The following is a 55,229-nucleotide window of genomic DNA, read 5'->3' on the forward strand; positions in this document are numbered from 1 at the left end:
CTATGGTCAGTGGTCAGTGCCGAACTATGGCTACAAGCCAACCATTGGCCATCATGTCTGTTAACTGCACTAAAAGCGGGGTGCCATCCCAACAGCAGGGAGCAGGCTATGGACGAGACGCGGCGGCAGGTTCTCGAGGGACGGATAGAGCTGCCACGGGTCCGGGAGGTTCGGCGAGCGGATCCACCCACAGGTGCACCGTTCTCCGTGGTCATCAACGGCAATCCCGTCGAGCCGATCACGGCATACCTGAGCGATCTCGTTCTTTCCGACATGAGTCCACTGACCATCAAGTCGTATGCACACGATCTCCTTCGCTGGTGGAAGGTATTCGCTGCGGTGGACGTGGCATGGCTTCAAGCGTGGCGAGCGGAAGTCGAACTGCTGGTCGGATGGCTCCGCTGCCCATTGCCGTGGGAGTGGCGGCACCCGATCTCGGCCGTGATCCCGTGCGACCTCGGCGGACACTGCCCCTGATTGGAGGTGAGTCAAATGGGAGCAACGGCTTGGGCTTTTTGGGGACCATACGCGCCGCTCGTCTACATTCTTTCGTTACTCGGCGTGCCGGTCGACTGACACCAGAGCGACAGCGGGCCAGCAGTCGACTTGATCGCTGGCCCACTGTCGCGTATTCAGTTGTTGACCGGGTATGTCCCGAGTTCGGCCTGGCTCCGACAACGATCGAATTCGAGTTACCGCAACTGCCCGATGTCTGCCATCGGTATCAGGCGAGTTGGTCCGTGTGATCAGTTGCATAGCCAGTGGGGTGGGTTTTGATCGCTATCGGTCTCCTCACTGGTGCAGTCAGCATCGTTTACAAGGGCCAGAATTAAGTCAAGATCCACTTGCCCGGTGATCGGGGAGTCGTCGAAGCGCGGTAGACACCACATCAAGTCGGGCTGTTCGGACAAGCCCTGCGAGGCCAATGAGGCATCGGTTCCGCCTTGCTTGAGACGAGAAGGCTTGCCTAGTGCAGAGAATGCATTTTCACCCAAAATTGTTGGGTTGCATCGAGATACCCGGACATATAGAGCGCGGATGTTTTCACTCGCATGCTCACATGATCGGCGCGTGATGCTCCTCCGCGCCCGAGAGGGAGCGCCCTCCCGATGTCTACTTTCACGGCCCTCGGGGGGTCGAATGTCCTGATGACGGGGTGATCGGGCCAGCGTTCGGTCCAATGGTCGGTATTGATCACTGCGCTGCCCTCAATGGCGGTGTCGCTGCGAGTGTGGTGTCGTCGACGGTTGCCCAGCGGAGCTGTCCGCTCTCGTCCCGGATCTCCAGACTGCCCGTGCGTTGTTGGAATCCTTTACCGACGGCCGCGACGTCGAGCCGAACGCCTGTCACACGCCCTCTCCCCGCTGACAGACCTGTATATCCAGACACTCGCGACGAGATCCGCAGATCCGGGCCGTCCCATTGCCCTTCTGCGACAATCAACAGGGATCCCTTACTTCTGGCGCGCGCGGCCACAGCCCGTCCGCGAGAGGGCGTTACAGCGCCACCAGAGAGCCCCAGGACAACCACGTCGAAACCCTCCAGCAAAATTGCGGCGCAGTCGATTGCAGCGTCCTTTGGCTGCGGCACCAGCGCGACCTTCGCCAAGTCGCCACCTTGCTCGTGGAAAGCGAGAAGTCCGAGACCGGGCATTCCGATCACCGCCACGTGGCCGCCGGCAGCGGTGACGGTGGCGAGTAGTCCGATCAGGACCGATGCTGCGCCGTCGACACTGACGACGGTTCCTCGTGCCAGCCCGCCGCGTGGGAGCAGATCACCGATCGGCGCCGGAACGGGAAGCATCCGGAGAGTCGATTGCGCGGTGGCCACGATCGGAGTCAGCTCTTTTTCGCCGACGGGTTTGAGCATCACCGACGGAGTGGCCGGTTCGGTGCCGTCCGAGCGAGCCGGGATCGAAGCCATCTTGCGGCGGAGCTGTTCGAGCTTGTCCGCCTTGGTCAGCACTGTTTCCGCTGATGAATGGGGCTGTTGGTTCATCATCGCCCCGCCTTCCTGGATCCGCACGCACTTCCCGCCCATCAGGATAGTCGAACACAGGTTCGATAAAAACAGACTCGGGAGCGGTTGGGCTTTACGCCGGTCCAGCGATCGGCTCCAGCAAGCTTGGATCGTTGTTCCTCGGAGAATTCACAGCGGTCGAGACTTCGTACGGTTCGAGGTGCGGCTCCGGAACGGAATTGATCATGGCCTGGACTTCACCTTTGTCGGTGAGATTCGGGTCGAGCCAGTGCTCCCAGAACGATTCGGGCAGGATCAGCGGTGACCTGTCGTGTATGTGTCCCAAGGAATCTGAGGCTGGCCGCGTCAACACTGCGCAGGTCCATACCCACTTGTTCGGATCATCTTCGGGCAGTTCAGGATCGGGCCACAACTCGTAGAGTCCAGCCATCGCGAGAATGTCGTCCTCGCCGTGAAGAAAATAGGGAACCTTCGACCCTGCTTCACTTTTCATCCACTCGTAGTATCCCGTCGCCGGGATGATGGCACGCCGTTTGGAAGCGCTACTCCTGAATGACGGCTTCTCCGTGACGCTTTCACTGCGGGCGTTGATCAACTTGGACGCCATCTTCCGGTCTTTTGACCAAGCAGGGAGCAAACCCCATTTGACCGTCCTGAGCTGGCGCTGGGGCTCCGCGTCAGGTTCCTCGCGTGGGGTTCGTTCGAGGATCACGCGGACGGGCTGAGTGGGTGCGACGTTGTACGACGGGGGCAGTTCGTCGCCGACAGTCTGCATCGTGTCGAAAAACGACTGCAATTCCTTATCTGAGCTTCGGTTGGCGTAGCGCCCGCACATGGCCTGACCTCCTCGTAGTCGGTTCCTGTCCCATTGAACAGCGTGGGTCCGACTTCCACGCTCGCATGGCGTGTGATGATCTCAGCAAATACATCACAAGCAGGGAAAGGGGAAGTGCGATCAACGGTCCACGGCCGGCACCTGCCGATGTCGCATTGGCGGTCGCGTCCGCCACAGTCCTCGGTGTCACCGTCGGGGTTCTCCTTGCCGAGGTGGTGGCCGGCGTTGTGGTCGGAGCCGGCACCGCGGTTGTCTTCCGTTTCGTACTGCGCTCGATCATCACCCGAAAATGATCTTCTTTGCTGGTCAGCGGTGCGGAATAAGTTCGCGCATCGTCTCGTTGTGGAGGTTGTCGGTGTTCGGTTCTTTGCCCCGGGTACCACCGAAAGAAATGCCGCTTCGAGCGGCCACTTGCCGAGAGGCGCAAGGCGGGCACCGACCCTGTGAAGCCGCTGGACACCCTTTTCGGGGCCGGCGGCTTCGTCATATCTCCGGTGGCGATCAGTGGCGGCCGGGCAGGTCGACCTCATCGGCGATCTTGTCGTTTCGCAGCCCCCGAAAGGATGGGTGCCGAAGGCTGCCACCGGTGTACTCGCGGTATTCCACGTCGCAGACGAGGATCGGCCTTGACCAGGATGCATTGCGGGTGACCGCTCTCGGCGGCTCGATGGTGAACGGGCTGATCGGCTGATGGAGTTCGACGAGCTTGTCCCGCAGTTCGTGGCGCTGTCGATCGGTCAGACCCGTACCAACGTTTCCGATATATCTGAGGCCCCCGGAATCGTCGTGAGCGCCGAGGATCAACGATCCAACTCCTCCTGCCACACCTCCCGAGCTGGGGAGGAAGCCGCACACTACGGCCTCACAATTAGCTCTCAGCGGCGTTTTGATCCAGTCGCGAGATCGCTTGCCGGACTGATAGATCGAGGAAATGTTCTTGGCCACGATACCTTCCAGATGGTGTTTGCGCGCCACCTCGAGCATGGTCGGTCCGTCGAGGTTGAGCCAGTGCGGTGGGACTTTGATGCGCGGGTGTTCGAGGCTGAGATTGGCGAGCACTTCGCGGCGCTCAAGATAGGGCAGATCAGTCGTCGATGTGCCGTCGATGTCGAGGACGTCGAACACGTAATACGAGGTCACGGCCTCGTTGCGGAGCTGTGCGGTGGGTCTGAGCACGTGCATCCGGCGTTGCAACAGGGAGAAGGACGGCACACCGTCCGGCCCGAGGGCGACGATTTCCCCGTCGAGGACGGTTTCGCGGTGATCGAGCACAGAGTGGAGCGCATCGACGATCTCAGGGAACGATGCGCTGATGTTGTTACCGTTACGCGACCAGAGCATCGCATGCTCGGAACCTGTTCTGGCGATTGCTCTTTGGCCATCCCATTTCGATTCAAAGGCCCTTATCTGAACTAGTGCGTGGCGACTCGAAATCGAAGTGGGCGATTCTCTATATATCCGCTCGGCTCATCTTTCGAGTGCGACCGACGTGCGGGGTCGTTCGACAGTGGGCCGCCGGCGAGCCTCGCGAGCCCGGTCAACGCGTCCGCGGTGCCCTCGATCGCGCCGAGCGCGCCCGGGCCGGCATGCAAGGTGGCGGTGAGGAAGGTCGGGAGCAGGCTGGTGACCAGTTCGTGGCTGGCGTCGCTGAACAGGGACGCCCCACCCACACCGAGCACCCCCGGGGTCAACCATCGACCGTCGGTCGGCTCGGGAGTCTGCGGATCGACCCGCCGGTATGGCTCTGTCACGCGGAGAGCCCGTATGGCAAGCGGACGTTGGCATCGGCGATCTCGATGAGGCGGTTGTACTTCGCGACGCGTTCTCCGCGTGCGGGTGCCCCGGATTTGATCTGCCCGCATCCTGAGGCGACAGCGAGGTCGGCGATGAAGGTGTCGTCTGTTTCACCGGAGCGGTGCGAGATCATGGCCGCGTATCCGGCGTCTCGGCATATTTTCAGCGCTTGGAGGGTTTCGGTGACGGTACCGATCTGATTGACCTTGATCAGTGCGGCATTGCCGACGCCGGCTGCGATCGCGTCGGTGATGATGGCGGGGTTGGTGACGAAGTTGTCGTCGCCGACGATCTGGATGCGATCGCCGAGAGTGGCGGTGAGTTGTTTCCACCCGTCGAGGTCGCCTTCGCCGAGTCCGTCTTCAATGCTCCAGATCGGGAATTCGTCGACCAGGTCCTCGTATCGGCTGATCATGTCAGCACTGGTGATGCGTTGCCCGGCCACTTCGTAGGCGCCATGGGTGTGGAATTCGCTGGCAGCCGGGTCGAGGGCGATGGCGACACCGTCGACGCCGGGGGTGTAGCCGGCTTTGGTGATCGCATGCACGAGCAGGGTCAGCACTTCTTCCGGCCATGCGACCTCCGGCGCGAATCCGCCTTCGTCGCCGAGGCCGGTCGCCAGATTGCGTTGTTCGAGTGAGCTTCTCAGGGCCGAGTAGATTTCTGCTCCCGCCCGCACTGCTTCGGCCATGGACGGCGCCCCGAGTGGTGCGATCATGAATTCCTGGAAGTCCAACGCGTTTGGGGCGTGGCGGCCCCCGTTGAGAACGTTGAAGTGCGGTACCGGCAGCCGCGGTTGCACACCGTCTGGGACCAGCGAACGCCACAGCGGGAGTGCGTGGGCGGCAGCGAACGCGCGTGCAGCGGCGATGGATACCCCGACGATCGCGTTGGCACCCAATCTGGATTTGTCGGCAGTGCCGTCGAGTTGGATCATCACCGCGTCGACATCGGCGAGTGTGTCGAACACCCGCCCGGTCAGCGCATCGGCGATCGGTCCGTTGACGTGAGCGACAGCCCGGGAAACACCGCGGCCACCGAATCGTGCTGCGTCGTGATCACGCAACTCCACCGCCTCGCGGGTGCCGGTGGAGGCGCCGGAGGGGACTCCGGCGTAGACCACGGTGCCCTCGCGCAGGTGCGCGGTCACCGAGAGAGTCGGGTTGCCCCGTGAGTCGAGGATTTCCACTGCACGGATAGTCGAGAATGAGACAGACATCGATTCCCCCTCAGGGATGTGGTTGTCGCTGACCGAGCATCCGCATCCTGTGCAGGGGTGTCCCGGCCAGCACTGTGTGCTGGGCCAGGGACCGTTGGCATGGCGTGCCCACCGGGCGCGCAATGCGGTTGTGGCGAGCCCCACCGCCATCTTCGTTCTCCACGCTACTCGCCGAACTTCGGCGCGTCGTCGGATATGAAACCCTGCCCCGGGGCGGCGCGGAAGACAGCGAGACCGCGTACACGCTATATTCGAAAAAGAACAGGCGATGGATCTCCGCCTAGGCACCCTCTGGAGGGTTGTCTGAACCGCCCCACTCCGGGGCTGATGGCTCCTTCCCACCGTGGAAGGAGTATGTCCGTGACACGTAGGCCCGACCCCGCCCCGACACTGCCGGTCGATCCCGATTCCGTTCCCCGTGAGTCCGGCCCGTTGCATGTTCGCCCGTCTGCGATCGCCGCTGTCGCCGCTGGTGGCCTGCTCGGTGCGCCGCTGCACTACGGATTGGGGGTGGCGTTTCCGACCTCGGCGGGACAGTTCCCGTGGACGACGTTCGCGATCAACATCGCCGGCGCCCTGTTGTTGGGGTGCCTACTCGAAGCATTGACCCGGCTCGGTGACGACGCCGGATGGCGCCGACGACTCCGACTCTGTCTCGGAACGGGAGTGCTCGGATCCTTCACCACCTACAGCACACTCGCCGTCGACACCGATCTCCTCGTGCGCGATCACCACCTGGGCAGTGCCGCCCTGTACGCGGTAGCCAGTGTGATCGCCGGTCTCCTCGCCACGACCGCCGGTATCGCAGTGGGCGCGCAGGTACGGACCCGACGTGTCGAGGTCTCACGATGATCACCGTGTGGATTGCCCTCGCCGGCAGCGTCGGCGCAGTGGCCCGCTTCGTTCTCGACGGCGCGATCCGAACCCGGCGCAGTACCGAATTCCCGTGGGCGACCGTCGTCATCAACGTCACCGGCTCCCTGATCCTGGGTCTGATAGCAGGAGCTGTCCTCTTCCACAGTGCTTCCCGTGAACTGCAGTTGATCGTGGGCGTCGGGTTCTGCGGCGGGTACACCACCTTCAGTACCGCCAGCTTCGAAACCGTGAGATTGATTCAACGACAACGCTACTGGCCTGCGCTGGGGAATGCGGTCGGCACCCTCGTCTTGACGGTGACTGCCGGCGCCGCCGGCCTCGCGCTGGCGGGTCTGTGAGGAGAACACGATGAGCAAAGACCACCGAAGCGCATTCACCGGCAACCTCCGATCACTGCCACCACTGCACATCGACGGACCCCGGGCGCACCCGCCGAACTGTCATCTGGTGGTCGGATTCGACCGCAATGCCGGATCGCTCTCGGCGTTGAGGTTCGCCGTGGAATTCGCGCAGCACGTCAACGCCGCCCTCCACGTCGGGCACAGCGTCGACCCGAACGATCTTCCCATCGATCCCGACTCTCCCGACTACGAGAACGACTTCGCTGCCGGCCTCGAATCCGAACGCATCGACGCGTGCCGCATTCTCGCACCGCTTCCCGGGAACTGGTCCTACGACTGCACTCAGGACGATCCGATGCACCTGTTGACCTCGATCGCCGAACACCACAACGCACTGATGATCATCATCGGCACACCACGTCGCGGGTTCATGTCGATGCTCGAACGCATGTCCGGCGAATCGGTGTCCGCGCACCTGATTCACCGTAGCCACCGGCCACTGCTGATGATCCCCCCCGGCGCCCAGTTCAGCGGATGGACGCCCGGTAACCCTGCCGATTCGTGACCAGCGGACCGGCGCACCGACAGAAAAGGATCCTCATGGCCATCGAGCTCTACCTCGTCCGTCACGGGAACACCGCGTTCAACGCTGACGGACGTCTACGCGGTCTGGCCGATCCACCGCTCGACGACGTCGGCGAACGCCAAGCCGCCGCAGCCGCTGCAGCTCTGTCCGAGGCAGCAGCGGCCTCGATCCTCTCCAGCCCCTTGCAGCGTGCAGCCCGCACCGCCGAGATCATCGCCGACACAATGGGTATCGAGCACTACGTCGATGCCCGCTTCAACGACCGCGACTACGGATTCTGGACCGGGCATCGTAAAAGTGAAGTCCTCGCCGAATGGGGCACCGTCGACGCGGCACCAGGTGTGGAACCGACCGAATCCGTCCTCGCCCGCGTCCTGCCCGCTCTCGACGACCTCGCCGAACACACCTCGGATTCGACACCGTTGATCGTCGTCACCCACGACGCCGTCATCCGCCCCGTGATGAAACGCCTCGACCCGGCAATCGCGTTGACCGTTCCCACCGGGTCCTATCAGCGGCTGAGCTACTCGCAAGGACAGTGGCAGATAGATCTCGTCGATCAGCAACCCCAGATCTGACCGAAACCACCGAACACCCAGTGCGCCACATACTCGACGAGGAGGACGCCATGACCCACTCCCCACACATCCACGACACCGTGCGATCACCACTGACATCTCATCTCGGTCAATCCCGCCCGCAGATGGCCACAACCAGGCATGTCGTCGTAGGCTTCGGGACCGGCGACATCAGCAAGAACGCGTTGGCGTTCGCCGCAGGCCAGGACGCCGACGTCCATGTCGTGCACTGCGTCGACAGCGAAGACATGCCGATCGAAACCGACTCGCCCCAGTACGAGAACCGCTTCCAACACGCGGTCGCCGCACAACGTGATCATGCCGTGGCAGCACTACAGACCTTCCCCGGAGCCTGGACTTACGACTGTGTGCGAGCCGACCCGGCAGAATATCTACTCAAATCGGCAAAAGAGTACGGTGCATTCGTCATCGTCGTCGGCGCACCACGTACGGGAGCCGTATCGGCGCTGGGAGCCCTGCTTCACACCTCCGTCTCGAGCAGACTCACTCGTCAGGATCAATACCCGGTACTCCTGATCCCCGCTGCCGTCACTGCGACAGCATGGCCACCGCAAGTGCGCTAATGTCCACAGCCTGCATTGCCTGCCCCCGGGAAGAGAAAACAGAGACAGCGTCGCCATCTGGACACCAAACACCCGGCCATGATCGTAGCGGGTACCGACGATCCCTTGCACCCCGACGGAGCGTCAACAGGGTCTTCCGTGAAGGTTCAAACTCGTCATTCGGGAGGTTGGGGACTGTAAGAACAACGGTGTAACTCTGAAAGGAGATACGCCACTATGACTGATGTGATTGATCGTGAGACAGAGACGAACTCGGCTCAGCCGGGTATCAGCGATGCGCGGCTCAAAGAGCTGGTCGAGCAGGCGCGAGCCGAAGGGCTGCAGTTGACCGGAGAGGGTGGATTGCTGTCGAAGCTGACCAAGCTAGTCGTGGAGTCCGCGCTCGAAGGCGAGATGGACGACCACCTCGGATACGGCAAGAGCGACCCGGCAGGGAGGGGCAGCGGCAACTCCCGCAACGGCAGACGAGCCAAGAACGTGTTGACCGAGGCCGGCCCGGTCGAACTCGAGGTGCCCCGTGACCGGGATTCCTCCTTCGAGCCGAAGATCGTGGCCAAGCGGCAGCGTCGGCTCTCAGGCGTGGAGGACATGGTGATCTCATTGTCGGCCAAGGGTTTGACGACCGGTGAGATCGCTGCACACCTGGCCGAGGTGTACGGAGCCGATGTGTCCAAGCAGACGATCTCGACGATCACCGAGCGGGTGATGGAAGGCATGGCCGAGTGGCAGAACCGGCCGTTGGACCCTGTGTACCCGGTGCTGTTCATCGACTGCATCCACGTCAAGATTCGCGAGGGCAACGTCGCCAACCGGCCGATCTACGTCGCGATGGGGGTGACTGTCGACGGCACCCGCGACATCCTCGGATTGTGGGCCGGTGAGCACGGCGACGGGGAAGGGAGCGAAGTACTGGCTTCGGGTGTTGTCCGAGCTGAAAAACCGTGGTGTGCAGGATGTTCTGATCGTCGTGTGCGACGGTCTCAAGCATCTACCCGACTCGATCGAGCAAGTGTGGCCACAGACCATCGTGCAGACTTGTGTGGTCCATCTTCTCCGTAACACCTACGCCTATGCCTCCCGCAAGGACTGGTCCGAGATCGCCAAGGACCTCAAACCCGTCTACACGGCTCCGTCGGAGCAGGCCGCGCTCGACCGATTCGCAGAGTTCAGTGACAAATGGGAGAAACGCTATCCCGCGATCATCAGGCTCTGGACCAATGCCTGGGCTGAGTTCGTGCCGTTCCTACAATTCGACAACGCCATCCGGCAGGTCATCTACACGACCAACGCCATCGAAAGTGTCAACGCCCGAATCCGCAGGGCTATCAAGGCCCGTCGTCAACGCGTGGTTCGCCCTCATCGGTACGCGCTGATGCTCGAACTCGGCCGGCCCCTGCTCGATTCGGAAATGGCGATCCAGAGGTATGCGACAACCCTATCTGTGTTCGGGTCTCGGAAGCGTTAGGTCGCCCGCACGTAGTCGTCGGAACCCAGGCGCAGAACCTCGCCGGTATGGGCGCGAAAGGGCGCGGCGGTGGTCGCGGGCAGAGTTGGCGTTGGTACGGACCCGACCGCGCGGCGAGGGCAGCTCGATCGCGCGCGCTGCGTGAGGCGCTGCGTAATGGATGGGACGCGGACGCGGTGCAGGACGCGTTGCTCCGCACCGACACCCCGACACTTTTTTAATTAGACGAGAGGCAGTGCAGATGAGCGAGAACTACATCCCGCGTGAGCGGTCCAAGATCGAGGCTGCCGCGTATCAGGCGACGAAGCACACGCGAGTAATCACGGATGCGGATCTCGTGGCGGTCGTCGAGGGACTGACCGGTGCGTCGGTACCGCAGGCTCCGCGGGTCGACATCGCTTTTCCGATGCCGGGTGATACGGACGGCGTCTTCGACTGATCGACGTGAGGCGCGGCACGAATCGTGAGTGCAGGCGTTGTCGCGCAGTGGTTGTCAGGGCTCGATGCCCGAGCAACCACCACCGCGTACGGGGCGGCCCCGACTCTCTCGAGTTGAGTCGGGGCCGCCGCTTTTGTTCGTTCGGTTATTCGGTGTCGAGGACGACTCCCATCGATCGGGCAACCTCGACGCCGATGGCGACCAGCTCGGCGATCATTTCGGGATTGACGCCGTTGGCGAGCGACGTCTCGAGAAGATCGAGCAAGTTGCTCGGGCGGGCATCGGTGCGGCGGGCGGCGACGAATGCAATTGCTGCGGCGACTCCGTCGGCGGCGACGTAGGAAGCTATTCCTGCGATGGTGAGGGTTTCGACTCGGTAGGTTCCGCGTAGGTGCGCGGCGATGGTGGTGAAGGCATCCGCTGCGGCGGCCTGATTGATGGTGATGACTCCGATGAGTGCGTCGCGGTGGTGCGGGTCTGTGGCCGCGCACAATCCGACGCGTGCGGAAAGCTCGGGACTGGGGACGTGAAAGTTGCGCACGATTTCGGCTAGCTCCGCGATGGTGGTCGGTCCGAACTCTTCGCCTTGCTCCCGTGCTGCCGCGTGGGCGGCGTCCATGTCTGCGACCGCCTCGTGTTCGTTGTAGCGGGACTCGATTTCGTCGCGGCTGCTCGATGTGTGGCGGCCTTGCAGCATTCTCGCCATAGTCGTATCGGACACGGTGTGGTCGGCGGTGCGGCCGCTTTCGTCGCCGTTGATGTCGAACCATTCCGCGTCGGCCTCGAGTGACGCTGTGACGAGTGTGCGGACGCTCCGGACTCCCAAAGTGTCGAGCTCTCGTTGGGCCTGCTCGATGTGGTCGAGTCCTGCGGCGGCGATCGGTCCGGTTCCGACGACAATCCAGATCACCATTGCGACGTTGGACTGCGGCATGGCGATGCGGAAGTTTTCTACCGAAGCGGCGTGCTGTGCGTCGGTGCGAGCGACGAATGCGAGGGTGCCGTCTTCGGTCAACGCAACCATGACAACGGAATCGGTGGGGACGAATCCAAGAATCGCCGGGATTGCCGCCAGTACGTCGGTCGCGGTGGTCAAACGGATGTGCTGCATGTGGGTCCCCTTGCTGTGAAAGTGGCCGGGCCTGGTGCCCCGCCAATTTTTTTCGCCTTCTGGCAAAGGAGAATCGCGTCGGTATGAGGGGGCCGGAGTGCAACTTCTGGGCCGGGAAAATTTCTCTTCGAGCGCAGCGAGTGTCTTAGAGAAAATTTGTCGGAGCCATCGGCCGGCGCAGCCGCCAGGGGTTGCGCGCAGGTCACCGCCGACGAGAATCGGAAGGCCAAAAGGAGAATTAAAATCAATGCTTTTGCAGGGCGGAGCGCAGCGGAGCATCCTCTTGGGGACACCGAAGGTGGCCGGCCGCCCGGGCGGGAGTCACCTTTCCGTCGGCAGCGTGTAGTCGCGGCACTCCCACTGACCTCCGCCCCTACCGGCTAGAAACTCGGTGGTGTACCCACAAAGAGAAACCGGGCTCGTCTGTCGGTGTCGTTGAACCATCGATGCGGGATGGTCGCCGCATAATATGCGGTATCGCCCGGTCCGAGAGTGTAGTCACCACCGTCGATGGTCAGTCGGATTTCACCCTCGATGACGTACACGAACTCTTCACCCTCGTGGGCGGTCGCCGAATCAGCCTGACTATGCGCCTCGGCGGTGACCTCGTTGCAGTCCATCAGCCGCGTACCACCGATGCAGAATCGCAAGACGGCAGACGGGCTGAGGTTGTACGAGCGGGAATCGACTGCCCGCACCACTTTGATGGGGGCGCGGGCACCTCGTTCGAGAAGTTCGTGTGCGGTGGTCCCGAGCGCCTTCGCGATACGGTGCAGGTTGAGCACGCTGGGGGTGGTGTGCCCGTTCTCGATCTGACTGACGAACGGCTGCGAGAGTTCCGTCTTCTCCGCCAACCCGGTGACTGTGATCCCAGCCGACTTACGGGCCTCCCGAATCGATGCGCCCAACGAACGCGCAAGCATGATTTGGTCGTCGCCGTCTTCCACAGGGAAAAGCTATCAGGGCGCCTCGGGAGACGAGCTGCGCGACTGACGTGCGGGACTCCCGTGCGTATTTGCTAACAAAGATGTAACTCCATTGACTCAGATAATAGATTATTAGTTACAACAATACGGGCATTCCTTCCTGCGACTTTGGAGCGTAATTGATGCCCGTTCATCCCGTGGATACGCGTCCACCGATCCCTCGTCTGGTCGCCTTCGGGCTGCAGCACGTGCTGATCATGTACACCGGCTGTGTCAGTGTTCCGCTGATCTTCGGCGCCGCAGTCGGGCTCGATGCCCAGACGATTGCGATGCTGATCTGTGCGGATCTGCTGATCTCCGGCGTCATCACCGTCGTACAGAGTCTCGGGATCGGCCGCGCGATCGGCATCCGGCTGCCCATCATCTGCGGAGGATCGTTCTCGGCGCTCGCGCCGATGATCCTCATCGCCCACCAATACGGCATGCCCGCCGTATACGGGTCCATGCTCGTCGGCGGCTTGATCGGTATTCCGCTCGCATGGCTGTTCTCCGGATTTCTCCGGTTCTTCCCGCCACTGGTGACCGGGGCCGTATTAACTGTGGTCGGACTCTCGCTCATCGGTGTCGCCGGCGGGTTGATAGTCGGACAGGATTCCACCGCAACCGATTTCGCTTCCCCCACCAACATCGGGTTCGCAGCCCTGATCATCCTCATCGCAGTAGCGGTGCTGTGCCTCGGACGAGGCCTGTGGCGACAGCTCGGCGTTCTGATCGCACTGGTCATCGGTGTCGTGATCTCTATCCCGATGGGACTTTACGACCTCAGCGCCGTCGGCACCGCCGACTGGTTCGGCATTCCCACCCCGTTCCACTTCGGTGCACCAGAGTTTCCGGTCACTGCCGTGGTCGCGATGAGCATCGTGATGATCGTCGTCTTCGCCGAGTCCACAGCCAGTATCCTGGCTCTTGGTGAGATCACCGGAAAGCCGATCAGCCGAGGCGATCTCGCGCGTGGACTGACCGCCGACAGCGTCTCCGGCATCGTCGGAGCGGTATTCAACGCCTTCATCGACACCGTGTATGCCAACAACGTCGGTGCAGTCTCCACAACCCGCGTTTACAGCCGATACGTCACCGCCGTCAGTGGTGTCATCCTGATCATGCTCGGCCTGGTTCCGAAGCTGGGGGCCCTCGTCGCCGGGCTTCCCGCACCAGTGGTCGGCGGTGTCGGGTTGATCTTGTTCGCAGTCGTGGCGATCGTCGGTATCAACACTCTCCGTGAGGTCGATCTCGGTGACCCGATCAACATGACGATCGCCGCCGCGACCGTCGGTGTCGGTTTGTTGCCGACGTTCATGCCAGGCATGTTCACCAAATTCCCGGATTCGGTTCAGATCGTGCTCGGCAGCGGAATCACCCTGGCCGCGGTCACGGCCTTCGTTTTCAATCTCGTTCTCAATCACACCGGTCTCGGTACATCAGCGCGGCGTGCCCTCGCCGCGTCAGACCGCGACACCAACACAACATCAGTGAATCCCCCGATCGGAGAATCCCATGTCACATACTGATGCGCACTCGACCTTCCAGGTGCCCGTGGTCGATATCAGTCCTTACACCGGCTCCGGCAGCGTGATGGAACGGGCCGAGGTCGCCCGGAAGATGGATGCAGCCTGCGAAAGCGTCGGATTCGTCCAGGTCATCGGCCACTGCGTACCAGAGGACATACTCTCCGGTCTCACCACCGCGGTCGATGCCTTCTTCGGCCTCCCCCTCGACGTCAAGAAGACCTACCGGGCCGACGGAAACCGGGGCTACAGCCCACCCAAGAGCGAGTCGCTGAGCCTGAGTCTGGGCCTCGAATCCGCGACCCGCATGAACGACTTCTTCGAAGCGTTCAACATCGGCGCCGAAGCCCGGTGGTTCCCCGAACTGTCACTGTCGGAGTCGGACTACGGGCTCAACGTGTGGCCCGACATTACCGACTTCCGGCCGCAACTCGAGCAGTACTACAGCCACGCGCGACGAGTCGCCAACACCTTGACCACGGTCTTCGCCGACGCACTCGACCTGCCCCGCGACTACTTCGAATCCCTCACCGACCACTCGATCGACGTGCTGAGGATGAACAACTACGCATTACCCGAGGGCACCATCACACTCGACGGCGACTTGACCGGCATGGGTGAACACACCGACTTCGGTCTCGTGACAATCCTGTGGGCCGATCAGGTCCCAGGTCTGCAAGTACTCGGACGAGACGGCGACTGGCATGATGTCCAGCCCATCGACAACGCCTTACTGGTCAATCTCGGTGATCTCACGGCTCGGCTGACGAACGACCGTTGGATGTCCACACTGCACCGGGTCAAACCCCCGATCATCGACGGGTCCATCCAACGACGCCGATCCGTCGCGTTCTTCCACGACGGCAACGTCGACGCCACCATCGCAACCTTGCCCAGCCACCTAGACACTGACAACGGCCTCGCCTACGATCCGATCCTGATCCGCGACCATGTCAAAGCCAAAATCGCAGGGGCCCAACAGGGTAAGGCCAACACTGCCGCCGTTCGCGAAGCAGCACGCGTTCTTGCGGCGAGCGCGAGGGCGCACACGTAACCTGCGGCCAAAGCCTCTGACATCACTACAGTCGTCGCGCTCACTACACCGCACATACTCCGCGACATCGCGCTGACATCGCATCCGACACCATCGCACAATCCCGCATCCCCATCGACCCCGAGGTAGGACCATGAACACACCACACATCCCCGTTATCGACCTCGCCATCTGGCGCACCGGCGACCCTAGCCAGCAGAAAACCATTGCACACGAACTCGACCGCGCGATGCAAGAATCCGGGTTCCTGATGCTCGCAAACCATGGTGTGCCAACAGAACTGGGCTCGGACCTGCGCGCAGCCGCGAAAGAGTTCTTTTCCCTACCCGCCGACACCAAGGCAAAGTACGCGACCACTGTCGGCGGACGGGGCTGGCTCCCCAGCGGAAAGGAAGCTAACTCCTTCGACGGCGTGGACGCGGACGCGTCCCGCCCGGACATGAAGGAAAGCTACACAATCGGACGAAACCAGCCCAGCGGCAACGCGGACCTCGACGATTACTGGTTCAAGCCAAACATCTGGCCTGAGGAAGTACCCGCACTCGAACTACACGCCGCGCGGTACATGCACACGATGTACGGCCTCTACGACGAACTCCTCCGGATGTGCGCCGAAGCGCTCGATCTCGACCGCGAGTGGTTCATCGAGCGAACCTCCAATGGGACACGCACTCTCAACCTCAACCGCTACCCCGCGCTCGAAGAGACCGGCGACCCCCAGGACGGTCAGTTCCGCGTCGCACCGCACACTGACTGGAGCATCTTCACCCTCCTCGACCGCCAGGTCGGATACGGTGGATTCCAGGTTGAAAGCGGCGGCGAATGGTTCGACGCACCGTTCGTCGAGGGCACCCTCGTCGTCAACATCGGCGATCTGATGGCGCGATGGACCGGAGACCGCTGGCGCTCGACCCGCCACCGCGTCCTCCCTCCCCAGCAGGAAGCACCCCGCGAAGAGCTGATCTCGCTCATCCAGTTCTGCGATGCCAACGTCGATGCACTGATCGAACCCATGCCCACCCCGATCGGCAAGAACACCGGCCTGCCGGCCATTCAGGCCGGCGAATACCTGCGTCGCCGAGCTATGGCCGCCTCCGTCAGCTAACCGCCCCACGGTAGTTAGCTACTCCACAACACCCACGATCGGAGACTCCATGATGCCTGAAGCCGTGAACGTCACCGGCACAACACGTCCCCTCGATCCGCCAGGACATACACAGTGGCTTGACCGGATCCGCCGATGGGACCCAACTGGCGCGCGGGAAGACGAGACAGGACGCCGACGGCAGCGATCCGCTAGCCGACCGTTCGCTCTCCCACAGCTGTGGTGTTGACCCGGCCCTGACCAGTTACCAGCCCGAGAACCACCTTCCAGAAGGAGAACCATGAACATCTCTCTGTCCTTCGCAAGCATGATCTGCCGTGACGTCGTTACCCAAGCCGACTTCTACCGCGATCTCTTCGACCTCCCCGAGACAGTGGAGCTAGCTTCTGAGCACTTCCGTGCGTTGAGGATCGGAGACACCTCACTCGGATTCAATGCACCACAAGCGATTTCCCTGCTCGATCTTCCTGAAAGCACTCCGCTGGGCGGCGTCACCACAACGTTCTGGACGTTCGAAGTCGATACCGACGACCAGGTCGACGCGCTCACCAAGAAAGCGGTCTCCACCGGGGCCGTCTGCATCAAAGAGCCTTACACGACGTACTACGGATCCCATCAGTCGGTTCTTCTCGACCTGGAAGGTAATGCCTTCCGCATCAACAACACGAACTGAAAATACGAACACCGTCTAACAGATTCCCGCCTGTCCACAATGGGAATGAACTGAATCTCACCTATCGCGTTTGCGGTGGCCGGACCTACACCCAAGTCGAGACGCGCAACGTACCCCACTCGACGCATTTGCCTCCGACCGCGTGCAGAAGCGTGAGATCGGCGAAAAACATCTCACCGACCACGGAAGGAACCGATGCCGAAACCTCCGGAAAACACCGGGCCTCCGGCATCCTTCCGGATCACTTCAGTTGCAGGAAGCCCGTACACCGGGCGATCCTTCCCAACAACACTCGGCGCCAACCGCAACGGCCGCCTCCCCCATCGAGCGCAAGAGTAATCACTACGCTCGCCGCCGCCGCCGCCGACCGAGAATGCGCTGCGTGGCAGTACATTCTCGGTCCGCAGCAGAAGCGGAACGACGACGCTGCTCCTGTCAGTGTTCAGATGGGCTCTGTCATCCGCCCGAATGAACGTGAGCGGAAAACCCGTATCGAACTCGCGCGCTGGCTTACCGTGGTTGCGCACGGATTCGACATGACGGGTCGACTCAGCACGGATAGCGGGTCGCCGTGTTGTGTGCTCAATACGGACGACGTTCGACATCCCCGGCTTCCCTGGAAATCGGGAATGTCGAATTCAAGGCATCACCTGCGACTCTGACGGTACGACGATTTTTCTCGGGCCAGGCGTGTCACGATGGTCAGGGCTACCACTGCGCCATCAGCATCCACAGCTCCGACGCCTGAAAACCTCGAGCAGGCTCCGTGATTGGCAGCGCTCCGGTCTTCACAGGAAGGTCGGCCAACAACCCGTCGAAAACACTATGCCACGCAGGCAATTCGACATAGATTTTCGACACGGGTTTTCGACACCTGAAACCGCATGCGAACTGGCGTTATGCATCTTCCAACTGGGCGTCCGTAAATCGATCTTGGTCTCAATAGGTCAACGCATCACCGACGATAACGGATCAGCCCCAGAAGATCGGATCGCCACCGTTTTCGATGTGATCGAGCAAATCCTGAACGTGAGGGCTCGGCGCTAAGAACTGGTAACGGTGAAATTGGAGGTTCCGGTCCCGCCAATACAGAGTCCACAGCCCGGTTTTCTTCGTGTAAGACAGGCGGGCGATCGGGAATCGCGTCCACTCCGGTCCGAAGTCCTCACGCCACGGCGGCCGGCATTCGCAGATCGTGACATGGCGCGGCGCGATGTCGCATTCGACCCGAATCTCATGACGCAGACGATCGGGAACTCTACTGGCGCAGTACTTCACGATACGGGCGACATCGAGTTCGGGGAGTCCGGTGGCAGCCATGACCATCATCATGCCAACCGCCGTTATGGCCAGCTTTGCTATCCAACTGCGGAGGAACCGAGCACCTGGTCTTCTCGTTACCGTGGACTGTCCCAGTCGAGCACCCGACGAGGCCGATCGTTGAGTCTCGCCGCGATCGAATTCAGGCCCTCCTGGCTGAAAGTGCGCAGGTCAGCGTTCTTGCGCAGGTACTGGCGCAGGAGCCCGTTCGTATTTTCGTTCGTCCCTCGTTGCCACGGATGATGCGGGGCGCAAAAGTAGACGGGCAGGTCGAGTGCTGCGGTGATGCGCTCGTGCGCGGCCATTTCCTGTCCCCGATCCCACGTCAACGACCGACGCAGATGCGCAGGCAACCGGCCCAGATAGGCAATCAAGGCGTCCGCAACCGTCTCGGCCCGGTACCCGTCCGGCAGTGCGACCACATGCACGGCGCGTGATTGCCGATCCACCAGCGTCGCGACCGCCGACGGGCGGGTGCCGAACACGAGATCACCTTCCAGATGTCCGGGCTCGCTACGAGCATCCGCTGCTGGGCTGCGGTGATCGATGGGGACCCTGTTCCGTATCTGCCCGCGCCCGTGGGAGCGTTTCTTCCCACGAGGCCGGCGGATCCGCCGATCGGTACGCAGTTCGTGAAATTTTGTGTCGTCGAATACTTGCCGCGACGGTATGTACAGGCAACGGTAAATCGTCTCGTGCGAAACCCACATCTGCGGATCGGACGGATACTCGCGCCGGAGCCAGGCGGAGATCTGCTGCGGTGACCACTGCTCACTCAGCTTCCCTGTGACAACCTCCCGCAGAAAATGCCTGGTAGAGAGAGTCGAGATTTGAGGGCGGCGCGCGCGGACATACGCTGCGGCATCCGCCGGGGTCGCCCGATAGTGTTCGCGGCCGCCGTTGCGGGCGATCTCCCGAGCGATCGTGGACGGGGATCTTCCGAGTTTGTCGGCGATCGTCCGAGCACTGTCACCGGCGGCGATCCCACGGGAAATCTCTTCACGCTCCCCGGCCGTGAGATGAGATGCTCGCCGACGACGTGGGAGCGGCCGGATACCGCCGGATTTACGCAGGAACCGGCCGATCTGAGGGACACTCTCCCCGAGGACCCGCCCGGTCGCACTCAGCGAATCACCGCGACGCCACATCTCCCAGATCGTGTTCTCTTGATCCACAGTGAACCCGAGCGCCCTGTTGCCCATCCATGCCTCCACGATCACGCATCATGTCACCAGCAGTGATGCGTTGACGTATTGAGAGCAAGTTCGTTTTCGGAGCAGGTCGAATCCAGCGCGGCCATACATTTGTCGTATGAGCATCTCGATCCAATTTCACATGTCTTTCGACGGCACCGGAACTGTGGGGCACGGTCAGGTCCTCGCGGCGGCGATCCCTGCACGGGTGCAGTCTCCAGAGCCGTTGTCAGATCCTCTTCGACTAACGATGGCAAGCAATGCCGCCACCTGGTAACACGACAGTCCCCTCTTCCTAATACCGCCGGCGATATAAGATTTCCCGGAACCTCACCGCATGTAAACTGATGCCAAAAACACTGACAAACAACACTATTCAAAAATTCCAAGGGCCACCACCACCCCGCCCGCCGCGCACCACTCCCCCACCGCTGAGCCCGACCACCCCACCGACCCCACCGCCGGCGCCCCACACACCCAAAACACCCCAGGGAAGTGCCATCAGGTCACAACACTTCCGCACAGCACCTGGCCCGCACCCCGGAAATCGGGTACGGGTCGGGCCTGAGACCAAACAGATTCCAGCGCTTCGTCGGCGCCCTTACGCGGCAGCGCTCACCGTCATATCGACATGAAGTCCGGCAGCCGACACCATGTTGACCAACGCATCAAGACTGAACAGGTCGATCTTTCCTCGAATCAAATCCGACACCCGCGGCTGAGTCACACCAAGCCGGGCCGCCGCATCCATCTGAGTCCATCCCTCGGTCTCGATGCGCCGAGACAACGCAATCAGCAGACTCGACCGCAACCGCATGTTCTCCGCCTCCTGCGCAGTGTCCTCGATCGCATCCCACACGCTGCCATAGATTTCATCGCTCATCACCACTCACCCTTCCCGCCATCCGCTATCACCTGCTGGTACCGCTTCCTCGCGGTAGCCAAGTCCGCCGCCGACGTCTTCTGCGACTTCTTCTGGAAGCAATGCAGCACAACTACCCGGTCCGCGAACTTCGCCACGTAGATGACACGGAACGCTCCCGACCCATCACGTACCCGGATCTCCCGCACACCAGAACCCACACCGACCATCGACTTCCAGTCCGTCGGTTCGACCCCCTGCTGAACACGGTCCAACTGATAACCACACTGACGACGAACCGCATCGGGGAAACCACGAAGATCCTCCAATGCGGTCCCCACGAACTGGATCTTCTTCACCCCACGAGTATACAAAATTTTGTATGAACTGGCATAGCCTCCACCCAACAGAGAACAGCCAGCGAGACACACTCACCCAGCGAAGAAACCCCGGAATCCCGACGTGTTCCTCGACGTCGGCGACAGTAATGCCGTCGACGCCAGGAGTCATTGCTCCGCGATTGCCCGCGACCCGGTCGAACGCCACGATCAGCGTCGCCGGGTCGTGCACAAGGTTGAACAGGTCGTCGAACCGGCGGCCGGGATCGGCCGCCGCCCAACAGTGAAGCTTGGCCTGCATCTGAAGATACCCGCCGAGAAGGTCCCGCAGGGACCGACTCTGACGTGGCGTCACCGTTCGGTGGCGCATCTTCCGGCATTACAGTATCCGCCCTTCTCAAAACCGCTGCCGCCCTTCGCTATGTGGCCGGCCTTTCCCGGCCTCGGACTACTACGGCGACTCCGCCCCACCCGACACGTTCGACGGTCGATGCGTCTATCCCGGCCCGGCGAGCTGGCTACCCGTCAGGTCGGGAGCCGTGACAGGCGGTTCCCGTGTTCACTGTGATTCGCTCGACGAAGTAGGAGTCCAGCTGTGTCCCTGCGGCATCGCCACGAGTACGCCGTAGACCTTCCTCGTGGCCTCCCGGCCGGCTTCCATAAACCAACCCAGAAGTTCCGCACCGATCTCGGTGGGTGCGCTCCGCATCCTGCCCCGATCCGCCAGGTTCGAGCAGGTGGCCCATTGAGGGACGTAATGACGCTGGTTCCTCGCGTACTCCTCTCCATCTCACTTGCCGGACCCGCACCATCTGGCAGTACTGGCCACGTCCCGGCGTTGTCAGGGCTGCTCCTACCCTCCCCGGCATCACCGGATCAGGCTGCCCTCAGCTCCACCGACCTGCTACGACAGACCGGCGGCGAAGGTCTCTCACCTCCACTCGAATCACAGCGCCTCACGGCGCAAACGGAAAGTGGGCCAGAACCAGTTTTCAACCGTCGGCAACAGAATCCACCTTTCCAATGCACGACTCCAGGCAGCTGAGCACCGCGTGCTCGGAACAACGCGTCACCGAAGTTCTTGCTTACCCTTGGGCAAGGTTTTTGCTCATGGGACGCTGCGCCAGTTCGTCGTCTCCCAAGCGCGAGAACCATGATCAGCAACTTCTCCTACCTCTGGTACGCGAGGCGGTCGGCAAACTCTGCGGAGCAGCGTGTCGAGACGCGGCCTCGCCCTTTCCTGACAACGAGACGTTGGCAACAGCGCTCCCTCAGAATCGGCGGATGCGTTGCAGCGATCGTTTGCGGCTGCCCTCTCTATACCGAGCCTCCAAGCGGGCGGACGTGTTCGAAGATCAGAATCGTTTCTGTAGCCGCGACAGCTGGGTGGGCACTGAGGTTTTCGACTACGAAGTCCCGCAATTCCGCTGATCCCGCGGTCGCGACATGGATCAAGTAGTCGTCAACGCCGGCAACGAAATAGACGTTGAGGACCGCATCGAGACCAGCGAAGTCTTCGCCGAGTTCGGCCAGTCCCGAGCGTGCTTCAGACAGCAGGCGCACGGCGATCATCGCCTGGAGATCCTTACCAAGCGCGGCAGGATCGATGTCGGCATGGAACCCACGAATCACGCCGGACTCGATCAGGGTCCGAACTCGGCCGAGGCAGGTGGACGGTGCAATTCCCGCTATTGCCGCCAGGGCATTGTTGGGAATCCGTGCATTGATCGAAAGTTGTTCGAGAAGAACACGATCCACGGAATCCAAACGAAAGGGTGGCCGAACATTCTTCAGCGAAGCAGCCACTTGACGACTCTTTGGAGAATTTTCACGATCCATCGACAGGTCCTTAAGAATTATGTTCACTGAGCAAGCGAATATGCCGGACAAACTTCATCATTGGAGCGAGAACATCGAATATAGAACAGACCCGTTTGGAGATACTCATGAAGGTCGGAATACCCCGCGAAATCAAGAACCACGAGTACCGGGTTGCCATCAGCCCCGCAGGCGTGCACGAACTGGTCAGCCGCGGGCACGACGTCGTCATCGAAACCGGCGCGGGTACCGGTTCCTCGTTTACCGACGAGGACTTCAAGGCCTCCGGTGCCCAGATTCTCGACTCCGCAACTCAAATCTGGACCGAAGCAGACTTGTTACTCAAGGTCAAAGAACCTATTGCAGAGGAGTATTCGCACCTGCGCCCTAACCAGGTCATCTTCACCTACCTTCATCTGGCGGCATCCAGGGAATGTACTGATGCACTGCTCAACTCGAAGACGACATCCATCGCGTACGAGACCGTAGTCGGCGCAGATGGTTCCCTGCCACTTCTTGCCCCGATGAGCGAAGTGGCTGGCAGGCTTGCCCCTCAGGCCGGCGCCTATCACCTGATGCGCCACGGCGGTGGACGCGGAGTGCTGATGGGTGGCGTCCCGGGAGTCCGACCTGCCAAGGTTGTCGTGATCGGCGCTGGCGTTTCGGGCAAGAACGCGATCGCGGTGGCGCACGGAATGCAGGCCGATGTCACCGTCCTCGATCTTTCGATCGCTCGACTGCGCGAAATCGACGATCTGTACCGCGGCCAGGTAAAGACCGTCATTTCCAACAGCCTGGAACTCGAGGCGGCCGTCCTCGATGCCGATCTGGTCATCGGCGCCGTTCTGATCCCGGGAGCCAAGGCACCAACACTCGTCTCCAACTCGCTGGTAGCCCGCATGAAACCAGGTTCGGTCCTCGTGGACATCGCAATCGATCAGGGCGGGTGCTTCGCGGATTCACACCCGACGACACACGCCGATCCGACGTACCAAGTCCACGATTCTCTATTTTACTGTGTCGCCAACATGCCTGGTGCGGTGCCGCGGACGTCGACCTATGCCCTCACAAACGCAACACTTCCCTATGTCGTCGCCCTCGCGGACCATGGGTGGCGGGAGGCCGTCACGTCGGTTCCTGGATTCGCTTCGGGCTTGAGTACCCACAACGGAGAGTTGTTCTCCGAGAGCGTTGCAGCGGCGCACGGATACGCCTCGACCGCTTTTTGACCGAATGCATTGCTGGTGGGCTCGACGAGATCGTCGAGCCCACCAGCAATGCGAGAATTTCGGTAGCGACATGAACACCAATAGCCCTCTGTGCCGACAATTCTCAAGACAGGGACTAACCGATCCGGCGAAGTCTCGGCGCAAGATCGCGCTCGAATAGTTCGAGAAACCGCTGCTGGTCGTGACCGGGCGCATGGAAGACCAGATGGTTAAAACCGACGTCGATGTACTCCTTCACCTTCTCGACAGCGTCATCGGGGTCGGAGGCGACAATCCACCGCTTGGCAACCTGCTCGATCGGGAGCTCGTCAGCTGCCCGTTCCATCTCGACGGGATCCTCGATGGAATGCTTCTGCTCGGCAGTCAGCGAAAGCGGGGCCCAGAAACGGCAGTTCTCCAATGCTTGATCAGGGTCGGTATCGTACGAAATCTTGATCTCGATCATTTTGTCGATTGCAGCAGCGTCGCGGCCACTGGTACGCGCGCCTTCCTCAACTGCAGGCAAGAGCTTGTCGCTGTAAAGGTCCATTCCCTTCCCCGAAGTACAGATGAATCCATCTCCTGCACGACCTGCATATCGGGCGACGACTGGACCACCGGCCGCGATGTAAATTGGGATACCCTCGCCCGGAACGTCGTACATAGAAGCGCCTTTGGTCGTGTAATAGTCACCGTTAAAGTCCACACGGCCGCCAAGCCAGAGCTCACGCATCAACCGAACCGACTCGCGCAAGCGGGCATAACGCTCCGAGAACTGTGGCCATTCGCCGGTGTAACCGGTGGCGATCTCGTTGAGTGCCTCTCCGGAACCCACGCCGAGCATAATCCGTCCCGGATAGAGGCATGCCATCGTTGCAAATGCTTGCGCGACCACCGCTGGGTTGTAGCGGAAGGTTGGAGTCAGAACGGATGTGCCTAATTGAATGGTCCTCGTGCGTTCACCGACAGCGGTCATCCAAGCGAGGGAGAACGGAGCGTGTCCCCCCTGATGACGCCATGGCTGAAAGTGGTCACTGACCGTTGCCGAGTCCATCCCACACTGTTCGGCAAGAACACCGAGTTCGACGAGGTCCCGAGGCGTGAACTGCTCCGCCGATGCTTTGTAACCAAGCGTCAATGTCTGCGCCATGGAGTTGTTGCTGCCTTTCCCATATAGCCTTCGTGTGGCAGCGCGTCACTGCCACCCCAATGAATCGCGACGCCCTTGCGCGACTTGGTTATTCGGCAAGGGCGTCGCGGATCGCGAGCACCCCGACATAGACCTCGGCAAAACTCGTACTGAGGGGACTGAGACCCAACCGAATACCGTTCGGCGTACGGAAGTCAGGAATGACACCCTGCTCCCACAACTGTGCCGTTATAGCCTTGAAGTCCGAATGATCGATCGTGATATGTCCACCGCGCCAACGCGAATCCTCCGGGCTGGCGATCTCGACGCCGAGCGGAACCAGCAAGTCGCGAACAAGTTCGAGTGCGAACTCCGTCAATGCGATCGACTTCGCACGAATCGCCTCTATCCCGACTTCGTCGATAAGTCCCAGCATGTCTTGCATCGCAAGCATTCCCAGAATGGGCGGTGTTCCACTGATAACTCTCCGAATACCGTCAGCGGGTACATAGCCTTGTTCCATCTCGAAAGCATCCTTGCGGCCCATCCACCCCCAGATCGGCTGCTCGAATTCACTATGCAAATCGGAACGGACGTAGGCGAAAGCCGGAGACCCGGGTCCACCGTTCAGGTATTTGTAGGTACATCCGACCGCGAGATCTACTCCCCACGAATCTAATTCGATCGGAACGGTTCCCACGGTGTGGCACAGATCGAGAAGCAACATTGCGCCGGCCGAGCGCGAGATGCGCGCGAGATGCGCAGCGTCGAGCAAGAAACCCGACCTGTACGCAACATGGCTGAGCACGACGAGAGCAGTCTTGTTCGATACCACCGCAGCAAGCTTCTCAGCGGTTACACCACTTCGAGCGTCGGACTCGATCCACCGCAGCGTCATGCCGAGTTCGACCGCAATGGACTCGAGCAGATAGCGATCAGTGGGAAAGTTGTCGCGGTCGACAACAATTTCCGTTCTCCCAGGTCGCAGAGCGATTGCGCCCCTGGCCAACTTGTATAAAAGAACTGTGGTGGAGTCGCCGATAGTGGTTTGACCAGCGGCGGCTCCCAGTACCGTCGCACCCAGCGCATTTCCCAGGGTTACCGGTAGTTCGTACCACCCTTCGTCCCAGCCTCGAATCAGGCGACCTCCCCAACTCTGCGTGACGAAGGTCGAAATGCGCTCTGCGCTCGCTTTTGTGGGCCGTCCCAGCGAGTTGCCGTCAAGGTAGGCGCGGATTGTGGGATCGTCCGATCCTACGAACAAATCTCGGTACCCTCTGAGCGTATCGACGGCATCGAGTGCACCGGCCCGTGCCTCGAAGGATGTGGATGTGATCATCGGCCGATCTCCGTTCTGACAGCGAATAATTCGGGGAAGAAGGAAAGTTCGAGCGCCTTCTGCAGAAATCCGACGCCGCTCGATCCTCCGGTGCCGGATTTCATCCCGATTGTGCGCAATACAGTGCGCATGTGTCGGAATCGCCAGAGCTGAAAGTTCTCTTCGAGGTCGACGAACTCTTCGAATGCCTCGTACACCGACCAGTGCTCGGTGTTGTTTTCGTAGACGAACTTGACGAGCGGCATCAAGTCGGCATTGAACGTATACGCCTCACTGACATTTCTCTCCAGTGCCGACTCCGGGACGTCGAACCCACGACGGGCTAGGCACCGCCAGAACGCGTCGTACAAGCTCGGCTCCCCCAGTAGCCCTGAAAGGAGTTCGTGGGCAGTAGGATCGGACTCGAATACAGCCAGCATTCCTGAATTCTTGTTTCCGAGTGCAAACTCCACTGCACGATACTGGTACGACTGAAATCCTGACGAATTGCCGAGGAACTCACGGAACTGTGAATACTCCGTGGGCGTGAGCGTCGCCAGCACTGACCATTGCTCGGTGAGCGTCTTCTGAATGTGCTTGACGCGTGCAACGCATTTAAGTGCGGCACCGATATCGTCGGCGTCGAACGCCCCGCGTGCAGCCAACATTTCGTGCAGGACCAGCTTCAGCCACAGCTCCGTTGTTTGATGCTGGATGATGAAAAGCAACTCGTCGTGATGCTCGGGAGTACTGACCGGATTCTGCGCGCTGAGCAGAGTGTCCAGATCGAGGTAGGACCCGTAACTCATCCGCTTACTGAAATCGGTGACGATGTTCTTTTCGATCGCCCGCATATTCGCTTCGACACTCATGATGTTCCTTGATGTGGAGGGCTGATGCTGAAACCTGTGAAATCACCGTACTGACGCTCATCATATTTCATATTCCGTGCGACCGCCACAGAAACGATATACAGCGACGCGCTGTGCGTTGCGCGTCGCTGTTCGTCGAGTAGTGACACTGGGAAGTCGTCAGCCCGTCACGTCGCGGGCAAGCTGACCAGACCCTTCTTGCATCACGCTGGCCAGCAAGTCTCCTGTGCGCGAATAGATCTTTCCGTGGGCCAGTCCGAGGCCACGTGAGGCTGCAGGCGATTCCTGCACGAGTGCGATCCATTCGTCGACCCGACCGTCGGAGTGCCACCACATCGCATGGTCGAGACTTGCTGTCATTACACCGTCGTCAGCCCACGCGACTCCGTTGTTACGCAAAACTGGTTCGAGAAGTGTGTAGTCACACAGATACGCCAAAGCAGCTCGGTGCAGATCCGGATCGTCGGGCAGTCGGTCATATGCCTTGAGCCACACCACTTGTCGACGGGTCCGCTCACCATTTGCGTTCACGTAGACCGGCGACGGAGAGTGTCGAATGTCGAAGTTCCGATCATTCGCCCAGTAGCTGGCGTCTCGGACCGTTGAATCCCCGAGAACGTCTGCCGCCGTCGGAAGATCCTCGGGCCGTGGAAGATCGGCCGGCATCACATCGTGATGGCTGACGCCTGCCGTAGGTACGTGAAATGACGACTGGCCGTTGAAGACGACCTTGCCGTTCTGCACACCGCTCACGGCACGTGCCGAGAATCCGCGGCCGTCGCGAACACGGTCCACCGACCACACGGTCTCGGCGTGGACGTCTCCTGGCCGAAGGAAGTAACCGTGAAAGGAATGAATCGACCTGTCGGCGTCGACAGTCTTCATACAGGCGGTAACCGCCTGGGAGACAATTTCCCCTCCGTACGCACGTTCGGATGGAATCACCTGGTGTCGACCGGTGAATACGTCTGTACCGCGAGTGTCGAGGGAAAGGGACTTCAGCAGCTCGGCGCTGCTCTGCGCTGCGGTCATCTGTGTGTATACCCTTCCAGTGTTGAATCGTCCACGTCGGGAAGATTGACAACGATGTTGTCCGGAGTTCTTGCCGTGAGCCACACCAATTCCTCGGTGGTGCTCATATTCACCTCGACATGAGGCATCCAGGGCGGCACGAACACGAAGTCGCCCTCGGACATGTCGACATATTCCGAGAAGTCCTTGCCGAAGTAGATACGTGCAATGCCGGTCAGGACGTAGCCGCCAGTTTCGGCTTCGCCGTGATGGTGTGGCAGCGAGCGGTATCCGGGCTCGTTGGTGACCTTGCCGAACCAGATCTTGGTTGCCGGACTGTGTTCGACACTCACTCCGGAAACTCGGACCGCACCGCCGGATTGGCCGGTGTCGGCCGCTTCGTTCCCTTTGCGGGTTACCACCGGAACTGCCCTACCGGTCGCTGTTGTCATGTCATATTCCTTTCTCGCGCTGTTCGCTGTTCGATAGTGTTGTGCAGCATGCCGATTCCCTCGATCGTTGTCTCGACGACGTCTCCCACCTGCAGGAACCGAGGTGGTGATGCGGCAGCACCGACTCCGCTCGGCGTTCCTGTCAAGACCACGTCGCCGGGGCGCAAGGTGGTGAACATGCTGATGTAGGAAAGCAGGTCGGCCGGGTCGAATACCAGGTCGTCGGTCGAACCGCGCTGCTGCATTTCTCCGTTCACCGAGCAGGTGATCGGCGCTCCTGATCGAGGGTCGAATTCGTCCGGGGTCACCAGCATTGGACCGAGCGGTGTGGTGGAATCGAAAGCCTTGCCCTGCAACCACTGTGGAGTTCTGTTTTGCCAGTCACGGGCCGAGATGTCGTTGGCGACTGTGTACCCGGCGATACCGGCGAGCGCCTCGTTACGATTCGCATCACGGAGTGTCGATCCGACAATGACCGCGAGTTCCGCTTCCCAGTCCAGCTTCGACACTGAGGGATGAAGATCGATGCTGTCCTGTGCGCCGACGAGGGTATCGGCGAATTTGGCGAACAAAGTCGGGAATTGCGGTGCCTCGCGGCCCATTTCGGCGATGTGTGCACGGTAATTATGTCCGCAGCAGATAATTTTTCCGGACGAAAGGACCAATGGCGCAAAGCTCACGACGTCTTCACTCAGTTCGCCGACGGGGTTCGCCAGTACCTCGTCCATCCGATCAGAAGCTAACAACTCGCCCACGTCGGTCGTATCCACCAACTCCCAGGAATCGCAGCGCCACACTGCTGCACTGGTGCCACCGTCGTTTGTGCGAATTGTCGAAAATCTCACGGAATCGACGTCCTTTCCTCAGTTGTGACGCAAAAGTATGTCGCTTCAATTACGATCATGAATGTAACAGCATATCTTTGACGTGTCAGCGGATACCACAACGAAAGGACCAGATACGCGTGACTATCGAGCGAATCAATCCATCCACTCTGGGCAAGGCGTCCGGTTTCTCCCATGCGGTGCGAGCGGGCAATGCCGTATACCTGGCGGGACAAACCGCACTGGACCACTCGGGGAAGATCGTCGAGGGTGGCATCGTCGAACAATTTCGGCAGGCTATGACCAACGTGCTGACCGCACTCGATGCTGCAGGCGGGCAGCCCGCCGATCTGGTGGACGTCACCATTTACCTGCTCGACATCCCGGAGTACCAGGCACACGGTCGCGAAATTGGCGCCATCTGGCGCGAATTGGCAGGTACCGAGTATCCCGCCATGGCAGGAATCGGCGTCACCTCACTATGGCAGCGGGAAGCCCTGATCGAAATCCAAGCTGTCGCACACGTATGACATCCGGTGACGATAAACCTGCCGTTCAGCTATGAATGACCGAAAGTGCATGTTCGCGGGCGGGACCGCTCAAACTTCGGTTCAGCTCGGCGAACAGCTCTTCGGCAGTCATGCCGGTCCACCCCTGCGGAAGTAAAGACAGCGGCAACCCCGGATCAAGGTAGGGCAGCCTCCGCCAAGCCGTCAACATCGGTACGTAATGCTCGAACGCGACGGTAGACGAGACTCTGCCCTCGTCCAGTAGAGTCACCACACTACGGTAGCGGCGAACGAAATCGCCGTAGAGTTCGGACAGTTCATCCAGACTCCACCACGCCCTGACTTTTGATCGCAGGTCCCCGAAGGCCACATGCTCGGACCGGAAAATGTCGACATACGACGACAGACCTCGCCTGTCGAGCATGTCGCGTGTTTCACGCTCGATGTTTCCCGGCGCGATCCATACTCCTGGCGCTGCGGTTCCAAATCCCAGTGCCGTCAGCGCAGTCCGCAGCGCGTGCCGCTTCTCCCTCTCCGATTCCGGCACCGAAAACACCACCAACAACCAACCATCGTCCACCGTTGCGCGTCGACGATCGAAGATTCGAGCGTCACCTTCGTTGACGACATTCAGGCTGTGCTGCGACAATGAGTACCCGGCCGAGCCCTCAAATCGACTGCTGATCAACACGTCACGCCTCTTGAGTCGTGATATCGAGGATCGAACAGCGGGGCCTTCGACACCCAGGTCTGCCATCAACTTCACCACTGCTGCGACCGACAACCAGTTGCTTTCCCCGCGTGCATACAAGCCGAAGATCGTGACGATCAGTTGCCGCGGTTGAATCTCCGATGCCGCCGCGACACCACCACTCTCCAGCACCTCGTTGTGACGCTGCCCTGAACGCACTTCCCCACTCGACATACACACACCGTATAGAGCCGCTCCCGCACGGTGCCATGCAACTATCGCGTTAATTATTTATGTCGCCTATCGACTCGGCGTCACAAACTATGCATACTGCTTTTATCGAGCATCACCTTCGAAAGGTCGAACATGCCTCTGTCACCGTCGGCCCACGTCGACACTTACTGCCGGGACAATCTGCCACCGGAACACAGCTGGCCTGAGTTCCGCTTCGAACTCCCATCCCTCCAGTACAGCGAACGCCTCAACTGCGCCACGGCACTTCTCGACGACATGGTCGCGATCGTCGGACCGGGCAAACCGTGCCTGCTGACCGCATCCGAAACATGGACGTACGGTGAACTGCTTAGTCGCGCCAACCAGATTGCCCGCGTACTGGCCGAAGACTACGGGCTCGTACCCGGTCAACGAGTACTCCTCCGAGGTCCCAACAACCCCTGGCTCGTGGCCTGCTGGTTCGCCGTGGTCAAAGCCGGCGGAGTAGTCGTCACTACGATGCCGATGCTCCGAGCACCAGAGGTCGCCAAGATCGTAGAAATTACCAAACCCTCACTCGTGCTGTGCGATCACCGATTCAGCGATGAACTCGTCGATATCGCTGGCACGGCGCACGTCCTGACTTTCGGATCTACTTCACCTACCGACCTTCAGATGGTGAGTGCCTCCAAGTCGGAAGAGTTCACGAACGTCGACACCGCAGCTGACGACGTAGTCCTGCTCGCACCGACATCCGGAACCACCGGAATTCCCAAAGCGACCATGCACTTTCACCGAGACGTACTGGCCAACGCCGACACGTTCTCCCTCCACGTGCTGAAACCGACACCTGACGACATCTTCACCGGTACCCCGCCACTGGCATTCACGTTCGGGCTGGGCGGGCTCGTGATATTTCCACTGCGTGTCGGCGCCGCCACCTTGTTGATCGAAAAAGCCTCTCCCGAAGAGCTTGCCGCGATGGTCCGCAGGCACAACGTCAGTGTGCTGTTCACCGCACCGACTGCATATCGGGCGATCATGTCGGCAGGAGCAGAAGCCGATTTGGCAACCCTCCGCCGCTGCGTATCTGCAGGTGAACACCTTCCTGAAGTGGTGTGGCAACAATTTCACGAGCGCACCGGACTGAAACTGATCGACGGTATCGGCGCTACCGAGATGCTGCACGTTTTCATCGCAGCATCCGATGACGATATCCGCCCCGGGGCAACGGGGAAAGCAGTGCCAGGCTTCGAAGCTCGCGTTCAAGATGCTGCGGGCAATCCGGTTCCAGCCGGCACGGCGGGATTTCTCGCAGTCAAGGGTCCAACCGGTTGCCGCTATCTAGCCGATGATCGACAGAGCGTGTACGTTCGCGACGGCTGGAACATCACGGGAGATACGTTCGTACACGATGCCGACGGATACTTCTGGTATCAGGCTCGCAGTGACGACATGATCGTCAGCTCGGGATACAACATTGCCGCACCCGAGGTCGAGTTCGCGATCGACCAGCATCCGGCCGTTGTCGAATCTGCCGTGATCGGAATCCCGAACGAGGCCCGCGGCATGATCGTGCACGCGGCGATCGTGCTTGCACCAGGGATCATCGGAGACGATGCGTTGAAGGTCGAGATTCAAAACTTCGTGAAGTCGATTGCGGCGCCGTACAAGTACCCGCGCAGCATCACCTTCGAGCAGGCGTTGCCGCGCACAGACAGCGGAAAGATCCAGCGATTCCGGCTGCACGAACACGTCAGGGTTCTTTCATGAACAGTCACAAACCCTCTGCAGCCACAGTGAATTCACGTGTCGAATGGTCCGATACCGACGCAGCCGGCCACTACCATCATTCGACTGTCATCCGCTGGGTCGAAGCTGCCGAGGCTATACTTCTACGCTCGATCAACCACGCAGATCTCTTCGGAGTGATACCACCGGTCGCCTACTCCGCTACGTATCGCGGGCGAGTGTGGTTCGGCGATGTCGTCACCACTACCTTGACCGTCGAACGAATGGGCACAAGTTCGCTCACATATCGATTCGAGGTAATTAGCCAAACCGGTCCAGTAGCCGACGGGACGTTGACGGTAGCGCACACGAGCACGTCCTCGGGGACATCCACTCCCTGGCCGGCAAGCGTGCGAGCCGCGCTCGCCGTGTGAACACGATTCACCGTTGTTCAGTCAACTGTGGTCGAAATATCGAGCAAGTGTGTCATACCAATCATCAAGGAGAAGAATGCGAATCGCAGTAGTGGGTGGCGGACCGGGAGGGTTGTACTTCTCAGCACTGGTCAAACAACTGAACCCGGCACACGACGTCACCGTGTGGGAACGCAATGCCGCCGACGATACCTTTGGCTTTGGCGTCGTCTTCAGTGACGAAACCCTCGGAGCAATAGAAAACGCGGATCCGGTGATCTTCGAACGAATGGCCCGATACTTTGCTCGGTGGGACGACATCGACGTCCACTACCGCGGTACGGTACATACCGCAGGCGGCCAGGGTTTCGCCGCGATGTCACGCAAAGTGCTGCTGGCTATTCTTCAGGAACGAGCAATCGAACTCGGCGTCGACGTGCACTTCTCGACGCCGGCGCCCGATGTCGACGAACTGCGTCGCAGCCACGATCTGGTCCTTGCCGCTGACGGTCTGAACTCCGCCGTACGCACCCGGTACGCAGGCACCTTCCGCCCTTCGCTGGACCGGCGCGAGAGCAAGTACATGTGGCTCGGCACCGACAAGGTCTTCGAAGCATTCAAGTTCTACATCGCCGAGACACCCCACGGAGTGATGCAGATCCACGGATACCCCTACGGAGATGACGGAAGCACCTTCATCGTCGAGATGCACGAAGATGTCTGGAACAGGGCTGGATTCGCGGAGTACGCAGCACAGGACTTCGCACCGGGAGAGAGTGACGAGAAGTCCATCGACATGATCCGCGAGCTGTTTGCCGACGTGCTGGGCGAACATCAGATCTTGTCCAACAATTCGCGGTGGATCAACTTCACCACCGTCCGCAACGAACACTGGCACGACGGAAACGTCGTCATCCTCGGCGACGCCGCGCATACCGCACATTTCTCCATCGGCTCGGGCACCAAACTTGCAATGGAAGACGCACTCGCGCTGGCCGCTTGCCTGCACGAAAACACTTCTGTGGCAAGCGCATTGGATGCATATGAATCAGAACGGAAACCCGTCGTAGTCTCGGTCCAACGTGCTGCCCAGGCCAGCCTCGAATGGTTCGAGAACATCGCACAGTACGTCGACCAGGAGCCACGCCAGTTCGCCTTCAATATTATGACGCGCAGCCGACGAATCACCTACGACAACCTGAAGCTGCGCGACCCAGAGTTCGTCGCTGCCGCCGACGACTGGTTCGCCGGCTCACACGGTTCGACCTGTCCGCCGATGTTTCAGCCGTTCAAACTCGGTGAACTTGAACTCAACAATCGCATCCTGGTCTCATCGATGGACATGTACTCCGCCATCGACGGCGTTCCCGGCGATTTCCACCTCGCCCACCTTGGTTCCAAAGCCATGGGCGGGCCGGCCGTGGTCATGACCGAAATGGTGTGCGTCAGCGAGAACGGTCGCATCACGCCTGGCTGCACAGGCCTGTACACCGACGAACAAGAACGATCATGGACACGTATTGTTGACTTCGTCCACGCCCACTCCGCCGCCAAAATCGGAGTGCAGCTTGGACATTCAGGCCGAAAGGGTTCCACCAAGTTCATGTGGGACGGCATCGATTCGCCCCTGGATGAGGGCAACTGGAACGTGGTGAGTGCCTCACCCATCCCGTACAGCGCTGCCAATCAGACGCCGACAGAACTCGACCACGATCAACTTGACACTATCGAGGCAGCATTCGTCGCAGCAGCAGAATCAGCGGCTCGCGCGGGGTTCGACCTGCTCGAATTGCACTGCGCACACGGCTATTTACTGTCGTCTTTCCTCTCTCCGCTCTCGAACACCCGGACCGACGAATTCGGAGGTTCCGCAGCAAACCGTCTACGCTTCCCACTGCGCATCTTCGACGCCGTACGCAGGGTCTGGCCGGCGGAGCGCCCGATCTCCGTTCGCATCTCCGCAACCGACTGGGCCGACGGCGGCAACGATATCGACGACGCAGTCGCCATCGCGACAGCCTTCGCCGAGCGCGGAGTCGACCTGATCAACGTATCCACCGGTCAGGTCGTCAAAAATGAGACGCCGGAGTACGGACGTAGCTATCAGACACCGTTCGCAGACCGTATACGCAACAAGATCGGAACGAAGTTTGGAACGGCCGTCATCGCAGTCGGTGCGATCTCGTCCCATGACGATGTCAATTCAATCCTACTCGCAGGTCGCGCCGATCTTGTCGCTATCGGACGGAGCCACCTCTACAACCCACAGTGGACACTCCACGCCGCAGCGGAACAAGGTTACGTCGGCCCTGGCGCTGTGTGGCCACCACAGTTCGCGGCGGGCAACCGCAAACCTCCCACAGGGCGTACCGATGGCCCTCCGCCTCGGCTGAGCCTGGTCCGGGACGGCATAGCGGGCACTCGGCATGCCCGGTGGTCACCGCGAATCACCTTGTCGGTGTAATAAGTCATGCAGGATTCACCGCGTCCAGACACGCAACACGATGGTGCCCCCGGAGACTCGTCGACGACTATCAATATCGCCGTCTCTGCCGACGCCATCGGTCATCGCGGAACAATCGAGGAACTGGCAACGAAGTCACTCGAATCGCGCAACCTCACAGGAAGATTCGTTGTCACCGACGATCTTCAGACGACGGCCGCTGCACTGTCCTACGCCGGCGATCTGATCGTGGTTCCCGGCGTAGGACAGCGGTTCGACGCGAGTGTATTCGACGGCGTGGTGCGCGTCGATTTCGGAGAATGCGCGCCTGATCGGTCCCCCGGTGTGCGACACCATATTCGAGGCCGGGGTATCGACGGCATTCACTTTGCTGTCGAAAGCGTCTATCATCATAAGTTTCATCGTGGCATCGACATTTCGTACGGAGACCATCCCGATCAGTGCGCGGTGCTGCGCATCCCGGCTGGCTCCGGTCCGTTTCCCGTAGCCGTGTTGGTGCACGGTGGATACTGGCGGGCTCGATGGCAATACGACCTGATGGATGCCCTGGCCGTCGACTTGACCAGGCGCGGCTACGCCACGTGGAACGTGGAGTACCGCAGGCCGGACGAGCACAATTGGTACGCGATGACATCGGATATTTCCCAGTCGCTGCAGACTCTGCAGTCTGTGTATCAGGAATGGAATCTGGATCTCGATCGCATTGTGACAGTAGGCCATTCTGCCGGTGGGCAGCTTGTGCTACGTCTTGCCGCAGACTCCGGCTCGAATACCGTCCGGCCGGCCCTCACTGTTTCCCTCGCTGGAGTGCTCGATTTGCGAACAGCCGACGAGCGCTGGCTCAGCGAGGGCGCCGTGTCTTCCGCGGTAGGTGGCAGATACGCCGAGCATCCGGCGATATACGACGATTCCTCCCCTATTGCACGCTTGCCGATCGGGTGTGCGCACCTCATCGCGTGCGGCGTATCGGATGACTCGGATCTGCTGGAGATCAGTCGTAGCTTCTCCGACTCGGCCGAAGGAACCACCGATGTAACGACGCACGTCGAAGGCCCCGGAGGGCACTTCGACATCATCGATCCCACATCGGCAATCTGGGCAAGGGTTGCAGCCGAGATCGACTCTCGCTTGCTCTGACTAGCTCGATCCCTTCAGACTGCGAAATGTGCTGCGGTGAAATACGATCGGCTCTTGATCGTGCGAAGCCACACCATCGACTCTCATCAGAGCGATGGTGTGGTCTCCCGCCGGAATCAACTCTTCGATCGACACTTCGAGCCATGCGCTGGCACCGTCTACGAAGATTGGGCCACCGTGTCCGGACGACACGGTCAGATCGGTGAACCTGTTCTCTGCCCGTCCCGCGAGCGCTCTGGCTACCGCTTCGTGAGTTTCGCCTAACACACTGATCCCGAGCGCCCTGCAATTCTTCAACAGCGTCCAAGTCGCCGACGTGTTCTGTACGCAGAACGAGACGAGTGGCGGGTCGAGCGACACCGAGACGAAACTGCTCGCGGCGAAACCCGTGGGAACGCCATCGACATGCGCCGCAACGGCCACAACGCCGGTGGGGAAGGTACCGAACACCGACCGCAAGGTTGCTGTGTCGAAACCACTCTCAAGACCTACATCCATCGTGTCCATCTCTCTACGAATTTACGGTACCGTGGGTCGGCGTCACCCGATGATCTCCCCGCCTGCCATCCACACCGTCTGCCCTGTCAAGGACGCCAAGCCAGGGTCTACCAACGCCTTGACCATTGCGGCGATATCGTCCGGGGTGTCAAGCCTTCCGAGGACGGCCCGCGCAAGCAATCGCTGTGCCTCGGCCGTCAATCGTTCGTCCAAGATCTGCGCCGACTCTTCGATGCGGCCGGGAGCAATCACGTTTGCCGTGATGCCGTGCCTTGCTTCTTCGACTGCCATGTATTTGGTGAGCGTTGTGGCCGCAGACTTGGCCACTGCGAATGCGCCGAAGCCCGACACCGGACGCGCAGTCGAAGCCCCGGAAATGTAAACGATGCGACCCCACCTCTGTGCTCGCATACCGGGCATTGCACGCGAACAGATCAAGTGGTGTGCCCGGAGCCCGTCCAAGTGATGCTCGAATACACTCGAATCAGCCATCGACACAGGCCCCACATCGAGGCCGCTCGGATGCGCAGTGTTCACCACGATCGAGACTGGACCAAGCTTCGACTCTATCGTCGTGTACATCTCGTCTATAGAGCGCGGGTCCGTGAGTTCGCATCGAACAGACACTGAAGTGTGGTTCCGCATCACCAATTCATCTGCAACTGCTCGGTTCCCGCGATACTGCACGGCAACCCGCATACCCGCGTCCTGAAAAACCTCGACAATCCGGCGCCCGAGCAGTCCAGTTGCACCGGCGACGAGTGCGACCGGCGACACGGGTGCATGTGCAGACACGATTAGAAGTCGTGACGAGCGAAGTGCGGGGCTTCAAGTGCCGCTGCCGCGACCCTCGACGCCCACAACTCGACATGCGGTTGCGTGCCGTGCACCGAAGATGCTTCGGCGCTGTCCCATTCTTCGTACAGTCGGAGCACTCCATTACCCGACACATCCCATGAAAGCGTGTAGTCGACACAACCTTTCTCGGACCTGCACTTTTCCTGGAACTCTGTTGCAGCATAAACAAGTTCATCTATCTTGGCGGGATCGATTCGTATCGAACCGGAAACGACAACGGTCATTCGTCAGCCTCTTTCCATCTCATGTATGACACAAAGCAATCCTTGATTTCAAGATATTTCGCGGCGAAGAACCGGAATTGCCTTCTCGCCCAGAAGCGTCATGGCACGGGCAATGTCGGCGCCCATCGGCGGACCGAAAGAAAGGTGCCGAACTCCTGCATTCATCAGCTCACCGCATTGATCGATCACGTCGTCGACGCCCCCGGCGATTCCGAGTTCCAACATCGTCGATGATGTGAGTACGGTCTTGATCGCGTCGGATTTGTTTCCGTCCAGCATCAGTTTCTGCGTGTGGACGAACTCCTCCGGATCAAATCCATGCCTTTCCAAAACCTCTGTCGAGAGCGAACCACTGTACAGGGCAATATGTTCGGCGAGTATCCATCGCGCGCGATCGGCCTCGTCATCGATCGAACACCACAGGCACGCTGCGATGTCCAGTTCTTCACCATTTCGCCCGGCGGCGGTGGCACCTGCCATTATCTGGTCGCGCGCATCGAACACCTGGCGCGGAGGAAGGCACAAGGGCAGCGCCCCATCGGCGTATCGCCCCGTCATGGTCAACATTTTCGGACCCATGGCTCCGATGTAGATCGGAACCTCGACTGGTTGGCGTAGAACTGCCTGATCAGTCCAGTCCTCGAATCCTTTGCCCAATCCTACTGGGCTCTCGCCTCGGGTAAGCGCTTGAACGGCCCGCAGCGCAGTACGCGTTCGAGTGACGGGGGCCGCGGGTGCGATACCCGCCCAGTCGAAGAACACCTGAGATCCTGCACCGAGGCCCAAAAGGAATCGATTGTCCGAGAATGTCTGTAGACCCGAAGAGAATTGAGCGATCTGAACAGGGTGAATGGACACCGGATCAATGACCGCAGATCCGACGCGGATGGAGTCGGTGGCCGAGAGCATGGCAGTGAGCGCAATCAAGCCTGGTTCACCGAAGATGTCGTTTCCGGTCCAGATCTGGTCGAACCCCATCGCCTCTGCATGTACGGCAAGCGCGGCCATCCGGCGAGGGTCTCCACCTGCTCGTACACTGAAGGTTGTGCTACTTCGAGGCTCCATGGTCCGTTCCTCTCGCGTCGTATGAGTGCATGCGCATGATCAGGTTCTCGGGGGGATCAGGACAGGCCACTCGCGGTCCGGAGTCCAGCCACCCGTCGACGTCGTTGCAGCCGATCGGTCCGTTCAATATCGGTAGTGCGGCAGCAATAGCGAAGTAACAGAACTTCTTTCCCGGAGGGAGCGTGACTCCGTCGGTACCAACCTCGAAATAGTCACCTATCTCGAGTCCGCACGCCGAGTAGTTCATTCTCTCGACCGTGCATCTGATTCGCCGTTCAGTCATCGAGTTCTCCGCCACACTTTGTTCGATCTAGCCGATCGAGTCGCATGACCACTCCGTCATCCGGGTCGGGGCAGCAGATCCACGGCTTGCGTTCGAGCCAGTCGTCTTCGGGCAGGTCACTCAGCCGCGAAGACAACACCGGTATGACTGCTGCGATGGCGTAGGCGCAGAACGGCTTATTCTGCGGCATCTCGATCGTGCTACCTACAACGTCGAAGAAGTCCCCCACTGCGAGTGCACACCGAGGGTTGTCGGCACGATCGACCATCACTCGAACGGTTGGTTGCATCAGTGTCCGCCGGCGAACACTTCGGAATCCGCCAGTGTCAAACCGACAGGATCCGCGAGGGCAAGTTCGGCCAAGGTGGTCCATTGATTCCGCTTTGCACCGGCATGGGTCAGCGCAACCGTCGAGTCACGCAACACTCGCTGCATTGGGTCGCCGTCGAAGACGAACGCCGAACCGTAGAGGTCTACGCACGTGTCGATGGTCCGGCGAAGTGTCTCACCCGCTGTCACGTTGCATATGGTCAACCGCATCTCCTCGAGAGGTGTCAACGTGCGCGTAGTGCCGAAAAGGATGTCGTCAGAGCGGCGAGCGATATCCAGCACGCTCGAGTACATCGTGTCGATGTCGGCGGCCACCTGTCCGATTGCGCGTTTGGAAACGAGGTCAATGGCGCCTTTTCCGGACTTACGGCGCACCGCTTGCACAGCGAGATCCAATGCTGCTTGGGCTAATCCGATTGCCACTCCGGTAAGACCGAAGAATGCCAACGTGACATGTTTGTTCAACGGATCAGCAGTCGGGTCTGCGAGGGCTTCGCGATCGAACGACCATTTTTCCGGCACGAATACCGGCTTGTCGATCGAGTACGACGAGCTCCCCGACCCTCGGACCCCAATCGTGTGCCAGTTGTCCGCGTGTTCAATCGCCTCGCGTGGCAGCCACAGTCCGACGACCGCCGGCTTGCCACTCGGCCGCAACACCGGCTCACCGTTGGCAACAACATTCGCGCCCCCGATGATGTGATCGGCCACATAGCTTCCGCTTCCCCAATCCCATTTCCCCGTAACCATGTAGCCTCCGGAGACCTTCTCGGCCACTCCCTTCGGATGAAATGCACCGCTGGTGGGCCGATCTCGATCAGGATAGAGATCGGCATAACCCTCATCGCCGAGCCTTCCCGCGTAGATACCGGTTGCGTTCAGAACACCTACATTCCAAGCACTTCCACCATCCACTCGGGCAATGGCAGACACGACGCGCACTTGATCCTCGAGAGTCATCTCCAACCCTCCGACTCGCGAGGGAAAGGTCATCTGGAACATTCCGGCAGAACGCATCGCCCGCACCGTTCGATCGGTGATCCTGCCACGGCGCTCGGACTCGGCGGCTTCCTCGGCAATCACGTCGATCACACCCGCGACATTGCTTGTCACTGCCTGCGCAGAGCTCGGTTCCGAGATCCGCATATCATCGAGTAGATCACTGTTCATCGTCTTGGTCTCCTTGTTCGTATGCATCGTCGAGCCCGGCGCCGCGTTCACCGCAGCACCGCCGACAGAAAAGCCTGTGTACGTTCATTTTCGGGCCGACCGAGCACCTGCTCGGGAGCGCCTTGTTCCACTATCCGGCCGCGGTCCATGAACACAACCTCGTCGGCGGCCTCGCGTGCGAATCCCATCTCGTGAGTCACCACAACCATCGTCATTCCGGAATCTGCCAGGTCCTTCATCACCGCGAGGACTTCGCCGACCAGTTCGGGATCGAGCGCGCTCGTCGGTTCGTCGAACAACATGACTTTCGGACGCATCGCCATGGCGCGCGCGATCGCCACCCGCTGCTGCTGTCCACCGGATAGTTGCGACGGATACAGTTTCTCCCGGCCCGCAAGCCCAACACGCTCCAACAGTTCGTAAGCGTAAGACTCTGCGTCGCTACGCTTCTCACCCTTGACCTGGATCGGGGCGAACGAAGTATTCTCTACCGCGGTCAAATGTGGGAAGAGATTGAAGTGTTGGAACACCATTCCGATGCCCATCCGCTTGAGCCTCGCTTCGCGCTCGCGAAGTTCGTAGAGCTTTCCGTTGACTTCTCGATATCCGACGAGTTCACCGTCTACGCGGATCTGTCCGGACTGCACTTCCTCGAGATTATTCATACATCGCAGCAATGTGCTCTTCCCTGAACCGGAAGGACCGACGATGCATACCGTCCGACCGGCAGCTATCTCGAGGTCGACGTCGAAAAGCACCTGCACGTCGCCGTAGAACTTGGAGACGTTCCGTATTCCGATCATCGGGTATTCGATGTCGATTACTGGATCCATGTCAACGCTCCGCAATTCTCTTCTCGAGCAGATACTGAACGGCCGACACAACCGCCAGAACTGCGAAGTACCAGATAGCCGCAACCAGCAAGAGTTCGATGGTGCGATAGTTGGATCCCGAAATACTCTGTGCCACAGTCAGAATATCGCCTCCGGCGATCACAGACACAATGGCAGTGGACTTGAGCATTCCGATCAATTCGTTGCCCAGCGGCGGAACGATGATCCTCATCGCCTGCGGGAGAACGATCATCCTGGTGGACTTGAACGGGCTGACACCGAGCGCCTTCGCGGCCTCACGCTGCCCCTTCCCGACACCGAGCATGCCACCTCGGACAACTTCGCCCATGTACGCCGATCCCGCCAGCGACAGGCCGAGAACCGACGCAGTGAACGGCGTGATCAGTTCCGACGACGGCATGTCGACAAAGACGACATCGGTGAAAGGAATGCCGATCACGATCGACTTGACGAACAGACCGAGATTGCCGAGGAAAATGAGCAGGAGAATCAAGGGTACACCGCGAAAGACGAAGACATACGCGGTAGCAACTCCCGAGATTATTCTGCTCGGCGACAATCGCATCACTGCCACGACCACGGCCCCGAACAATGAGATGACCATAGCTAATGCGGTCATTTCCAGTGTTGTGAGCAACCCCTTCAGAATTGATGCGTTGAAGACAAATTCACCCACAACGGACCACTTGATGTTCGGATTCGTCGCAAAACCGTAGACCACCCACAGGGCCAGTGCCCCGACTACGACAGCACCGCCCATTCGACCGTAGTGGCGCACTGGCACGACCTCGTTGGGCACCGGCGGCATACGCCCGGCACTGGGGTCCGTGCTGGACACACTGCCTGCGCCGATGTCAGTACTCATGTCGCTCACCTGACTTGTTCGTGTCGTCATCGTCACCTCACCGCGTCTGCCCGGCAGGTGTGCCGGAATACAGGTTGATCTTCATGCGATCCAACGGCAATGCTGAGACGCCGGCATTCCAGTCGTCGAGAACTTCCTGGTATTTTCCTGACTCGACAAGACTGTGCATTGCTGCGAGCAGTGCTTGCGACAGTTCCGGATTCGACTTCGACACTGCAGCGCCGGTTATGGTTTCGATGTACGGATCCACTTCCTCGGCCGGCAGGATCACCGTCATGAAAGCGCCTGAAGTTTGCTCGACAAAGGCGTTCAACGACGCGCTGCTGTCCATCCAGCCGTCGACCGAACCGGCCCTGAGTGCAACGAGCGCTGCCTGTGCAGAAGGGAACTCGACCGCTTCGATCTTCGGCTTACCCTGCGCAGCACAGGAACTCTCACTGTTTGCAGCGACGGCAGCTTGTTGTTGTCCACCGAGGGGAACGGCGATCCGAGCTCCGCATGCTTCTGCGAGTCTTGTTATTTCCTTCGGATTTCCCGCCGGCAACAGCACGCCGATAGGATCCTGGAACGTCCCGACGATATCGGCGACCGACCTTTCACGCTCTGCGCCGTCACTGATCTGACCCCAGAGCACATCAACATTTCCACTCTGCAGCCCCGGGAGCTGGGCCGGCCACTGAAGGTTCTTCCAGTCCACGTCCACACCGAGGATCTTGCCGACGGCGCTGCCGAGGTCCGGGACGATGCCGATCGGTACGCTGCTGTTCGACGCTTCCACACCGATGTAGGGCGGGGTCTCCCACAACGAACCGATCGAAATCGTCCCCGCATCTCGAATCCGTTGGGGCAGACTGTCGTGCAGTGTCTGATCGAATGCGACGTCCTCTAGCCCAGCCGAATCGGGTTGCGCGGCTTCGGAGGAGCATCCGGTCAATACGAGTCCTGCGGCGAGCGCGATAGACGCGACAAACTGCTTCTGATTCATGGTTTCGCTTTCGAGGAGGAGTGCTGCGTTGGCAGATAGGAGCGTGGCGAACCGGGCTAACCGAGTTCAGGTGCGCCAGTTGGTCCAGCTCCGGCAGTACCGAGGCCGGTAGACGCTATATTTTCGAGGTGTGCACGAAATCCGGACTGTATCCAATGTGGTCGCGTCGAGTGCAACCACCGATTCTCGATGGAATCCGATGGCAGATGACGTTTGTTGACGTACACGCCGATCTCGTTCGACGAACATGAGCCGAGTCCGTGGTCTGTATGCCACAACGCGAAGTCCGGATTCCAGTCGCTCAACGCCAAAGGCGCAACTGCAACCACCTGCGTGAGATCCAGGCCGACCATACACCCAGCGCCGTGAGAGATCGCGACAATTTCGGATATCTCGGACAGATCCGCGCAGACATCAAGTCCGACAGCGAAAATGACGGTCGAGTACTCGTGACCGTACCGGACCAGGAAGTCCGCCAGGTCATCGGAACGCAGAGCATTCTCGCCACACCGCGGATGCACGCGTGCGAGGAATCGCGCAGCGTCGTACCCATGGGATCGCAGAACCGTCCCGGCGGCATCCGTGACAGATTCACGAGATGTCCACTCCACCAGCACGCCTCGTCGTGGAGGCACAGCACAGTAGAACTCACTTATGACTGGAGTCGCATTGGCAACGTCTGTGTCAGTCGCGATCACTTCCCGCGCAGCGCATCCCAATAGCGCCGCCATGGACCGACGAGCAACACGCTGATCGTCGATCCAGCCGGGAGCGGACAAGCACATGGAAGGCGTTGTCACATCGCCTGGCACATCACATCTGTACTGCGCGTCGAGATTGGGACCCATGAACCGAGCCTTTCGTGGACGACTGTTGCGATAGTATGTCACTTCTACGACGTCAGTTAGATTATTGATATATTACGTTGTTGTAACGAGATATAGAGTGATGCAAACCGGCTCACTTACGACGGCGCCCAACTCCGAACCCATTGCGCGGTATGGTCTTAGGAAGATCCCAATGCACAACACGTGCAACAAACAACCTTCTCGGGTTCGAACCGACAAGCGGAGAATCTCTCAGGAGGTAAATGTGACAGATCAGGAAACACTGGATCCGATCGACAATCGGGTGGCCGTACCGAGTGCCATACTCGACGACTTCGAATCACGGCCCGGCACTGTCACATCACTGTCCAGGACAGTGCTCGGCGCCTTTGTTCTGCAACAAGGCGGCTGGATCTCGATCTCGAATTTCACGGAAATCATGTCAACGCTGGGCATCTCTTCGCAATCGACGAGGACAGCGGTGAATCGACTCAAGACTAAAGGCATCCTGCGCTCTGAGAACAACAACGGTCGAGCCGGTTATCGTCTTACAGACGAAGCAGAGGACATGCTCGTGCGTGGGTTCTCGCGAGTGTTCAACTTCCGGCAGATGCAATCTGACGAGCCATGGCGAATCATCTCGTTCAGCATCCCCGAACCCGAACGCGCATCACGGCATAGACTTCGCCGGCGATTGACCGCGATCGGGTGCGGTACCGTCACCGCCGGGCTCTTGATTTGTCCCGACTATCACACTGCCGAGGTCGATGCCATTGTAAGTGCTTTGAATCTCGACATGTACGTCACGACATTTGCGGCAACCGATATCTCCGCACCGACAGACCTGATTACTACCGCCGCTCAATGGTGGGACCTTGAAGACATCCGCTCCCGCCATCTCGAGTTCATCAAAAACCAAGCCACTCAACTCGAGCACGATGCGAACGTCTCGGCAGAGACCTTCGCTCGCTTTGTCTTCCTGCTCGACGAATGGCGCGTGATCCCCCTTCTCGACCCAGGACTACCTGCCTCACTCCTACCCAACGAGTGGCCAGGAAGGACCAGCCTCCGAATTTTCGACGACGCCACCCAAAGACTCTTTACCCCGGCACGGGAATGGCTCAAAAAGACTGTCGAGCACTGAACGGAGCCACGCTGGCGGTGTACACGCCTGCGATCAGCGCACCTGTACCGAATTTCAGAGGGCACACCGCGGTGCGGCCTCCTTTACAGACTAGCGGCAATAGCCGCGCCGCCAGCATGGGGCGTTGTCTCGGATCCACACCCGAATGTCCCCCGGGATCAGGACGGCGGGTAGAAGCCACCAGATCAGCGGAAAGTCCATCGCACGTTCACCTTTCTCAGTTCTCAGTTCTCAGTTCTCAGTTGCGTGACCTAGCGCAGCACCTGACCGACTCGCATGAGATAACGAGGCCCACACGGATCGGCACCGCGCCCTGACCGAGGTAAAAGCGGTACACGGCCACACCATGCTCGGGGCGTCCGGCGTCCGAGTCTTTGCCACAGAGAAGGTAGATCCGCTGCCGGTCGTCTTCGTCGAACTCGGCGAACATTGCTCGTGCCCATGCTTCCGGCTCCGTCAGTCCCACGTGCCGGCGAGCGCCTGACCCGCTGTCGCTGCTTGTCACGGTCACCGTGACGGCGGTCCCGGAAGCGGCCGGGTCCCATCGTCGAGGCGGGGCGTCGAATCGCCGTGAGGTGATCACGGCAGTGAGGGTGACGTTCTCGGTCGCGAGCGCTTCGGCCACCACGGTGCTCGAGGTGTCGACGCCGCTGCCGGTGGTGAACGAGGGAAGTTCGAGGTGGTGCGCTTCGCGGATGCGGGCAGCCAGGAGAGCGCGGTCAGTCAGCATCCGGCCGAATGTACTGGTGTGTCGAGGGGAGCGTTTTCTCGTCCCTGACTCAAACATCTGGCTGTGCACGCCAGCCAACCACCGCTGACTGACATCAGCGTGTTTTGCCGAGCCATGAGCGGACCGTCATCCGATCCACTCCTACTTCCCGGGCGGTCGTCGCTTCCGCGCCGCCGTCCTCGATCGCCATCACGGCGAACTGCTGCGCTGCGGCCAGTGCTTCCATTGCCTCAACACGGGCGCGATTGAGTCGCTCGCGCACCTCGGCGGCGGTTGTCTCCCGCAGCACGTATTGCACGGCAGTCGAGAGCGCCGCATCGCGCTCCGGTTGGTCGTCCGGGTCCGGGTAGCGTTCGTCGATCGACTCTGCCGCGCGCACGAGACGTGCCTGTTTCGTTGCGTCCAACTCTGCCCAGGCGTCGCCTGCCCAGTCTCGAAGATCCATCTTCATACCTCCAGTGCGGCGCAAACGGTGCCCGAGCAGTAGGACTGGCCTCGTCAACTTAACCGGGCCGTCAGTCAGGGATGATTGTCGGATGAGTCGTGGAGACGAAACGCGGGTGGATTCGACGCGGTCGCCGTATAAACGGCACCGCTATCCCGCGGAGATCATCGCGCACTGTGTGTGGCTGTACTATCGGTTCACGTTGAGCTTGCGCGACGTCGAGGAGTTGATGCTCGCCCGCGGCATCGTCGTCTCGCACGAGACGATTCGCACGTGGTGCGCGAAGTTCGGACCCGAATATGCACGTGGCCTGCGCCGACGCGCTCCCGAACCCGGCGACACATGGTTTTTGGACGAGGTGTTCGTCAAGATCGGTGGCATCCGACACTACCTGTGGCGGGCGGTCGATCAGGACGGCACTGTCCTCGATGTTCTGGTCCAGTCCCGACGCAACGCGAAGGCGGCGAAACGCTTCTTCGGCAAGCTGATGCGCAAGCATACCCGGGTTCCGAGGGTGCTGGTGACCGACAAGCTCGCCAGTTACGTTGTGGCGCATCGAGAGTTGATGCCATCGGTCGAACATCGGCGCTCGAAGTATCTCAACAACCGGGCCGAAAGCTCGCACCAGCCCACCAGGCAGCGTGAACGGGCGATGAAGTTCTTCCGCTTACCAGGTGCGGCACAACGGTTCCTGGCGGCGTTCAGTGCGATCTCGCCGCACTTCCGGCCAGGCCGACACAAGCTCACCGCGAGCGATTACCGCTCCGAAATGACCGACCGATTCACCACCTGGTACGACGTGACCGGCGTACCAGCCGCCGTCTGAACCCGGCGTCCCACCAACATGATCCGCGCAAGTGCGGCCGAATGCTGTTGATTCCCAGTTGCGTTCAGTTAAGTTGACAGAGCCCACGGCACGATCATGTTGCTGCTCTATGCCACTCCGATCGTCTTCGGCTTCGCGAACTACATACTTCCCCTGCAGATCGGCGCACCGGATGTGGCGTTCCCGCGACTGAACGCACTCAGCTACTGGCTGTACCTGTTCGGTGCGCTCGTCACCGTATCCGGATTCCTCACCCCCGGAGGTGCCGCCGACTTCGGATGGACGGGGTATTCCCCGCTGACCAGTGCCCTGCATTCACCAGGTGTCGGTGGGGATCTGTGGATCATGGGCCTCGCACTGGCCGGCGTCGGGACCATCTTGGGTGGGGTCAACATGATCACCACCGTGATCTGTCTGCGTGCACCCGGGATGACGATGTTTCGGATGCCCATCTTCACGTGGAATGTCTTCATCACCATGATTTTGGTGTTGTTGGCTTTTCCTATTCTCACGGCAGCGCTGATGGGACTGCTCGTGGACCGACACTTGGGGGCTCTTCCCAGATGAGGGTGTAGGTCGGCCGGGCGGGTCGGTCCGCAGGTAGACGTCGAGGTCTCCCGACGATGGAGGTTCCTACGCCATCCATCCGAAAGACCTCGACGTGACCGACGCTACCCCGCCGGCCGGCTTCGGCCGCCCTGACCTGACCGCCTTCGCGTCTCATCCCAATCGACCCTGATCGAGTCTGCTGACCCCCTCGACGAGAACGCAGCGACATCACAGCCACCCAACCCCGACCGTCCGGGAAGCCGGGACACGTCACATGGCCTGTGCTGCGGGCGTGTCGAGTGGGTCGTCCAGGGGCGACGCAGGAGCGTCGACGCGACGTGCTGAGAGGTGGTTCCAGTCGAGCACTAGGACACCGGCTACAGGCATGGCGATAGGTCAGGAACGGCGTCGCTCCCTACGCAGGAGGGAGCGCAGAGTCTCGGCGTTCGCGTAGCCGACCCGTAGCGCGATCTCGGCGGAGGTGAGGTCCGTGGTTGCTGAGAGGTGCCGAGCTCGTTCGATGCGAAGCCGTTGGACGAAGCCGAGCGGAGTGAGGTTGAGCGCCGCACGGACTCGTCGTTCGAGGGTGCGCCGGCTGGTGCCGAGCGACTGCGCGACGAAGGCGACGTTGAACGGTTCGTCCAGGCGGGCGCGCACGAAGCGTTCGAACTCGACGACGATCGGGTCCTCGTGCCGGAGATGTTCGTAGGCGACGAAGGCCGCCTGCGACGGACGCTCGTCGATGATGAGGAGCTTGGCGACATGTTGGGCCAGGTCGGGGCTGATCGATCGCACGAGTGAGAGCGCGAGGTCGATGTGGGCGAACGCGGCGCCGGCGGTGACGAGGTTCCCGTCGACCACGACCATGGTGTCGAGATCGAGGGCGACGGTCGGATAGCGCTTCAGGAACTCCGGCCCCAGGAACCAGCTGGTCGTCGCCCGCCGATGATGCATCCGTCCGGTCTCGGCGACAGCGAACACGCCGGTGCACGCCGCGGCGATCCGGGTGGTCGCGTCGTCGAGGCGCCCGAGCGAGGCGATGACCGAACGAGCATCTCGGCTCTGGAGGGCGTCGTTGGTAGCGGCGGCCGTGAGGGTTCCAAGCGCAGGGACGACGACCACGTCGAACTCTGCGGACTCCGACAGCGGGTGGTCCACCGACAGGGTCATCGATGCCGTCGTGGTCACTCTCCGTTTCGGTCCGAGTATGGCGAGTTCGATCGGGTCGATCCGCGGGTCGACATCGCCGCGGGCTCCGTCGGCCACCCGCACGATGTCGATGACCGACGCGACAGCCGAACCGAAGCAGCCGTCGATCGCGATCAGTCCGATACGCATGGCGCAAACAATAGCAATACTGCCGTATACGCCACTTCTCACATGCCCTTGCTCGTCATACGCTGAACTCGCTTCAAACCAAGAAACCTCGACACCTAGGAGAACCCCTCATGTCCACACCCGCATCACTTCCGTATGCCTTCGTCGCCAAGATCGTCGCGGCCGATGGACAGCACGACGCGCTCGCCGATCTGCTCGCCGGCGCTGTCGCGCTCGCCAACGAAGAAGTAGGAACGATTGTCTGGTTCGCGGTCAGGACCCACGCCGACACCTTCTGGATCTTCGATGCATTCCCCGACGAGGCCGCTCGCGACGCCCACGCCAACGGCGCCATCGTCGCAGCCCTGATGGCCAACCAGCACCTCCTCGGCGCAGCACCCGAGATCCTGGCGGCCGACGTCCTCGCGTCCAAGCTCCCGTAGTCCGCCAACGCACGAGACGATCGCGCCCCGCCGAGCCGTCGCCAGGTCGCGACGCAACGCCACGCTGCGTTGCCGAGCAGTACGAGGCCTATCGGCACACGGACAGGATGCCGGCCGCGAGCGCTCAGCCGGCGAGGGGTCCGTCGCAGAGGAGAGCGACGTCGGTGTCGGGCAGAGCCGTGAGGCCAGCGCATCGCGCGACCACCAGAACCGAACAGCCCCTGCCCTGCGTTTCCGCAGGTCAGGGGCTGTTCGCCGGAGCCGCCTAACACTGCAGCTCGAACCCGACAGCGCCAAGGTCGATCTCATCCTTTCGCGTATCGCTCACAAGCATGCGTCGTTGGGAATCACCCCCGATCAGTACGCGATCGTTCACGAACACCTCTTCGCCGCGATCGTCGAAATACTCGGAGATGCAGTCACTCCCGAAGTCGCCGCAGCCTGGGACGAAGTCTACTGGCTGATGGCGGAAACCCTCATCACGATTGAACGAGGCCTCTACCAACTCGCCGGCGTCGACGCCGGCGACGTGTGGCGCACGGTCAGGATCAGCGAGCGCGTCCTGCAATCCGCCGACACTGTCTCGCTGACTCTCGCCTCGCTCGACGGCAGCGTTCTCCCCACCTTCGCGCCCGGACAGTACCTTTCGGTCGGAGTTACGCTGCCCGACGGCGCTCGCCAGATACGTCAATACAGCCTCTGTTCCGTGCCGAGCAGCGCCGACTGGCGAATCAGCGTGAAGAGAATTTCGGGCACGCCCGACGGCGAAGTGTCGAACTTCCTCTACAACAACGTGTTCGAAGGTTCCGAGCTGTCGGTAACCACACCGTTCGGCGATCTGATGATGCCTGACGACGACTCACCACTGCTACTCGCGTCGGCCGGAATCGGTTGCACACCGATGATCGGCATGCTCAACCATCTTGCGGACACCGGTGCACAGCGTTCCGTCTCCGTCATTCATGCTGATCGATCCATCGCAGATCATGCTCACCGAGCAGAACTCAGCACACTCGTCGAGAAGATTCCCGCCGCAACCTTGCACCGCTGGTACGAGGATCCCGGCACGCACGTACCGTTCGGATCTGTTCACGAAGGACGGGCCGATCTGCGCGATATCACTGTCGAACCGGATACCCAGGCGTTCCTCTGTGGGCCGATGCCGTTCATGTTGGCGATGCGCGCATCGTTGCTCCAACGGGATGTTCCGGCGCAGAATATCCACTACGAGGTCTTCGGACCGGACAGCTGGGCCAATACCTGAGCGGACCCGACATGACGGAAGAGCAACCTGTGGAAACTCTTTCGCGATGGTCCGACTCGGGAGCGACGTGGCGGGTTCTACGGCGCACCCCCACATCGATCACGGTGTCACTACGACGCTGCGACGACGGCGAGGAAGTAGAGCGTCTGACATCGTCCGATCCCGATCTCCTCGCGTGGATCGGTGACCGCTCCAGCAGCGAGGACAGGCCGGACGAACGCACCGCTCCGGACGGCACGTTATCCGTGGAATCGTGGTGCGATCAGCTCTCGGGGTAACTGTTCTGGGTCCGGGTAAGCGACGATGACACGGATACCGTCCGGGTCGCAGCCGTCGACGAAGGTTACTCCGCCGACAACCTGGGTGAAAGTGGAGGCGTCATATGCGCGTAGACGCTCACTGATCCGCGTAAGTTCCTCTTCTGTATCGGCGGACCACATGACGTAGTGGACGCCGATACTGCTGATGTTGCGCAGGGATGCGCCCTTTTGCACATACATGTAGATCTGAAAATCATCCGGCGTCAGAAGAAGCACCGCATCGCGTTCACGCAAGGCGACACGGCAGGAAAACACGTCGCAGTAATAACTCACCGACCGATCCAGGTTGGCTACTTGCATCACCGACGAGGCAACTTTGGCGGCAGCACACATTTTTCTCTCCCACTCCCGAACAAGCCAGAGGTCTTCAGAGTACCGTCACACTCGGTGCATTGGCTTTTTCTGTGACTCAAAGTCCGCATGCACCAGAATTCGCCGCTGACGTTGATGATCGTTCGCCAACTCTCCCGCTCCGAGGTGCAGCGTTTCCTCACCGGGCTCCAATAGGGCGTCCAATCCAACCTGCCGGATCAAACTCCGATAAGTAGATAAACTACCTTCGATTCGGCCCGTTGGTTCGGGCATCGAGATAGCGCGCCCAGTCGCGGCGAGCGTAGTCGGCCCACCGACTGACGGAATGGATATGCAACCCGAGCAGGTCGGCGACGACCGGTGCTGGTAGGTCTTCGGTGAGAGTACGGAGAGCGGAGTTGCGGCTGATCGGGTCTGTCCAGAAAACGGTGTAATTGATTGGTTTCTAACTACTTTCGTCCGGCAGACAGCCGTCCGTCGAACGTTATCTCGAAGGCATTCAGTGCTGCCTTCCATCGGTTGGACCAGCGCCTGCGGGCGGTGCCTTTGGGATCGAGGCTCATGATGGCCAGATACACGCATTTCAAGGCCGCGGCCTCGGTCGGGCGATGAGCGCCCGGTGCGCGGTCGACCACGCCACCTGGTACTCGCTAGCGACCTCGCTGACGGCGCGGTTGCCCGACGCGATCGCCGAACCGATCTTCTCTCGTAGCCGGGTCGTGAGCCGCGACCGTGCCGGCACAGCGCGGGACTGCTGCGTGAATGTCGCTGTCCCACAGGCCGGTTCGCGGCACACCAAGCGCCGTTTGAGCCACCAAAGATCGGTTCTTTGGCCGGAGGCAGGCAAGTCCTTGACTCGAACCAGTGGCCGCTCCTTGATCCTTGAGGTGAGCACCCCGCACTCGGGGCAGGCGCCCTCCGGGTCGATGACCTCGATGACGACACGCACCGTGTCGGCATCGATTCGTTCGAGCTGCAGGACGGTGAACTCGTCCTCCAGCCCGAGCAGCACTGACGTACCCTCGTTCATGCTCGTGGCCTCGCTGTTGTCGCGTTGTGAGAGACCAACAGCATGTCGGGGCCACGAGCCCCATCAACTACCGGGCACCCCGCTCAAGCGCGAAGAGCCGCCAACACATGTGAGGAGTTACTCGTGAGGCCTATCGCCAGTTTCAGCGCCATGTTCGTGTGGGCCATCCTGCTCATCGCCGTCGTCGGCATCGCCGTGAGCCTGACCCAAGGGGCGTGGGCTCCCACCGTCGCCTGGGCGATCGTGGCAAGCGCGGCCGCGGCTGGTCTGATACGTCTGCGACACCGGCAGATCGGTAGCACCCGTACATTGAGAGCTGTTCCCGCGCGGCGAATACATCGCGCCAAGCACGACAAGAACGATCACATCTGACACATCCCACCGACTCCGACGGCTCCCCTCCGCGGCCCAGATCGTCCCGCCGGCATTCGTAAGCGCCCAGGGGGACGGGCCTTGGGGCCTTGCGTCTGACGAATCCCCGGAATGGTTATCGAGTACAGCTCAGCGTGTTGAAAGCTGGCCTGTTGAAGTCAGTACTGCTGTATTCAGTACTGCGCGTTCGTCATTCACCACCGACTCCGCGGTCCGTGGGAAATCGGTAGACCCGAATTCCGCCCTCGCGATCGGTGTATTGAATGCTCCAGAGCGTGCGATCGACCTGCCCCAATTCGATACTCCGAACGGCTTCCTCCAAGGTCGGGTACTCCGCTGTGCGCTGCGCAGCACCGTCGTAGAGAAAAGTGAAATGCATTCGGTCCTCGTCCTTTCTTCCCAGTCAGGTCAGGCTGCGACCGCGACCGGCCCACCTGCCCCAACTCGATACTCCGGACAGCTTCCTCCAAGGTCGGGTACTCAGCAGTGCGCTGCGCAGCACCGTCGTAGAGAAAAGTGAAATGCATTCGATCCTCGTCCTTTCTTCCCAGTCAGGTCAGGCTGCGACCGCGACCGGCCGGGGCGCAAAGGAAGACGAGGCTCGCAGTTTCGCGAGACTTTGGGCGAGGAGCCGAGAGACGTGCATCTGCGACACTCCGATCTTCTCCGCGATTTCCGCCTGAGTCAGTTCCCCGAAGAACCGGTAAATCACGATGATGCGCTCACGCTCGGGCAGAGCGAGGAGCGCCGGCCGCAGCGTTTCCTGATTGTCGATGCCGTCGAGGGCAGCATCGAACTCCCCCAACGCATCTGCGATCGATCGACCGTCACCGACAGCGGCTGCATCGAGGGACGCTGCATGATAGGAATCGCCGGCAGCAACGATCTCCGCGACCTCCGCGGGCTCGACTCCGAGCTCTTTCGCCAGCTCCGGCACCGTCGGCTCACGCCCGAGATCCTGCGTGAGCGCGGTGCGTGCTTTGTTGAGCGCAAGACAGTTTTCCTGCAACGAGCGCGGAACCCGCACATCCCATCCACGATCCCGGAAATGCTTACGCACCTCCCCCATCATCGTGGGAATCGCGAAGGCGAGAAAGTCTTTGCCCTTGGCCAGATCGAAACGGTTCACCGCACTGACCAGACCGACGCTGGCCGCTTGGACGAGATCGTCGAGCGCTTGTCCGCGGCCGCGATACCGCAAGGCGATATGGCGAGTCAGCGGTAGACATAGCTCGATGATCTGCGTGCGCAGACGCTCGCAGCGTGCGTCGTCTCCCGGCAGAGAAGCCAACTCTTCCAGCAAGCCCGCGACCTGTGCGTATTCGGCGTCCTTCATGTGCCGGCTCACGCGATCACCCACTTCTGCCGGGTGGTCGTTGCTCGTGCGTATCGTGCTGCGGGCATCGTCTTCTCCTTCACAGTCGCGCTCACGGGTTGATCGCCTGCAGGACTACGCGGAATGAGGCCGCCGCGACCAGGGCGAACGCCACTCCGGTCAGCGGGCCGGCAAGGACGGATCCGACTGCGCCCAAGATTCCGGCGATCACGATCACCAGGACGAGATCGAGCGTCACCCGCCGCCACCAACCTGGGGAGGCGACAGTGGTCGTGATCGGCGATCGCCGATGCGCAGAGGTCCGCCCGACGTCATATGAGGAGGTCATGGCAGTTGTCATTCACACTCCCGGGCTCCACGTGCTCACACACAGCTGTCTGATCCGATGTCGTAAATCTATACCAACCAAATGCAGATAAGCGACAATTAGAGCGGCAGAGAAAACAGGAATCGAGGGCGCCGTGAGCAATCTCCCCTTGGGCCCACCTGCACATTCAGGCGTGTTTCCGTTCTTACCGGGCGGGTACGTTCTGGCCGTGACTAAGTTC

Annotated in this window: 64 protein-coding genes, 3 pseudogenes and 1 riboswitch; of the genes and pseudogenes, 28 read left to right on the forward strand and 39 right to left on the reverse strand. The window is 60.6% G+C overall.

The window, feature by feature from the left end; translation table 11 throughout:
• Positions 1-108: 108 nt before the first annotated feature.
• Positions 109-477 (forward strand): hypothetical protein, encoded by a 369-nt coding sequence (locus tag YH3_RS33510; RefSeq protein WP_154100406.1) that lies wholly within the window; start codon positions 109-111, stop codon positions 475-477.
• Positions 478-1,194: 717 nt separating this feature from the next.
• Here YH3_RS33510 and YH3_RS33515 read toward each other — a convergent pair.
• Positions 1,195-1,998: a hypothetical protein gene (locus tag YH3_RS33515; RefSeq protein ID WP_064445070.1), complete on the reverse strand. Its 804-nt coding sequence runs from the start codon at positions 1,996-1,998 to the stop codon at positions 1,195-1,197.
• 94 nt (positions 1,999-2,092) lie between these two features.
• Positions 2,093-2,815: an SOS response-associated peptidase gene (locus YH3_RS33520; protein ID WP_064445028.1), complete on the reverse strand. Its 723-nt coding sequence runs from the start codon at positions 2,813-2,815 to the stop codon at positions 2,093-2,095.
• Between the two features lie 155 nt (positions 2,816-2,970).
• Here YH3_RS33520 and YH3_RS36340 point away from each other — a divergent pair, with 155 nt between their 5' ends.
• Positions 2,971-3,108, forward strand: coding sequence for a hypothetical protein (locus tag YH3_RS36340; RefSeq protein WP_003944609.1), 138 nt, complete (start codon positions 2,971-2,973; stop codon positions 3,106-3,108).
• Between the two features lie 208 nt (positions 3,109-3,316).
• Here the strand turns inward: YH3_RS36340 and ligD are convergent, their stop codons facing one another.
• Genes ligD through eno form a run of 3 tightly spaced genes read right to left on the reverse strand, consistent with a single transcriptional unit; the run spans position 3,317 to position 5,828 of the window.
• Positions 3,317-4,273, reverse strand: coding sequence for a non-homologous end-joining DNA ligase (gene ligD / locus YH3_RS33530; RefSeq protein WP_308118991.1), 957 nt, complete (start codon positions 4,271-4,273; stop codon positions 3,317-3,319).
• A complete protein-coding gene (locus tag YH3_RS33535) occupies positions 4,228-4,566 on the reverse strand; it encodes a hypothetical protein (RefSeq protein ID WP_064445031.1) in 339 nt (112 codons plus the stop codon). Before YH3_RS33535 ends, ligD begins: the two co-directional genes overlap by 46 nt.
• Positions 4,563-5,828 (reverse strand): phosphopyruvate hydratase, encoded by a 1,266-nt coding sequence (eno, locus tag YH3_RS33540; protein WP_042926033.1) that lies wholly within the window; start codon positions 5,826-5,828, stop codon positions 4,563-4,565. The genes YH3_RS33535 and eno overlap by 4 nt, the downstream gene beginning before the upstream one ends.
• 255 nt (positions 5,829-6,083) lie before the next feature.
• Positions 6,084-6,172, forward strand: a riboswitch (Fluoride riboswitch).
• A 16-nt stretch (positions 6,173-6,188) separates the two neighbouring features.
• On the opposite strand from eno, the gene YH3_RS33545 reads away from it, so the two are divergent.
• The 8 genes and pseudogenes from YH3_RS33545 to YH3_RS33575 all read left to right on the forward strand — a co-directional run bounded on the left by YH3_RS33545 (position 6,189) and on the right by YH3_RS33575 (position 10,697).
• Positions 6,189-6,680: a CrcB family protein gene (locus YH3_RS33545; RefSeq protein ID WP_371595649.1), complete on the forward strand. Its 492-nt coding sequence runs from the start codon at positions 6,189-6,191 to the stop codon at positions 6,678-6,680.
• Positions 6,677-7,042, forward strand: a complete 366-nt coding sequence (gene crcB / locus YH3_RS33550; RefSeq protein WP_042926029.1) for a fluoride efflux transporter CrcB — start codon at positions 6,677-6,679, stop codon at positions 7,040-7,042. Before YH3_RS33545 ends, crcB begins: the two co-directional genes overlap by 4 nt.
• Positions 7,043-7,052: 10 nt before the next feature.
• Positions 7,053-7,610 (forward strand): universal stress protein, encoded by a 558-nt coding sequence (locus tag YH3_RS33555; RefSeq protein WP_064445033.1) that lies wholly within the window; start codon positions 7,053-7,055, stop codon positions 7,608-7,610.
• Between the two features lie 35 nt (positions 7,611-7,645).
• Positions 7,646-8,209 carry a histidine phosphatase family protein gene (locus YH3_RS33560; RefSeq protein WP_064445034.1) on the forward strand — a complete coding sequence of 188 codons (564 nt, stop codon included), beginning with the start codon at positions 7,646-7,648 and terminating at the stop codon, positions 8,207-8,209.
• Positions 8,210-8,259: 50 nt separating this feature from the next.
• Positions 8,260-8,793: a universal stress protein gene (locus YH3_RS33565; protein ID WP_064445071.1), complete on the forward strand. Its 534-nt coding sequence runs from the start codon at positions 8,260-8,262 to the stop codon at positions 8,791-8,793.
• Between the two features lie 216 nt (positions 8,794-9,009).
• A pseudogene (locus YH3_RS33570) lies at positions 9,010-10,129 on the forward strand (IS256 family transposase); the annotation flags it as partial.
• Positions 10,130-10,305: 176 nt separating this feature from the next.
• Positions 10,306-10,479: a hypothetical protein gene (locus tag YH3_RS37035; RefSeq protein WP_238592782.1), complete on the forward strand. Its 174-nt coding sequence runs from the start codon at positions 10,306-10,308 to the stop codon at positions 10,477-10,479.
• A gap of 20 nt (positions 10,480-10,499) precedes the next feature.
• The gene (locus YH3_RS33575; protein WP_064445072.1) at positions 10,500-10,697 is read left to right on the forward strand and encodes a hypothetical protein; all 198 of its coding nucleotides are present in this window, start codon (positions 10,500-10,502) and stop codon (positions 10,695-10,697) included.
• Positions 10,698-10,842: 145 nt separating this feature from the next.
• Here YH3_RS33575 and YH3_RS33580 read toward each other — a convergent pair whose 3' ends face one another.
• Complete coding sequence (locus tag YH3_RS33580) at positions 10,843-11,808, reverse strand: DUF4192 family protein (protein WP_064445035.1); 966 nt, start codon at positions 11,806-11,808, stop codon at positions 10,843-10,845.
• Between the two features lie 380 nt (positions 11,809-12,188).
• Entirely contained in the window at positions 12,189-12,731 is a 543-nt protein-coding gene (locus YH3_RS33585) for a helix-turn-helix domain-containing protein (protein ID WP_064445073.1), read from the reverse strand.
• Positions 12,732-12,916: 185 nt separating this feature from the next.
• On the opposite strand from YH3_RS33585, the gene YH3_RS33590 reads away from it, so the two are divergent.
• The 4 genes from YH3_RS33590 (at position 12,917) to YH3_RS33605 (ending at position 17,131) form a co-directional block, all read left to right on the forward strand.
• Positions 12,917-14,302 carry a uracil-xanthine permease family protein gene (locus tag YH3_RS33590; protein WP_064445036.1) on the forward strand — a complete coding sequence of 462 codons (1,386 nt, stop codon included), beginning with the start codon at positions 12,917-12,919 and terminating at the stop codon, positions 14,300-14,302.
• Positions 14,289-15,353: an isopenicillin N synthase family oxygenase gene (locus YH3_RS33595; RefSeq protein WP_064445037.1), complete on the forward strand. Its 1,065-nt coding sequence runs from the start codon at positions 14,289-14,291 to the stop codon at positions 15,351-15,353. Before YH3_RS33590 ends, YH3_RS33595 begins: the two co-directional genes overlap by 14 nt.
• 133 nt (positions 15,354-15,486) lie before the next feature.
• Complete coding sequence (locus tag YH3_RS33600; protein WP_064445038.1) at positions 15,487-16,458, forward strand: isopenicillin N synthase family oxygenase; 972 nt, start codon at positions 15,487-15,489, stop codon at positions 16,456-16,458.
• 280 nt (positions 16,459-16,738) lie between these two features.
• Positions 16,739-17,131: a VOC family protein gene (locus YH3_RS33605; RefSeq protein ID WP_064445039.1), complete on the forward strand. Its 393-nt coding sequence runs from the start codon at positions 16,739-16,741 to the stop codon at positions 17,129-17,131.
• A gap of 972 nt (positions 17,132-18,103) precedes the next feature.
• Here the strand turns inward: YH3_RS33605 and YH3_RS33615 are convergent.
• Together YH3_RS33615 and YH3_RS33620 are read right to left on the reverse strand one after the other, a co-directional pair.
• Positions 18,104-18,451 (reverse strand): DUF3024 domain-containing protein, encoded by a 348-nt coding sequence (locus tag YH3_RS33615; protein WP_064443434.1) that lies wholly within the window; start codon positions 18,449-18,451, stop codon positions 18,104-18,106.
• A gap of 77 nt (positions 18,452-18,528) precedes the next feature.
• Complete coding sequence (locus YH3_RS33620) at positions 18,529-19,653, reverse strand: IS30 family transposase (protein WP_064445041.1); 1,125 nt, start codon at positions 19,651-19,653, stop codon at positions 18,529-18,531.
• A 109-nt stretch (positions 19,654-19,762) separates the two neighbouring features.
• Here YH3_RS33620 and YH3_RS36345 point away from each other — a divergent pair, with 109 nt between their 5' ends.
• Entirely contained in the window at positions 19,763-19,921 is a 159-nt protein-coding gene (locus YH3_RS36345; protein WP_193777229.1) for a hypothetical protein, read from the forward strand.
• A 99-nt stretch (positions 19,922-20,020) separates the two neighbouring features.
• Here YH3_RS36345 and YH3_RS37220 read toward each other — a convergent pair whose 3' ends face one another.
• From YH3_RS37220 to YH3_RS33640, 4 genes are all read right to left on the reverse strand, one after another.
• Positions 20,021-20,146 carry a hypothetical protein gene (locus YH3_RS37220; RefSeq protein WP_274522711.1) on the reverse strand — a complete coding sequence of 42 codons (126 nt, stop codon included), beginning with the start codon at positions 20,144-20,146 and terminating at the stop codon, positions 20,021-20,023.
• Between the two features lie 99 nt (positions 20,147-20,245).
• On the reverse strand, positions 20,246-20,527 hold the full coding sequence (locus YH3_RS33625) for a helix-turn-helix domain-containing protein (RefSeq protein ID WP_064445074.1): 282 nt from the start codon (positions 20,525-20,527) through the stop codon (positions 20,246-20,248).
• Positions 20,527-20,865, reverse strand: a complete 339-nt coding sequence (locus YH3_RS33630; protein WP_064445042.1) for a type II toxin-antitoxin system RelE/ParE family toxin — start codon at positions 20,863-20,865, stop codon at positions 20,527-20,529. Before YH3_RS33630 ends, YH3_RS33625 begins: the two co-directional genes overlap by 1 nt.
• Before the next feature lie 1,296 nt (positions 20,866-22,161).
• Positions 22,162-22,683, reverse strand: coding sequence for an Lrp/AsnC family transcriptional regulator (locus tag YH3_RS33640; protein ID WP_064445044.1), 522 nt, complete (start codon positions 22,681-22,683; stop codon positions 22,162-22,164).
• Between the two features lie 107 nt (positions 22,684-22,790).
• On the opposite strand from YH3_RS33640, the gene ald reads away from it, so the two are divergent.
• Complete coding sequence (gene ald, locus YH3_RS33645) at positions 22,791-23,891, forward strand: alanine dehydrogenase (RefSeq protein ID WP_064445045.1); 1,101 nt, start codon at positions 22,791-22,793, stop codon at positions 23,889-23,891.
• 115 nt (positions 23,892-24,006) lie between these two features.
• Here the strand turns inward: ald and fgd are convergent, their stop codons facing one another.
• From fgd to YH3_RS33675, 6 genes are all read right to left on the reverse strand, one after another.
• Positions 24,007-25,020 (reverse strand): glucose-6-phosphate dehydrogenase (coenzyme-F420), encoded by a 1,014-nt coding sequence (fgd, locus tag YH3_RS33650; RefSeq protein WP_064445046.1) that lies wholly within the window; start codon positions 25,018-25,020, stop codon positions 24,007-24,009.
• Positions 25,021-25,108: 88 nt separating this feature from the next.
• A complete protein-coding gene (locus YH3_RS33655) occupies positions 25,109-26,338 on the reverse strand; it encodes a kynureninase (protein ID WP_064445047.1) in 1,230 nt (409 codons plus the stop codon).
• Positions 26,335-27,189 (reverse strand): tryptophan 2,3-dioxygenase, encoded by an 855-nt coding sequence (locus YH3_RS33660; protein ID WP_064445048.1) that lies wholly within the window; start codon positions 27,187-27,189, stop codon positions 26,335-26,337. The genes YH3_RS33655 and YH3_RS33660 overlap by 4 nt, the downstream gene beginning before the upstream one ends.
• Positions 27,190-27,348: 159 nt before the next feature.
• Positions 27,349-28,221, reverse strand: a complete 873-nt coding sequence (locus YH3_RS33665) for an acyl-CoA thioesterase II (protein WP_082920782.1) — start codon at positions 28,219-28,221, stop codon at positions 27,349-27,351.
• The gene (locus tag YH3_RS33670) at positions 28,218-28,652 is read right to left on the reverse strand and encodes a cupin domain-containing protein (RefSeq protein WP_064445049.1); all 435 of its coding nucleotides are present in this window, start codon (positions 28,650-28,652) and stop codon (positions 28,218-28,220) included. Before YH3_RS33670 ends, YH3_RS33665 begins: the two co-directional genes overlap by 4 nt.
• A complete protein-coding gene (locus YH3_RS33675; protein WP_064445050.1) occupies positions 28,649-29,497 on the reverse strand; it encodes a fumarylacetoacetate hydrolase family protein in 849 nt (282 codons plus the stop codon). Before YH3_RS33675 ends, YH3_RS33670 begins: the two co-directional genes overlap by 4 nt.
• A 119-nt stretch (positions 29,498-29,616) precedes the next feature.
• Here YH3_RS33675 and YH3_RS33680 point away from each other — a divergent pair, with 119 nt between their 5' ends.
• Positions 29,617-30,006 carry a RidA family protein gene (locus tag YH3_RS33680; RefSeq protein WP_064445051.1) on the forward strand — a complete coding sequence of 130 codons (390 nt, stop codon included), beginning with the start codon at positions 29,617-29,619 and terminating at the stop codon, positions 30,004-30,006.
• A gap of 25 nt (positions 30,007-30,031) precedes the next feature.
• Here the strand turns inward: YH3_RS33680 and YH3_RS33685 are convergent, their stop codons facing one another.
• Positions 30,032-30,910 (reverse strand): PaaX family transcriptional regulator C-terminal domain-containing protein, encoded by an 879-nt coding sequence (locus tag YH3_RS33685; protein WP_082920783.1) that lies wholly within the window; start codon positions 30,908-30,910, stop codon positions 30,032-30,034.
• Between the two features lie 132 nt (positions 30,911-31,042).
• Between YH3_RS33685 and YH3_RS33690 the strand changes: the two genes are divergently transcribed.
• The 4 genes from YH3_RS33690 to YH3_RS33705 all read left to right on the forward strand — a co-directional run bounded on the left by YH3_RS33690 (position 31,043) and on the right by YH3_RS33705 (position 36,634).
• Entirely contained in the window at positions 31,043-32,662 is a 1,620-nt protein-coding gene (locus YH3_RS33690; protein ID WP_064445053.1) for an AMP-binding protein, read from the forward strand.
• Positions 32,659-33,054, forward strand: coding sequence for a thioesterase family protein (locus YH3_RS33695; RefSeq protein WP_064445054.1), 396 nt, complete (start codon positions 32,659-32,661; stop codon positions 33,052-33,054). The genes YH3_RS33690 and YH3_RS33695 overlap by 4 nt, the downstream gene beginning before the upstream one ends.
• A gap of 76 nt (positions 33,055-33,130) precedes the next feature.
• Positions 33,131-35,497: a bifunctional salicylyl-CoA 5-hydroxylase/oxidoreductase gene (locus YH3_RS33700; protein ID WP_064445055.1), complete on the forward strand. Its 2,367-nt coding sequence runs from the start codon at positions 33,131-33,133 to the stop codon at positions 35,495-35,497.
• Positions 35,498-35,503: 6 nt separating this feature from the next.
• A complete protein-coding gene (locus YH3_RS33705) occupies positions 35,504-36,634 on the forward strand; it encodes an alpha/beta hydrolase (RefSeq protein WP_082920784.1) in 1,131 nt (376 codons plus the stop codon).
• Here YH3_RS33705 and YH3_RS33710 read toward each other — a convergent pair whose 3' ends face one another.
• Genes YH3_RS33710 through YH3_RS33760 form a run of 11 tightly spaced genes read right to left on the reverse strand, consistent with a single transcriptional unit; the run spans position 36,635 to position 44,377 of the window.
• Positions 36,635-37,141 (reverse strand): flavin reductase family protein, encoded by a 507-nt coding sequence (locus YH3_RS33710; RefSeq protein WP_064445056.1) that lies wholly within the window; start codon positions 37,139-37,141, stop codon positions 36,635-36,637. It lies immediately after the preceding gene.
• 33 nt (positions 37,142-37,174) lie between these two features.
• The gene (locus YH3_RS33715) at positions 37,175-37,927 is read right to left on the reverse strand and encodes an SDR family oxidoreductase (RefSeq protein ID WP_064445057.1); all 753 of its coding nucleotides are present in this window, start codon (positions 37,925-37,927) and stop codon (positions 37,175-37,177) included.
• Between the two features lie 2 nt (positions 37,928-37,929).
• On the reverse strand, positions 37,930-38,214 hold the full coding sequence (locus YH3_RS37460) for a putative quinol monooxygenase (protein WP_064445058.1): 285 nt from the start codon (positions 38,212-38,214) through the stop codon (positions 37,930-37,932).
• Positions 38,215-38,262: 48 nt separating this feature from the next.
• Complete coding sequence (locus YH3_RS33725) at positions 38,263-39,279, reverse strand: LLM class flavin-dependent oxidoreductase (protein ID WP_082920786.1); 1,017 nt, start codon at positions 39,277-39,279, stop codon at positions 38,263-38,265.
• A complete protein-coding gene (locus YH3_RS33730) occupies positions 39,263-39,562 on the reverse strand; it encodes a TIGR04076 family protein (RefSeq protein ID WP_064445060.1) in 300 nt (99 codons plus the stop codon). Before YH3_RS33730 ends, YH3_RS33725 begins: the two co-directional genes overlap by 17 nt.
• Positions 39,555-39,830: a TIGR04076 family protein gene (locus YH3_RS33735; protein ID WP_202970111.1), complete on the reverse strand. Its 276-nt coding sequence runs from the start codon at positions 39,828-39,830 to the stop codon at positions 39,555-39,557. Before YH3_RS33735 ends, YH3_RS33730 begins: the two co-directional genes overlap by 8 nt.
• A 20-nt stretch (positions 39,831-39,850) precedes the next feature.
• Positions 39,851-41,062, reverse strand: coding sequence for an acyl-CoA dehydrogenase family protein (locus YH3_RS33740; protein ID WP_082920790.1), 1,212 nt, complete (start codon positions 41,060-41,062; stop codon positions 39,851-39,853).
• A gap of 47 nt (positions 41,063-41,109) precedes the next feature.
• A complete protein-coding gene (locus YH3_RS33745; RefSeq protein WP_274522712.1) occupies positions 41,110-41,895 on the reverse strand; it encodes an amino acid ABC transporter ATP-binding protein in 786 nt (261 codons plus the stop codon).
• 1 nt (position 41,896) lies between these two features.
• On the reverse strand, positions 41,897-42,781 hold the full coding sequence (locus YH3_RS33750; RefSeq protein ID WP_164490690.1) for an amino acid ABC transporter permease: 885 nt from the start codon (positions 42,779-42,781) through the stop codon (positions 41,897-41,899).
• 37 nt (positions 42,782-42,818) lie between these two features.
• The gene (locus YH3_RS33755) at positions 42,819-43,766 is read right to left on the reverse strand and encodes a transporter substrate-binding domain-containing protein (RefSeq protein WP_064445063.1); all 948 of its coding nucleotides are present in this window, start codon (positions 43,764-43,766) and stop codon (positions 42,819-42,821) included.
• A gap of 56 nt (positions 43,767-43,822) precedes the next feature.
• A complete protein-coding gene (locus YH3_RS33760; protein WP_154100408.1) occupies positions 43,823-44,377 on the reverse strand; it encodes a hypothetical protein in 555 nt (184 codons plus the stop codon).
• A gap of 520 nt (positions 44,378-44,897) precedes the next feature.
• Between YH3_RS33760 and YH3_RS33765 the strand changes: the two genes are divergently transcribed.
• On the forward strand, positions 44,898-45,737 hold the full coding sequence (locus YH3_RS33765; protein WP_274522714.1) for a PaaX family transcriptional regulator C-terminal domain-containing protein: 840 nt from the start codon (positions 44,898-44,900) through the stop codon (positions 45,735-45,737).
• Positions 45,738-45,975: 238 nt separating this feature from the next.
• Here YH3_RS33765 and YH3_RS33770 read toward each other — a convergent pair whose 3' ends face one another.
• Positions 45,976-46,467: a hypothetical protein gene (locus YH3_RS33770; RefSeq protein ID WP_064445065.1), complete on the reverse strand. Its 492-nt coding sequence runs from the start codon at positions 46,465-46,467 to the stop codon at positions 45,976-45,978.
• Positions 46,468-46,561: 94 nt separating this feature from the next.
• On the reverse strand, positions 46,562-46,912 hold the full coding sequence (locus YH3_RS33775) for a hypothetical protein (protein ID WP_125053595.1): 351 nt from the start codon (positions 46,910-46,912) through the stop codon (positions 46,562-46,564).
• A 91-nt stretch (positions 46,913-47,003) separates the two neighbouring features.
• On the opposite strand from YH3_RS33775, the gene YH3_RS33780 reads away from it, so the two are divergent.
• Positions 47,004-47,738 (forward strand): IS6 family transposase, encoded by a 735-nt coding sequence (locus YH3_RS33780; RefSeq protein ID WP_100199333.1) that lies wholly within the window; start codon positions 47,004-47,006, stop codon positions 47,736-47,738.
• A gap of 84 nt (positions 47,739-47,822) precedes the next feature.
• A pseudogene (locus YH3_RS33785) lies at positions 47,823-48,293 on the forward strand (cbb3-type cytochrome c oxidase subunit I); the annotation flags it as partial.
• A 390-nt stretch (positions 48,294-48,683) separates the two neighbouring features.
• Here the strand turns inward: YH3_RS33785 and YH3_RS33790 are convergent.
• Entirely contained in the window at positions 48,684-49,625 is a 942-nt protein-coding gene (locus YH3_RS33790; protein ID WP_003941078.1) for a GlxA family transcriptional regulator, read from the reverse strand.
• Between the two features lie 110 nt (positions 49,626-49,735).
• Between YH3_RS33790 and YH3_RS33795 the strand changes: the two genes are divergently transcribed.
• The 3 genes and pseudogenes from YH3_RS33795 to YH3_RS35350 all read left to right on the forward strand — a co-directional run bounded on the left by YH3_RS33795 (position 49,736) and on the right by YH3_RS35350 (position 51,589).
• Positions 49,736-50,047, forward strand: a complete 312-nt coding sequence (locus tag YH3_RS33795; RefSeq protein WP_003941073.1) for a putative quinol monooxygenase — start codon at positions 49,736-49,738, stop codon at positions 50,045-50,047.
• Between the two features lie 268 nt (positions 50,048-50,315).
• A pseudogene (locus YH3_RS33800) lies at positions 50,316-51,311 on the forward strand (globin domain-containing protein); the annotation flags it as partial.
• Positions 51,312-51,322: 11 nt separating this feature from the next.
• Positions 51,323-51,589 (forward strand): hypothetical protein, encoded by a 267-nt coding sequence (locus tag YH3_RS35350; RefSeq protein WP_371594684.1) that lies wholly within the window; start codon positions 51,323-51,325, stop codon positions 51,587-51,589.
• Here YH3_RS35350 and YH3_RS33805 read toward each other — a convergent pair.
• On the reverse strand, positions 51,551-51,964 hold the full coding sequence (locus YH3_RS33805; protein ID WP_064445068.1) for a VOC family protein: 414 nt from the start codon (positions 51,962-51,964) through the stop codon (positions 51,551-51,553). The genes YH3_RS35350 and YH3_RS33805 overlap by 39 nt on opposite strands.
• 562 nt (positions 51,965-52,526) lie before the next feature.
• Entirely contained in the window at positions 52,527-52,973 is a 447-nt protein-coding gene (locus YH3_RS33810; protein WP_064445069.1) for a transposase family protein, read from the reverse strand.
• Between the two features lie 123 nt (positions 52,974-53,096).
• Here YH3_RS33810 and YH3_RS33815 point away from each other — a divergent pair, with 123 nt between their 5' ends.
• Positions 53,097-53,345 carry a hypothetical protein gene (locus YH3_RS33815; protein ID WP_003943394.1) on the forward strand — a complete coding sequence of 83 codons (249 nt, stop codon included), beginning with the start codon at positions 53,097-53,099 and terminating at the stop codon, positions 53,343-53,345.
• Positions 53,346-53,535: 190 nt separating this feature from the next.
• Here YH3_RS33815 and YH3_RS33820 read toward each other — a convergent pair whose 3' ends face one another.
• The 3 genes from YH3_RS33820 to YH3_RS35815 form a co-directional block, all read right to left on the reverse strand.
• Positions 53,536-53,724 carry a hypothetical protein gene (locus YH3_RS33820; RefSeq protein ID WP_042926415.1) on the reverse strand — a complete coding sequence of 63 codons (189 nt, stop codon included), beginning with the start codon at positions 53,722-53,724 and terminating at the stop codon, positions 53,536-53,538.
• Positions 53,725-53,901: 177 nt separating this feature from the next.
• Positions 53,902-54,681, reverse strand: a complete 780-nt coding sequence (locus YH3_RS33825) for a SigB/SigF/SigG family RNA polymerase sigma factor (protein ID WP_003943395.1) — start codon at positions 54,679-54,681, stop codon at positions 53,902-53,904.
• A 91-nt stretch (positions 54,682-54,772) separates the two neighbouring features.
• Positions 54,773-55,021 carry a hypothetical protein gene (locus YH3_RS35815; protein ID WP_154100409.1) on the reverse strand — a complete coding sequence of 83 codons (249 nt, stop codon included), beginning with the start codon at positions 55,019-55,021 and terminating at the stop codon, positions 54,773-54,775.
• Positions 55,022-55,229 lie beyond the last annotated feature (208 nt).

The sequence above is a fragment of the Rhodococcus sp. YH3-3 genome (assembly GCF_001653035.1).
Classification (GTDB): domain Bacteria; phylum Actinomycetota; class Actinomycetes; order Mycobacteriales; family Mycobacteriaceae; genus Rhodococcus_F; species Rhodococcus_F qingshengii.

Bases quoted from the DNA above. Each gene is read 5' to 3' on its own strand.
- YH3_RS33510 (WP_154100406.1), top strand. From the start codon at position 109: ATGGACGAGACGCGGCGGCAGGTTCTCGAGGGACGGATAGAGCTGCCA.
- YH3_RS33515 (WP_064445070.1), bottom strand. From the start codon at position 1,998: ATGAACCAACAGCCCCATTCATCAGCGGAAACAGTGCTGACCAAGGCG.
- YH3_RS33520 (WP_064445028.1), bottom strand. From the start codon at position 2,815: ATGTGCGGGCGCTACGCCAACCGAAGCTCAGATAAGGAATTGCAGTCG.
- eno (WP_042926033.1), bottom strand. From the start codon at position 5,828: ATGTCTGTCTCATTCTCGACTATCCGTGCAGTGGAAATCCTCGACTCA.
- crcB (WP_042926029.1), top strand. From the start codon at position 6,677: ATGATCACCGTGTGGATTGCCCTCGCCGGCAGCGTCGGCGCAGTGGCC.
- YH3_RS33555 (WP_064445033.1), top strand. From the start codon at position 7,053: ATGAGCAAAGACCACCGAAGCGCATTCACCGGCAACCTCCGATCACTG.
- YH3_RS33560 (WP_064445034.1), top strand. From the start codon at position 7,646: ATGGCCATCGAGCTCTACCTCGTCCGTCACGGGAACACCGCGTTCAAC.
- YH3_RS33565 (WP_064445071.1), top strand. From the start codon at position 8,260: ATGACCCACTCCCCACACATCCACGACACCGTGCGATCACCACTGACA.
- YH3_RS37035 (WP_238592782.1), top strand. From the start codon at position 10,306: ATGGGCGCGAAAGGGCGCGGCGGTGGTCGCGGGCAGAGTTGGCGTTGG.
- YH3_RS33575 (WP_064445072.1), top strand. From the start codon at position 10,500: ATGAGCGAGAACTACATCCCGCGTGAGCGGTCCAAGATCGAGGCTGCC.
- YH3_RS33580 (WP_064445035.1), bottom strand. From the start codon at position 11,808: ATGCAGCACATCCGTTTGACCACCGCGACCGACGTACTGGCGGCAATC.
- YH3_RS33585 (WP_064445073.1), bottom strand. From the start codon at position 12,731: ATGCTTGCGCGTTCGTTGGGCGCATCGATTCGGGAGGCCCGTAAGTCG.
- YH3_RS33590 (WP_064445036.1), top strand. From the start codon at position 12,917: ATGCCCGTTCATCCCGTGGATACGCGTCCACCGATCCCTCGTCTGGTC.
- YH3_RS33595 (WP_064445037.1), top strand. From the start codon at position 14,289: ATGTCACATACTGATGCGCACTCGACCTTCCAGGTGCCCGTGGTCGAT.
- YH3_RS33600 (WP_064445038.1), top strand. From the start codon at position 15,487: ATGAACACACCACACATCCCCGTTATCGACCTCGCCATCTGGCGCACC.
- YH3_RS33605 (WP_064445039.1), top strand. From the start codon at position 16,739: ATGAACATCTCTCTGTCCTTCGCAAGCATGATCTGCCGTGACGTCGTT.
- YH3_RS33615 (WP_064443434.1), bottom strand. From the start codon at position 18,451: ATGGCTGCCACCGGACTCCCCGAACTCGATGTCGCCCGTATCGTGAAG.
- YH3_RS33620 (WP_064445041.1), bottom strand. From the start codon at position 19,653: ATGGGCAACAGGGCGCTCGGGTTCACTGTGGATCAAGAGAACACGATC.
- YH3_RS36345 (WP_193777229.1), top strand. From the start codon at position 19,763: ATGAGCATCTCGATCCAATTTCACATGTCTTTCGACGGCACCGGAACT.
- YH3_RS37220 (WP_274522711.1), bottom strand. From the start codon at position 20,146: ATGGCACTTCCCTGGGGTGTTTTGGGTGTGTGGGGCGCCGGCGGTGGG.
- YH3_RS33625 (WP_064445074.1), bottom strand. From the start codon at position 20,527: ATGAGCGATGAAATCTATGGCAGCGTGTGGGATGCGATCGAGGACACT.
- YH3_RS33640 (WP_064445044.1), bottom strand. From the start codon at position 22,683: ATGGATCGTGAAAATTCTCCAAAGAGTCGTCAAGTGGCTGCTTCGCTG.
- ald (WP_064445045.1), top strand. From the start codon at position 22,791: ATGAAGGTCGGAATACCCCGCGAAATCAAGAACCACGAGTACCGGGTT.
- fgd (WP_064445046.1), bottom strand. From the start codon at position 25,020: ATGGCGCAGACATTGACGCTTGGTTACAAAGCATCGGCGGAGCAGTTC.
- YH3_RS33655 (WP_064445047.1), bottom strand. From the start codon at position 26,338: ATGATCACATCCACATCCTTCGAGGCACGGGCCGGTGCACTCGATGCC.
- YH3_RS33660 (WP_064445048.1), bottom strand. From the start codon at position 27,189: ATGAGTGTCGAAGCGAATATGCGGGCGATCGAAAAGAACATCGTCACC.
- YH3_RS33665 (WP_082920782.1), bottom strand. From the start codon at position 28,221: ATGACCGCAGCGCAGAGCAGCGCCGAGCTGCTGAAGTCCCTTTCCCTC.
- YH3_RS33670 (WP_064445049.1), bottom strand. From the start codon at position 28,652: ATGACAACAGCGACCGGTAGGGCAGTTCCGGTGGTAACCCGCAAAGGG.
- YH3_RS33685 (WP_082920783.1), bottom strand. From the start codon at position 30,910: ATGTCGAGTGGGGAAGTGCGTTCAGGGCAGCGTCACAACGAGGTGCTG.
- YH3_RS33690 (WP_064445053.1), top strand. From the start codon at position 31,043: ATGCCTCTGTCACCGTCGGCCCACGTCGACACTTACTGCCGGGACAAT.
- YH3_RS33695 (WP_064445054.1), top strand. From the start codon at position 32,659: ATGAACAGTCACAAACCCTCTGCAGCCACAGTGAATTCACGTGTCGAA.
- YH3_RS33700 (WP_064445055.1), top strand. From the start codon at position 33,131: ATGCGAATCGCAGTAGTGGGTGGCGGACCGGGAGGGTTGTACTTCTCA.
- YH3_RS33705 (WP_082920784.1), top strand. From the start codon at position 35,504: ATGCAGGATTCACCGCGTCCAGACACGCAACACGATGGTGCCCCCGGA.
- YH3_RS33710 (WP_064445056.1), bottom strand. From the start codon at position 37,141: ATGGACACGATGGATGTAGGTCTTGAGAGTGGTTTCGACACAGCAACC.
- YH3_RS37460 (WP_064445058.1), bottom strand. From the start codon at position 38,214: ATGACCGTTGTCGTTTCCGGTTCGATACGAATCGATCCCGCCAAGATA.
- YH3_RS33725 (WP_082920786.1), bottom strand. From the start codon at position 39,279: ATGGAGCCTCGAAGTAGCACAACCTTCAGTGTACGAGCAGGTGGAGAC.
- YH3_RS33730 (WP_064445060.1), bottom strand. From the start codon at position 39,562: ATGACTGAACGGCGAATCAGATGCACGGTCGAGAGAATGAACTACTCG.
- YH3_RS33735 (WP_202970111.1), bottom strand. From the start codon at position 39,830: ATGGTCGATCGTGCCGACAACCCTCGGTGTGCACTCGCAGTGGGGGAC.
- YH3_RS33740 (WP_082920790.1), bottom strand. From the start codon at position 41,062: ATGAACAGTGATCTACTCGATGATATGCGGATCTCGGAACCGAGCTCT.
- YH3_RS33745 (WP_274522712.1), bottom strand. From the start codon at position 41,895: ATGGATCCAGTAATCGACATCGAATACCCGATGATCGGAATACGGAAC.
- YH3_RS33750 (WP_164490690.1), bottom strand. From the start codon at position 42,781: ATGAGTACTGACATCGGCGCAGGCAGTGTGTCCAGCACGGACCCCAGT.
- YH3_RS33755 (WP_064445063.1), bottom strand. From the start codon at position 43,766: ATGAATCAGAAGCAGTTTGTCGCGTCTATCGCGCTCGCCGCAGGACTC.
- YH3_RS33770 (WP_064445065.1), bottom strand. From the start codon at position 46,467: ATGCTGACTGACCGCGCTCTCCTGGCTGCCCGCATCCGCGAAGCGCAC.
- YH3_RS33775 (WP_125053595.1), bottom strand. From the start codon at position 46,912: ATGGATCTTCGAGACTGGGCAGGCGACGCCTGGGCAGAGTTGGACGCA.
- YH3_RS33780 (WP_100199333.1), top strand. From the start codon at position 47,004: ATGAGTCGTGGAGACGAAACGCGGGTGGATTCGACGCGGTCGCCGTAT.
- YH3_RS33790 (WP_003941078.1), bottom strand. From the start codon at position 49,625: ATGCGTATCGGACTGATCGCGATCGACGGCTGCTTCGGTTCGGCTGTC.
- YH3_RS33795 (WP_003941073.1), top strand. From the start codon at position 49,736: ATGTCCACACCCGCATCACTTCCGTATGCCTTCGTCGCCAAGATCGTC.
- YH3_RS35350 (WP_371594684.1), top strand. From the start codon at position 51,323: ATGACGGAAGAGCAACCTGTGGAAACTCTTTCGCGATGGTCCGACTCG.
- YH3_RS33805 (WP_064445068.1), bottom strand. From the start codon at position 51,964: ATGTGTGCTGCCGCCAAAGTTGCCTCGTCGGTGATGCAAGTAGCCAAC.
- YH3_RS33810 (WP_064445069.1), bottom strand. From the start codon at position 52,973: ATGAACGAGGGTACGTCAGTGCTGCTCGGGCTGGAGGACGAGTTCACC.
- YH3_RS33820 (WP_042926415.1), bottom strand. From the start codon at position 53,724: ATGCATTTCACTTTTCTCTACGACGGTGCTGCGCAGCGCACAGCGGAG.
- YH3_RS33825 (WP_003943395.1), bottom strand. From the start codon at position 54,681: ATGAAGGACGCCGAATACGCACAGGTCGCGGGCTTGCTGGAAGAGTTG.
- YH3_RS35815 (WP_154100409.1), bottom strand. From the start codon at position 55,021: ATGACAACTGCCATGACCTCCTCATATGACGTCGGGCGGACCTCTGCG.